This is a genomic window from Agarivorans sp. 2_MG-2023 (assembly GCF_030548085.1).
Lineage (GTDB): Bacteria > Pseudomonadota > Gammaproteobacteria > Enterobacterales > Celerinatantimonadaceae > Agarivorans.
Map to the genome: position 1 here is coordinate 1 of NZ_JAUORQ010000008.1, position 57,671 is coordinate 57,671.

Below are 57,671 nucleotides of genomic sequence, written 5' to 3' on the forward strand. Positions count from 1 at the left end.
GATAAGCACTTTATAGGCGCTGCTGGTTCGAGCAAACATTTACAGCAACATGCTAATCAAACCGGAAGAAGTTGGTGAGCCACGCGTGGTGAATTACGACTATGTGAGAAAGTGGGGAAAGTGGATAAGCCCGCAACGCTTTATTAAAGCAAGAAAAAAGCTCAAGAACTGGCTTGAGCTTTTTCTGGCGATATTTACCTCAATAATCTAAGGCGCAATAAAATTCAATTCATTGAGATACAGAGTTTCAGCTTCATAAACTCCCAAATTAATTCGAGAATTATCCAGCTTTTCTAGCGTTAGCATTTCCCCTCCGCCTGTCCGCATTTCCTCATATTCTCCCCACTCTCTGCTACCGTTTAGAGCTCTAGATTGATGACTATCTACAGTAAGAACTAAGGAGATACTTGAGGATGCATCTCCATTATCAACAAACTTATATGTTCCCGATTTTATTGACTCTGTCTTGTGGATATCAGTACCAGCATTAATACAATAAAGGCTATCGTAGGTCGTAGTGCGTAAAGTTAATAATTCTTCTGCAACCGTTAATTCATATGTAGAGGTACTCGAAAGATCAGGATTGCATGTGTAACTTTGATTTCCCCAAGTACCGTAATATTGATCTAAACCATAGGCAGCATTAGGGTTACGCCATGGGCTTTCTTGGTCAATGCTAATATTCACCGGTAACTCGCTAGCATTCCCAGCATCATCTTGGTACTTATTAAAGCTAATAAGAGATAACTCAAGTGGCTGAGTTGCTGATTCACTACGGTCGACTAATTTAACAATACCTATAGAAGGGCTAAACCACAGTTCTTGCTCGAGGCGTATCTGCTCACTAACAGTGACTCCCAAGTCATCAACGTCTACTGACACATTAAGCGCCAACCAGTAACTAATATGTAGCGCTTCATAATTACCCGAGGCGGTGACAACCGTATCGATCCCGTGATATACCCACTCTTGCAAGTAGTCGCCATAAGTTGCACCAATACTTGGGCTAATAGTGACTCCCAAGTCTTTGTATCCGAGATCTGAGCGTTTTCCTTCCTGTGCAAATTCGGGTAACAAAAGCATTGGGTTATCGGAAAGATTGAAATTTAGTTTGTAATTTTTTCCATCAATAATAAGCTGATCAACGTGAAGGCTCTCAATAAATAGCTCTCCTTGTGAGTAGTTAAAGGATTGCTTAAAGCCACTGTGCTCCCAATTTAACGTAAAGCGCTCTGTATTATTTGAAGATGAAGCAACACTGGAGCTGGAAAGCTGATAAATCTGGCCAGTATTCACATCGGAGTAGCGCCAAACAGCTCCACTTTGAGCTGGTAGGTATTGACTAGAAAGAATTGTAGAATCTTCAATATCTGAGTTGCCACCGCCTCCGTCACTACCTCCCCCACCACAAGCAGCTAAATTTAATACGGAGACAACAGATAACAACTTCCAAAACTTCATTTCTTAACTTCCTTGTATTTTAAGTTCTATATTTAATTTAATAAAAACAGCATTTTACATAAAGTCAGTGACTTACTAGGAAACTATTTATCAATAGTTGATCTGACACATAACAATATTTAACTTAAGATAGTTTTATATCGGCAAGGTGCTTGATATTAACGTCAAGTTGAAAGCCATAAAAACAGCGCGATGTACCTAGCCTTCGCGACGCTGCTCCCCTCATGCCTTGATATCCACAAGTAGTGAAACTCTTTAATGCTCGTAGGATCAGTAAATGCAATGCTAGTCGGAACGCCCTGCACATGAGTGAAGAAAGAGCTTAAGGGCGTTAGCCCCCTAAGTGATGTGTACTCTTGTATTCCAAAATACAGCTTACAAGCTGAGATCTAATTTTGTGAAAGCCTTTACTCATCCAAATAGCTACCCCAGGTGCATTAGAGCTAGGGCAGTCTTGAATAGCCCCTACATCATGGCATAGTGGCTTATTATCCCCAGAATAACTCATCAAGATATCATCCGTAGGACCAATTTCACTCCAGCGGTTAAAGCCAAGATTCTTAGCGAATATTTGTGCTTGTTCTGCATAATAAGGGCTAAACATATAAACGCGGTTAAGTATATCTAACTCGGTGTTTTGGCCATATAGCCCACCAGCTAATACCAACTGCTTATATTTTGTTACCACTTTCTGCCCCCAAACCCCATGCATCCTATTTGGCTGTTCTGCAAATTTAGTCTGCAAGAGCGCTATTTGCTCTGCACTTAGAAAGAGATCGTCGTCTAAGCACAGTACAGTTTTTCCCTTCAAGCTTGCAGCAATGCTAAAGCGATAACTCGCGCCTCGGTTTACGCCATCGCCCATGTATACAACTTCTGAGGGTAACTGATAGTCTATTTGTTTAGCTAAACCAGGTTTCGAATTATCAATAAGGATTAGCTGTTCTAGGCTTTTTACTTTTAAGCACTCATTAATAATGTGAGGAATATTTTGCGGACGCTTATAGTTTGTTAACAATATACAAAGAGGCTGAACCAACTAAATTTCTCCTTACTTGTGAATATACTCTACACATTACACCCCAAAGAAAGCGCTTTCAAGAAATTGTAAAAAGCCTATAATAAAAACTGACTTGTAGGCTTTGTAGTTAGTTTATATGAACTTTTCAATTGTAATTATTATTAAAGATGACCCAGTATTGCTGAACTTGGCACTAGCTTCTTACGCCAAGCTTGATTACTCAAAGGGTGAGTTTGAGCTTATAGTTATTGACGATGGGAGTTCCCAACCGCTCAATAAATTATCTGACTTTCCAAGCAATATAGAAATCAACTACCTTTACCTACCTAGAAACAAACTCTCCTCTAGAGCCAGAGCAAGGAACAAAGGTGCTGCACTTGCAAAATATCCTTATCTAGTTTTTGTAGATGGTGATCACTTTGTAGAACCAACGCTACTGTCGAAATACTGCCAGTACTTCAAGTGTAAACCCAAAAGGCGGTTGGTTTTGGGAACCCGAAATGAGATACCGCCACATTATTTAGGCTTAGTGCTAAACCAATACAATAAAACGGGGTTGGCTGCCATTACAAACAAAGTTAAATGGCATAAAGACATTCGTTTAAGTTTGGAGCAACGCTTTAACCGCCCCATAGATACCCTAGCAGGAAAGTGGCACCTTTTTTGGAGTTGTAACTTCTGTATAGAAAAAGAGCTATTTTTGAATACTCTCTTCGATGAAAAGTTTTTGGGCTGGGGCTTAGAAGACGTTGAGCTGGGTTATAGATTGACCAAAGAAGCCATAGAGTTTGAAATGCTTAATAATGCTGTTTGGCATTTAAGTTCTGCAGAGCAGTTAAACAAAGACAAGTACCACCAATGGTTAGAAAATATTCAGTACTTTTACTCGAAGCATAACGATATAAGAATATTAGAACAGCAAAGCTTTTCTGATGTGTTCTTCTATGAAGCTGGCCTATGTGAAAAAGCTCCACTTGACTGGCTTAGCATTTTTGAAATATTTGAACATAAAATGGCTTTTCATAATCAGCAGAAAGATATAGCAAGCACTTAGGATATAGCACCTGAACGTTAACTAACAATATTATGACTAAAACTTATATTCTATTTCCTAAGCCTAAAGCAATAATGCTATTCTAAGGTGTTTATATCTTAGTCGGTTTAGTTTACTTAACACGACAATTTCATCACTACTTTAGCGGAATAAGGATTTTCTAAATGACGTCGAACTTCTCTACTAACGAGCTTTTTCACTTAGCGATTGATGCGGCAAACAATCAGCGAAATGACAAAGCACTGAGCTATTTAAAAGAGTTAGTAGAAAGAAGCCCTGAGCATCATCAAGGGAAATTTTTGTTGGCGTCAACTTACGCTAGTTTAGGTATGTTTAACGAAGCTATAGTGGGTTTTAAAGATTGTTTAAGAACTGAACCTGAGTTTTCTCTAGCTCGATTTCAACTAGCACTATCCCTGCTAGCAACAGGTCAAACAGAAGATGGAGCTGTTGAGCTAAAAGAGTTGACTTCAGCTACTCCGGAATATTTGATTAATTTTGCTAAAGGTATTTTATTCTCGCTAGACAATAAAAAAGATGAAGCGATCGAACAACTTAAACTGGGTATTAGCATTAATAATGAAAATCCTTCACTTAATGGAGATATGGAAGGTGTAATTGAAGCATTGGAAACAATGCCTAATATTGCTAACAATAGTAACGAAAACCCAAAGCCAGCAGCAGAGTTAGAAAGTAATATCGATGACTTATCTACACATTCGTTTTTACTTGGCGCATATAAGCAGTAACCGCTATGACAAAGATAGTTCGCTCTATTGCGCCAGTTAGCATACAGCGCTTAGAACAAAACTCTCAAAAAAGTAGAGTAAAAAAGAAAGAGGCTGTTAGTGAACGCTTACAGAGAAAGCCTACAGCCATAGACTTTTCTGCACTTAAAAAACTCTATAACGATAATCCACAAGAAGCTATTTTTAAGTTGAACCAGAATATTATTAGTAAGCATCCTTTAGCAGAAAAGCTGACTGAAAATGATATTATTAAACTTAGCGGTAAAATATCAAGCCTGCTAGCTTCGGATGAAGACATGCAACTTTTATTGGAACAGATTTTAAATTCTAGTAAATAAAATCTGTTCCATAGTATAGATAATTATGAAGCTAAGCTGATTGTTGATAATAATCGGTTAGCCATATCTACATGGTTATCTTCGGGATCTATATTTTCGATAATGTAGTTAAGCTTTTCTATTGCACCATCTTCGTCTTTTTCTTCTAAGTAGTAGAGAGCTTGATTATATAAAACCGGCGGGAAATCAGGAGCTTTATCTAGTACCTCATCCCAGATTTGTAGTGCTTTTTCGTTCTCTCCCATCTCTCTATACACAGCTCCTAGATGAAATTTTTCTGGCACTACTTCAGGCCTATGTATTAGGTACTCATCGAACGCAATTATTGCTTTTTCGAACAGTTCTAAAGCGGCGTATACCCTTCCTAGTAAAGCATAAACTCCTACTGGAATTTCTGGCTCATCTAATATTGACTTTAGCTTCATAAGTGCGCCTTCATAATCTTCACGCTCAATAGCTATACGAGACAACGCAAGTAGCTCATCTGATTCCAATAATTTTTTCTCATTTAACATATTAAATCTCCGTTTTAACTTTAATCCTAATTAGCCAATAATATTGATAAGGCTTTAGTGACTTGGGTAATGGTTTTTCTTTGGGGTCATCATCTAAAACATCTCTCCAATTATTCGCCGCTAACTCTTTTGCACTATCTAAAGTGGCGATAACCTGAGGTAATGGGGAGAAGTTACCTAAGAAGAGAAATTCACATTCGCTATCTTCCCTGGTAAAGGCAAAAACTTGTCGCGAGTCAGTTAATGCTGGTTTAAATATATGACCAGACAAAACTGGTAATTTTTTTCTGGATAAACACAACTGGGTTAAGCTGGAATGCACTTTAGATTCAGGACTATTTGGCCGCGCTAAAGCATTTTTTAGTGCGAACCAGTTTCGCTTTGGTCTGTGGATCCAACGCGAATCATAGGCAAGGTCTTGATCGTTAACATAACTATAATCATTAAGTTCAGCGACTTCGTCGCCCATGTAGATAATGGGTAAACCACCTATAGACAAGACAACAGCGTGCATCAATAGAATACGAGCTACACTTTTTTCTATCCCCAATTGGTCAGAGTTATCTAAGGCTTTTTCTAGGCCAGCTAAAGATGCTGTTGAGCCTACTATACGCGCTCTTTGAAATAGTTTTCCTCTGGCAAAAGTGCTATCTGTGGGGTTGATGTAGAAAGAAAGTATTTTGTCGTAAAAATGATTGATTTTTAGGCTAGGTGTTTGTTCAAGTAAAGAATTATTGCTAAACACCCAGTGTACATCGTCATGGCAATTGACATAGCTTATCCAGTTACAATTTTTTGGCAAAGCACTCCAACGCGATAACTGATGCCTCATAACCGAGCTATCGGCACTCATAATTGAATACCATAACGAGGCTGTTAGTACGGGTCGATAAGCGTAGCTGGTTCGGTCATCTTGTATATAGTCTTCTACTTTATCGGGAGACACTATGGCTTCTGATACAAGTTTGACTGTTGGAGATAGCATTGATGCAAACGCTTGATATGCTTCAACTAACAAGTGACATTCTGGCCGGTTCTTACAACTGGTATTTTTCTCTTTCCAAATGTGCGGAATAGCATCAAGCCTGAGAACATCGACCCCCATATTAATCAATGACAACAGCTTTTCTAACATAGCCAAAAAAACGTTAGGGTTACTGTAGTTTAGGTCCCATTGATACTGATTAAAGGTTGTCCAAATATAGCAGTTCAGCTCTTTATTAAAGCTAATGTCACGCCCTTGTTCTGGGAATGTGTCCTCTACTCCATTCAGCCACTGTATGGCCTCTTGCTCAGACTCAAAAAGCCAATAATAGTTCTTGTAGTCTTGTTCTCCCGCTATCGCCTTTTGAGCCCATTCATGTGACATAGCAGTATGATTGAGCACGAAATCTAAACACAATCCAATATCATATTTTTTTAATAGAGAAACAAACTCATTAAACTGGCTATTACCACCTAAATGAGCTGCAATTTGCTCATAATCTTTAATTGCAAATCCACCATCATTCTTACCAGGGTGTGCTTCAAAAGGAGGCAACAAGTAAAGATAGTTTATTCCCATGTCACGTAAATAACTTAAGCGTGCTTTTAAGCCCGAAAAGTTGCCAGCAAATTTGTCTACATACAAACAAGCACCGACTCGTGAACTGGTCGAAAGCCAATCGTGTTCGGCACCACGTTGGTTGTCAACATCGCGGAAAAAAGGTAATCGAGTTTCCGTTGCTTGAACTACTAGCTTGAAAGCCGATTCAATAATTTGATGTGCTAAGCCTTCTTTAGGATAAACCGTACTTAGGGCGTATTCTAAACGGCCAATGTGTTCAACTAATTGACTGATTAATGGTTCAGTAAGATTGGCACTTAGATTTTGTTGCTCACAGTAGCCTTGTAGTTTGTCTATTAGCTTATTTCTAGAAGCCATAGAGCTAGCGACTAGTTGATGTTGGCTTTTTACCTGATCTTCCAACGACTCTATGCTATCAACCAAACCTGCCTGCTGAAGTGAAGCTATAGTGGCGGGATCTTCTAGCGAAAAATTAGATGTGTAGAATTCCTTTAGCTTCACACCTTGGGCTGCTACATCTCTCGATTGGGTATGTAGCTTACTAATAAACAATCCATCTCGCGGGCTACCGCGCCATTGATTAGAGAATAGCCCTAAACGCTGATATTTTTTTTCAAAAGAATCATAAGTGGGACAAGGAAAATGCAAGACCTTAGCCTGATCTTGCTCCCAGAGGTAAGGGGGTGTTTTGGTTTTGAAATTGTGAACATCCATAACTTCAATCCCCTGGTCTAAATGAACTGCAGATTTACCATTTTGGTAGTAGTGAAAAAAATGCTCTGGTTTGATACCCAGCGACTTAAGTAGGTCTCTTTGTGCTTGAGTAAACACCCATTTATTTTGTTTAAAGAAATTCCGCTTAAATAGCTTGGAACTAGGTAAAATACGAGTCGTATTTTTTGAGTCAATAAGTGCTTCTGCATTAGCGTAAAGGATGTTTTTTTTCCCACTTTTAGCAACTTCGTTAAAGTGTGCTTTAGCATCATATGTAGGAACATAGAACAATTCGTCAATATCGATATGTAAAAGCCATGAGACTTTATCTTTAGAGGCCTTTTTTAGAGCAAACCGTAAATTAGCCTCTTGCCTAACCATTGCCTCTTGATCGTATAAACCTTCCTCCAATATAGAGCTAGGTTTTAAGCTTTGCTTACATTGTTCTCTCCAGCTAGCATCACATATAGTTGCAACTACCTGAGGATAACGGACTGCAATTTCGATTGAACTATCCAAAGGGTCATCAAAGAAAAGATATAAACGATCGAAACCAATAGACAGATGGTATCGGATAAAAAAATCTAGCTGTTCTTCCGCGTCAACTAAGGTACATGCAATTGCCAGCATACTATTTATAGCTTCCTTTCAATTAGCAATCGTAACATTTGTTAATTTCCATTTTCTTTCGCACAACTCGTAAAGCCTCAACATGCAACTGAGATACTCGCGCGCGGCTTAAACTAAGCACTGAAGCAATATTTGCAAACGGCAATTGATGAAAGTAATGCAAAGTCATTACTTGTTTTTGTAGATAGGGTAGTTGTATGAGTAACGGTTTAAGTAAGCCCAAAACTTGAGTATTCTCGTAATTTTGGTAAGGCTCTAAATTTTGCTCTTCAGAAAAAAGATGTTCTACTTTGTCTTCTATCAAGTTGGCAATGGACAGCTCGATAACCAATGAAGAATAGGCCTCGATTGTGGTCTCTGCGCTTTCTTTTAAGCTACTCAAACGCTCTTTTTCTCTACGCCTAATATTGTGACTGAGACTACCCACCTCTGAGTATTTATAAATGTTATTAAGAATCGTACCCTTTACGCGTAAGTAAGCAAAACTAGTAAATTTTACAGGCTGCTTGCGATCGAATCGCTCGGCTGACTCTATTAACCCTACTGTTGCGTATTGCACATAATCCTCAAGCTCAACACCTGAAGCATAGTATTTAATGTACAAACTCTTCGCGACACCTCTTGTCCACGAAGAGTACAAGTTTACAACTTCTGTTAACTTAGCGTTTTCGTTCATTTTGGTAGCCGGGTCTTCAATTAGCGAAACTCAATAAAAGAGAGTGCGTGAGCAAATTCCAACCATCAGCTAATACGAAGACCAAAATTTTTAAGGGCATTGAAATGGTCATGGGTGGCACCATAATCATCCCCAATCCCATTAATACACTTGCAACAATTAGGTCGATGAGCACAAACGGGATGAAAATAAGAAAGCCCATCTGAAAAGCTACTTTAATTTCACTTAGCATGAAGGCGGGGACTAAGTGTAAATAAGACAAATCATCCATACTCTGAGGAGGAGGCGTGTTCGTAGCTTCGAGTAATGACAGATAGGCATTTTCTTCAGTATTAACAACCATAAATTTCTTAAGTTGCTCAGCTCCTATGTCTACAGACGACTTGAAACTTTGCTCTTGGTTTAAGTAAGGATTTATCGCTAAGTTATTTACTTCTTCAATAACTGGGGACATAGAAAAAAAAGTAAGGAAGAGAGACAGTAAAACAATAACTGAATTTGGCGGGGAGGACTGCAAGCCCAATGCCATGCGCAACATACTTAAAACAATAATTATTCGTGTAAAAGAGGTGGCAGCTATCATTGCCGCAGGGATAAACGATAATGCAGTAACCATAACTAGGTACTTAACCGGAGCCTGCCAATCGTCCTCTAACAATGAGAATGTACTTTCAGGTAGTGACGGTATGCCCCCAGGAACGGCGGCTTGTGCAATAAATGGCATCCCCATAAAGCACACCAAGCAACTCTTGAACAACAACCTTTTTCTATTATTCATTGTGGATATTCGCATCATGCTCTCGGTTTTTGACTGACGCCAATACCTCGATATTCTTACTCGACTCTGCTATTGGCCATTGGGTTTGACCATCACTAACAATATATATACTTGTACTATCAGAGAGTTTAATTCGTTCCACTAGGTGCCACTTATCTTGACTAGTAGCAGGAGACTTCTTGATGAACATTCTATTTCTATTTGATAAATAAAAGGCTATGACGCACACCACTAATAAAACAACAACAATACTTAGCATTGTTGAAAAGTCAGTAGTTGGGGCGGATTTAAATGCTAAGTCTGAACTTACGATTTGCGTATTTATCAGCTCTTTTTCATCACTCTGCAACATTGGTAACTTCTACGCCATAGTTATCACCGCAGGCGACTAAAACACCTTCTCCGATAACCTTGTTGTTCAGTAAGAGTTCCACAGGTTGGTTAAGGTGGTTACTTAGCTCTACGATACTTCCTTTATTTAAAGAAAATAACTCCGCAACTGTCATTAAAGCCTGACCGACTCTAATTTCTATTTCAACCTCGACCTCTTTAATAGCCTCTGTTCGCCAAGTTACGTCGTTATTAACTATCTCTTCACCTACTTCTTCTATGGCTAAATCAGATACAATTACTTCTTCCATTTCAACGGTCCTCATTATTAATCTGTAAAACTAAGTTTTTTTCCCGCTTTGCTAAAAAACCTGCTTTAAATGCTTTGTTGTTAACTCGTAACTCCAAAGCGTTGCCCACCTTAGCATCGGTGATCAGCAAATTGCCTTTTTGCAAATTGACTATTTGATCATATTTTACTTTGCTAGTCGGTAGGTATATTTCAGTTGTAACCTTAGATTTCTCGATACTAGAACTTAAGCTACTGAGTTGAGAAGAACTTGGGTTTTCAACTTTAGTCAATGCGCCGTCAGCTACGATTTCTATTGGCCCAAGCGTAAAAACATATCCCCCGGCATTTATTAATCCGAACTGCAAAGAAGGCTTGTTAGTCTCAACCAAATGTTGCTTTGAGTTACCACCTAAATGCGCAGAAAAAGACAATAGAAGTTCTTCTATTGCATGAAAAACCAAAGTTTTAGTTATATTTTTTTCTAAAAGCACTCGGGCAGTTTTATCATCAACGCCGAAAATAAGCTCGACCAAACTTACTAATGTTTGTTCGTCGTGTGGGACAAATAAGTGGCCTTTGTTAGCACTGACACTGAACCAACTTTTTTGAGTTGGTGGTGACAGTAATAAATCGCCTTCGAGTTGTAAGAGCTCGGTGTCTGGGGACACCCAGTTAATCTTCCACTGTTCAACAAGGGGTTGAAAAGCTTCCATTAATACTTGCAAACCTGAACGACTTGAAAATCTAATTGGTTTCATAAGACTTACTTCATCGCCCTGAATTATATAGAGTTTCTATCATTTCATTTGCGATATTCATGACATGAGAGCTCGCCTGATAACCCCTTTGGACTATCATCATATCGGCAAACTCTTCTGCCAACTCAACGTTAGCAAGCTCAATACTTTCGCCAATGATTTCGCCAAACTCGCCAGAATCGGCTCGACCAAGAATGACATCTCCGTCGTTCATTGCTGAAAACAGTACTCCGCTTTCTTGCTTCAACATACTAACGTTGTTGACATTAGCTAACGCAACTTGGCCAGCTATTACATCATCACCATTTGAGTACGATAATTTTAAACTACCTGTTTTATCAAAGCTTACTCTTGTCAATCCAGCTAAGGCATGCCCATCTTCTGCTGATGCTGACATATCAGAATACTCTCCTGCGGCATAACCACTTGTGCTAGAGAAGTCTAAAGTAACGGTAGATTTATCAGCATCGGGATTTGCTGAATCTTGGGGGACTTCTATTTCTATTTGGCTAAATGCATCGACGATTTTTCCATCGGCGGAATACCGGACTTCTTCTGTAGAAACGACTTGGTCATTAGCATCTTTGACTTTAACAGTCCAACCAACCTCGCCAGTTGGTACTTCAATATCTTCGCCATCTGCATCTTTTTCAGTTTTGTATATTGCGTGTCTATCTGCGAACTCAAACTTGTAATTTAAGTTTTCTCCTATTCGACTAAAAACGAATACATTTTCTACAGAGTGTGCGTCGCCGTCTGCTGAAATATTTCCTTCAAACATCACTTTAGACGTTGCTTCGGGTGGCAAGAACTTGTTATCGGTAATATTGATGTTTTGCAAATTACCATTCTTATCAATACCAGATACTGCATAACCAGTTGCCTTATCTACCAGTATATTGTTTTCATCAATGGTAAATTGTCCAGCGCGAGTTAGGTAACTGTTTGCTCCATCTTGAAGAACAAAGAAACCTGCACCATCTATAGCTAAGTCGGTATAATTACCAGTACTTCTTATGTCACCTTGTTTTTCCCTTAAAAACTCGTTACTTAAAGTAGTACCATTATCCCCGGTAACACTTTGGTAAAAAGAGTCTTTAGCTTTAAAGCCTGGGGTGTTCATATTTGAAACGTTATTGGATAACTGATTTAGTCCTTTCGAAAAACTAACTAACCCAGATAGTCCGCTATAAAATGCTTGTAACATACTGATTTCCTTTTACTGATCTGTGACAACCGTTATGTCAGAGATAGAAATTCCTTTTAAGTACTCACTGCTTCCAGTGTCGACCGTCAAACTAGGGCCGTTTTCTGTATATTCAACAGCCTTAACAATTCCTGGTTGATTTGATGTTCCACTGCGGATTTCAACAGGTTTTCCAATTAAACTAGTTGCTTGCTCAACAGTTCCAAATGCCAATAAACTATCCAGCTTTTCATTCATCATCCTTGTTTGTTCTACTGCAGTAAACTGAGCCATTTGAGCCAGAAATTCTGCGTTATCTACGGGTTCCAAGGGATCTTGAAAGTTCAACTGCGCCATAAAAAGCTTAATAAAATCTTCTTGAGATAAGGTTGTATTATCCAAGGAACTTGCTTGCTGGGCACCTAAATTAGCGCCAATAGCTTCTACATTCACGATGACTTCCCTTTACTAATTGTTGGGTGACTCACTCCATTTAGTACATAACCAGTATGAGGTTTAAGACTACTTTCAATTTCGTGATACCACTCACTCATCTGTTCTTGATCAATACGATAATCTCGCAACACTACTTTGACATTTCCATCGACTAATCTGATATAAGTTAATTTCTTAAAAGATATAGAGTTAAAGGATTGTAATGTTGGGCTATTCGCCATTTGATAAGAGCTAAGTTGATTTGATGTCTTCTGAGCAGGTTTAGATAAATGGCCGAAATCTCTGAAGCCAATACCATTAAAAACAGATTTTAAGGGGGCAACACTACTAACATTTTCAGAGTTAGTAGATTGATTACCTTTATAGTAAGTTGACAAGTTTTCTTGAAACTTGATAACTACATTACCAGTTGCTGTAAATAACTGAGTATTAGCTTCTATTGTACTTATGTACTCTAAGCTTCCTGTAGCGACAAGAGTATATGGGTATAGTTGAGTTAAGTTACTGTTAACCAATGAGCCATTAGCCAATATACGATCGCTATGAAAGTGTTCGAAACTAGAATTTAAGTTATCTTTGAAGTGATGGCTCTGGGCCTCTAGCCATTCTTGATATTCACCCTCGTTAGATAAACGTCCATTTTGAGAAGAGTTCAACATTAATAGTTCTGCGCTACTTTCTGAATGCACTTTAGTTGAACCAGATAACACTTTTGATTCTTTTTTACCATTGACTAGCTGATAAAAATCACGTCCCGAAGCATTTCTCTGATTAGATTTTGATTCATATTTTGTTAGGTGTTCATTCGAAGCGACTGCAACCTCTAACATACTACACTTCCTTTTCTAGTATATTGTAATAACCATGGTTCTAAATGGTTATCGTCGATAATCAAAGCATTTTTATTGAACAAAGTGTACAACGAAGATTTTATACGATTGATTTTTTTGTGAATAAAAGAAAGCTCATCAATGATCAACAATTCTTTATCTAAGGTTGCTTTTTCCATATTGACCAATCGTTCTTTTTCACATTCAATCTCATCTATTATTTCAAATATCTCTTGTCTTCTGTAATAGCTTTCTTTATGAGAATCTATACAGCATTTGTATAAGTCATTAATGCGATTATCGCAGGACTTAATGTCTTTTTGTAACTTGGACATCTCTACAGCTAGTAGGCTCATACTTTGTTTTAGTTTGCTTAACATAGCTAAGCTAGCCTTCAAAGACCGAGAGTAAAGAGTAATCATTCGCTCAACTTCACTCTTGTCAACCTGCATCATTCAATATCCCCTGGAGGTCTGAATAAAGGCGCTGTAAACTCTTATTTTCATTTCTTTTACTTAGCAAATAAGATTCTATAAGTTTGCCTTTTTTATAAGCTAAGTCTAAATCCGCATTTTCATTCGATTTATAGGCCCCAATCTCAATCATTTCTTCGACATCCTTTTTGTCGGACAAATGTGTTCTAAGTTGATTTACAACATTCTGCTCCTCTATAGAGGAAACTCTATGCCACAACCTACTGTTACTCATTAAGACATCTACTGCTGGATATAGACCTTTGGAAGCCATTTTTCTTGATAACACAATGTGTCCATCGAGAATCCCCCTCATCGCGTCAGCAATGGGTTCCGAAAGATCATCACCTTCGACAAGCACTGAAAACAAAGCTGTAATCGAGCCTTTTCCTTTAAAGTTTCCCGTTCTCTCGACGACTTCCGGAAGCATGCTAAATACCGATGGGGTGTAACCTTTTGACGTTGGGGGTTCTCCGGCAGCTAAACCTATTTCGCGCTGTGCCATCGCGAACCTGGTTATTGAGTCAAGAGTCAGCAAAACATTCTTATTTTGCTCGCAAAAGTATTCTGCTATTGCCAATGCTGTAAATACTGCACACCGCCTGACCAATGGTGGCTCATCGGAGGTAGCCACAATAACTACTGACCTACTTAAACCTTCTTGACCCAAATTATCTTCAATGAAGTCTGCAACTTCTCTTCCTCGTTCGCCAATTAAAGCCACTACGTTTATCTGATCTGGGTCTGCATTCGCACACTGCCCTAATATAGTGCTTTTACCTACACCACTTCCTGCAAAGACTCCGATTCTCTGTCCTCTTCCAATAGGTAGCATAGTGTCAATAATTGGAACGCTTGTACTGACTCTATAATCCACTCGTTCTCGACTGAGTGGGTTATGCCTTTTGTCCCTTCTAAGAGGAGCTAACGACGTGCATTTAAGTGCGCCTAAATCATCAATTGGATTAACAAAAGCATCTATAGTTCGACCCAACAACTCATGCCCTACTTTAACCATAGATTTAACACCCAGGCCGATCACACGACTGTTTAGTGTTATTCCTTCCCCTTTCCCAATTGGCATAAGCAGGGTTTTGTTCTCAATAAACCCAATTACTTCGGCTAGAATAGTTTGATGATGATCTTCACTAAATATTTCACAGCGTTCACCTACGAAAACCTCTAGCCCAGAAGCCTCAGCCATCAAGCCACTGTAACGAGTAACTCGGCCAGAAGCTTTACCAAACTGAGTTGATTTAATGCTTTTGAGCAGTGAGTTAAACATTAAAGCTTTCTTCTGAAGATTGAATGAGTAACTGTTGAAACTGCTGTAGCTTAGTAGACAGCCTAAGGTCTAACTCTCCATCTGGAGAAGTTATAGTTACTCCACCAATTTCTTGGTTCTGGCAACTAACCATAATCAAATGAGGGTTGCTATCAATTAAAGAAGAGTATTGAGATTTTATTATATGTAGGTCTTCAGAATGAAATGCTAACGTAACTTTATTGTTCAAAGTGAGATTTTCTAGAATACTATTAATTAGAAACTCAACTCTGTTATCGCTTTGCAGGTAATCTTCACAGACAATACGACCTACGGCTTCAAACACCACCTCTAACAATTCACTTTTGGCTTTAAGGTACAAGTCGCCCTTGGCTTTAGTTAGAGCACTAGTAGCATCGCTTAGTAATTGCTCTGTTTTAATTAACTTATTTTGTTGTTCGCCTATGGCCGCTACCAAATTATCGCTTGATTCCTTATTATCCTTCTTACACTCTTGATACCCTTTCTCATATGCATCTTCTAGCTGCTGACGATAATAACTATCCATTTCTTGCCTAACTTTTTGAGCAATAGCTGAGTGCAAATCCTCATTGTTATGTTTCTTAGCTGCTTCTGACGTGAAGGTAGATTGCTGTTTAGCTGGGAGAGATAGAGCTTGCTTTCTCTTTATTTTACTCGTATCTAGTAAAACTGAAGCCATAACTAAAGCTCCTTACCCAAGTGTTCAGAAGCTAAATACAGAATTTTTTCTTGTACATAGATAGTTGTATTAGACACATTTCCATCAATTAGAGTATCTAACCACTTCCAGCAATACTTAGCCTTGAGTTCTCTCTTGACACTATCGGGAAAAAGCTCGTTAAGCAATTGGGCGTCCTCTACACTTAAGTAAGAGAGCTCATCGCTGAGCACAGCCAAGCTGCTCCTATTAAGAAATGCTAACTCACATTCTTTTGCGTAGTGAAGCTCGATCTCTGATGTAAGAGCGTTTAGATCCTCTGGGACTTTTAAAATAAAACTATCGATATAACCCTTCAATTCAATGGCTATGTCATTTGGTAACCTTTTTAGGATCCATTTTAAATCACGCTTATTTAATACCGCTAATCTACTCGCTATAACTTTTAAGGGCGACGTCATTGTGAACCCTTAACTTTATTGTTTTCCAACGCGATCCAATCTGATACTTCTTTAAGTAGCCTTTGCTTTTCATCTAAATCAAGTAGTTTGACTTTTTTCTTTAGATGGAACCGGGTTAACTGAAATACAACAACCGAAATGCAAGCTGAAATAATGAGGAAAAAAGCTATAAAATCAATACTTAGGTATTGGCTATACTTGTTAACGACTTCTCCCTGAGAGTTACTCTCGTTAGAGCTAATTATCTTAACCACTGGAGAAAGTTTTTCTTCCACTAATGGAGTAACATTATTCTCCATAAGAGAAGGCTGATGCCTAGGAATCGCTTTAACGGTGACGATATCACCTCTTTCAGCTTGAATACCGGATGCAGAAGCGACCAACTGCCGAATAGACTCAAGGTTACTTTTATCAACATCACCTATAACTAATACAGCGATAGACAAACGTATTAATTTTCCTGTTGCGGTTTCTGTTTCAATAAGTTCATTCCCATAGGAATACTCTTCTTCAAGAGTTTTTCCTTTTGATTGACTCAATTTTTTCTCAGAGGATTCATCTGTTTTTTCATATCGACGGCTAAGAAATCCACTCCCACCAGTCTGCGAATTACTTAGGCCTCGCTTTGTAGAGCGAACCTTATCGAAATCTAACTGGGTATGTACACCAACCTGAAAATTATCCTCTCCCAACACTGGTGAAAGGATATTTACAATTTTACCAGTAAAATACTCTTCAAACTCTTTCTGATAATGCAACCGGCTACCATCTTCTTCCATTTGCTGCAAGAGGTTATCATTATCGGCGAGGATATCTCCATTTCCATTTAGTAAAGTTATATTGTCAACTTTCAAACCTACTACTGATGAAGACACTAGATTTTTGATACCCACAACTTGTTTCTTACTGAGTACTTTATTTTCTTTAGTAATCACCGTAATAGAAGCTTTAACCGGTTCTTCTTCTTTTTGAAAAGACCTTTTCTCAGGAATAGATAAGTGTACTCTAGCCTGCTTAACATTATTGCTGCTTGAGATCGTTCTAGCCAACTCACCTTCTACTGCTCGCTGGTAATTCACTTTTTGGGCAAACTCAGTTAAACCAAAATCAGCATCATCAAATATTTCAAACCCCACAGGCTCCGTTATAGATACCCCCTCTCCAGCAAGATTAATACGGGTTTCTTGTACCACATTTTCGTTGACACTGATTGCGGTCCCATTCTCACTTAACAGAAAAGGTATATTCAGTTCCTTTAACTGCTTGGTTATTTTTGAAGCTTCACTTTGCTCTACTCCTGAGTAGAGCAAGCTATAATTTGGTCGATATATAAGCCACACTCCAAGCATTGAAAAAACAAGAACAAATATCATTCCAATAACTAAAGGTTTCTTTAAGTAACTAAAAACTATATCTCTATTGCTTGTACTCACTATAACTGCATCCTTAATAACTCTTGCAGGCCTTCAACCATCTTATTTCGTACAGTGACAGCTAGCTGCATTGTCATACTGGCTTCTTCAACGGCTAACATTACATCCTGAATATCAGCAGTACCTAATGCGTAATCGGAAGTTAGCGTATCCGCCTTACTTAACGAATCATCCAGGTTCTCTACACCATGAATAATTAAGCTATCAAATGTTGTTTCTGTAATTTTATTATCAAGCTTTTCAGATTGCTGAAGAAGACTAGTAGCTTTACCTTCATCCAATAAACTTATAGATTCGACCAACATCTTACTTACCTCCTAATTCCATAATTTTACTTCCCATGGAGCCTGCAGCGTTATACACGCGTAAATTAGCTTCGTACGCTCTATTTGCACTAACAACATCGATTAGCTGTTGTGTAGTATCGATATCTGGTCTCCAAGTCATTCCTGAGCTATCAGCATTTGGATCATTAGGAGAGTAACTGGACTTTAGTGGTATGTTATCCGAAGTTATTTTTAGTTTCGGATAATTTATATCACTTGAAGTTGTACTAGATGCTTGCATCCAATCTACTTTAGGCACATCTACTCGAAATAGTTGCGAAGAATCCCCTGCTTTCAGGTGTTTATTAGCATTAGCGATATTCATACCGGCGGCTTCAATAATCATTCGTTGTTGCAGCATTCCATACGCTGCAATTGACTTTATATCTCCGATACTCATTTATTGACCTTTTATACCAAGTTTCACTAATCCAATTTTCCTATTTAAAAGCTCAACCAACTTATTATATTTTGACGATGCTCTATCAGAATTGATTATCTCTTGGTCAAGTTGAACAGCCTGACTGTTTTCTGGTTGTTGAATGTCTGCTATTTGTTGAATACGAAAGTGTTGATATTGCTCTACAGTTTTATGTAAGTCAGCTGTATTATCTTGACGTAACATCACCTCCATGACTGAATCAAAGCTTGCTGTTTTAGCTTTAAAGTTGGCATTATTCGCATTGGCAACGTTAATCGCTGATACTTGTTGTTTGTATGATTCCATATTCATACTAAAGACCAACAGTTTGCTGGTTACATCGTCTATCATTCTAAAACTTCCTTATTGAACGACTAACTCTCCGTGCAAAGCTCCCGCACGATTAATCGATTGCAATATCGTAATGATGTCTCTAGTCGACAATTTCATATCGTTGAGAGCACTGATTAAGTCAGAAACGGTTGCACCTTGATCTAGCGTTACACCGCCGTTTCCTGTTTCCTCAACTTTGATATCTGTATCGGGCACAACCACCGTTCTTGCATTGCTGTTTGAATCTCCACCTTCACCAGGTAAGCCCCACCGGTCATAACGAAGAACAGAGTTAGGTTGCGATACCAAATAGTCGGTTTGAATACGAATTTTTAAGTCACCGTGTGTGATAGTTACGTTATCAATTTTGACGGTTCCGCCAGCCACTATGGTACCAGTCCGCTCATTAATGACTATTCGCGCAGCAGTTTCTGGAATAATACTCAACTCCTGAACTTCACCTATTTTCCGAAAAGCCAAATTCCTAGGAGCCTCACCTAAATCAATCCTAATCCTTCCTGCATGAAGTGTTTCAGCATGCAAACTAGCGTCTTTAGCATTTATCGCATCAACGATTTTGCTAGCAGTATGAAAGTTCGGTTCTTTTAACAGCAAAGTGAAACTGCCGTCACTAGAAATAACCTGATCATCGGTGGCATATTCAACCACAGCCCCTTTAGGAACAACGCCAGCTGTTGGGTGGTTTTTTTGCACTTTATTCCCATTAGAGTCAAAGGTATAACCCCCTACAGAAACAGATCCTTGGGCTATTGCTACAACTCGTCCATTTACTGCTTTTAAGGGCATTAATAATAATGTGCCACCAACAAGGCTGCGAGAGTCCCCTATAGATGAAACGTTAACGTCAATTCGATTACCCTTTTCTGAAAACGCTGGGATTGTAGCTGTCACCATAACCGCGGCTACATTTCGACTGCTTAAATCCTTAGGCGACACTGACACACCAAATTTTTGAAGTGCGTTCGCTACAGACTGAAGTGTTGCTTGGCTTCTTCTACTATCACCAGTTCCACTTAACCCAATAACTATTCCATATCCAGCGAGCACGTTGTCTCTCACGCCTTCAACTCTAGCTAGCGAGCCAATCTTTATTCCACTAAATGCATCAACAGGTAATGCAAAACCAAGGAAAAACCAAAAGAATACGATTCCACTAAATTTACAATTTTTCATCACAAGCCAAACCAACCAAATATTCTTGAGATTATCCCTGGCGTCTGACCATCATTTACAACACCGTTACCATTAAACTCAATACGAGAGTTTGTTAATCGGCTAGACAACACAGTATTGTCATCTCGAACATCAATAGGTCTAACAACACCACTTAAACCAATACGCTGCTCTTCACCATTAATGAGTAAAACTTGTTCACCTGAAATATTTAACATGCCAAATTCATCCACACTGTTCACTCGAACCGATATTTGGCCTTTGAAATACCCTTCTCTACGAGTATTAGCATCATCAATGCTATCTCTTCCGTAACCTAAGCCCGCAGTTTCTTTAGTTTGTGTGGTGTAAATAGATGCGTCGATGTCAACCTTAGTCTCAGATCCCGATCCAGCCCGGCTTTTAGCTTCAGTACTTTCCACAATAAGGACTGTTAAGGTATCTCCAACTTGATGCGCCCTGTTATCTGAGACTAATGATGAAAAGCCTCCTTGGCCGAAAAAATCTTCTGCTAAAACGTGTCCGCTGGCTGAAAGAAACAACAACAATATCGCTGCCTTAATGCTCATCTATTAATACCCTCCCTTTTAAGCTAACAGTTGCCGGTAAGTTGATCCCTAAAGACTCTATTGAAACAGTAATCTTATGTCCTGCATTGCCTGCATTAGCGGCTATGGCAATTGAATCTATTTTCACACCGTTTTTCATATAGGTTGCAATAACTCTATCTCCAGCTTCGATTAAGCTAGGTTCCTTGACTAAATCATAATTAATAAATTCACCACGCATTATGTCGTTTAAGGCAAATACTCCTTGTAATTTCCCATCTTCAGCATAAAAGTAGTTATCGTTAACAAATCTAGCCTTCTTGTACTTTCTTATTAAACATTCTTCCGAAAGTGCTCGCCCTTTAGGAATGGGACATGTCGCCATAAGTATCGGAACGTACACACTTAGTCCATACCTAACTCTAACTGATAGCTGTTGCTCTCCAGAATCAAAAATCAAGTCACCCACAACAACTGAAAAGTTGGAATTCCTCTCATCTAAGTTGAAATATGTTTTTGCAGAGACATCGTTTACGAGCACAGCTTGATTTCCAGGAAACCATTTGAAAAACGCCTCCTTTCCAAACTTGTTAAGAACCCACTGTTCCGTTTTATCACTCATGATACTTTGTATTACTTCAGGCTCCAGAATCTGAATAATGTTGATTTTTGCCTGTTTTTCGCCTCTCCAATTTACTGAAACAGCATCGACTAAAACGGTTTTAACAAGGTTTAACACTTCATCGCTTGTTACACTTTCTTTCCACTTAGGTGTAGGGATATTGTTAATCTTATTGCGTAGAGAATTATCGCTACTACGAACATGTAAAACATCAGATAATCGAGCACTATCTTCAATGCTAAGTTCAGGCCTTTTAAAAGATAGCGCTACTGTTGATGCATTCGAATTGAACACCACAAATAACAAGAAGAAAATGCAATAGCGCACCACTTACCCTCTAGCCAAATTATTCGCAGTTTCCATTAATTGATCAGCCGCTTGCACCACTCTTGCATTTAGCTGGTATGCTCTTTGCGCAAGAACTAGGTTAACCATTTCAGCCACCATCGACACATTGGATACCTCTAAAAACCCCTGCTTAACTTCGCCAAAACCCTCTTCACCGGGTTTTCCATAATATGCTGAACCACTGGATTCATTTGCTGCATATAAGCCGCCTCCTAGTGATTCAAGTTTGGTAACACTGGTGAACCTAGACAATTCTAATTCGCCTAGAAATGTAAGATCCGTTTGTTCTGGAAGTTGCGCATAAACCTCGCCATTACTAAGTACTTTTAGAGACTTAGCTTCCAGTGGAACAGATATATTGGAACTTAAAACGTGACCACTTTGACTAGACAAATTTCTATCAGCATTAACCGTAAGCTGGCCAACACGCGTGTAAACATGTGAGCCATTATCTAATCTCAACTCCAAAAAGCCCTGACCAGAAATAGCGATATCTAACTCAGAATCTGTTGCTCGAAGGTCACCATTTTCAAAGACAGAATTAATCTCATTTACTGAAGCACCGTTTCCTCGATACGCTCCCTCATTAGTACTAGCATTTTGCGTTCTTGAGTTTCCAGAAACGACTTGAGAAAAACTTACAGAATCTCGTTTGTAACCAATGGTATTAACGTTAGCTATATTATTAGATATTACATCTACATACGTTTGTTGGGTTTGAATACCCGAGCCTGCAATATACAAAGCATCAATCATTGTATTTCCCTATTTAGATTTTCCGATTTGGTTTATGCCGTTTTTCATTAAACCGTCATATAAAAGAAAATATCGTTGCATTAAGCTAAAGTGCTTTTGAGTAGCCATTAGTTGAACCATTTCCCCAGCAACGTCAACATTTGACGATTCAAGAGCACCTTGATAAACAACATATCCCTCTTCTACTTCTTGAGAAGAGGCTGAATTGTAATTTCCTGCTGTAGTTAAGAAAATCGACTCATTCGGCTTATGGATCAACAAGCGATCTATTTCTCTATCTCCCTCCCAAACAGCACCCTTTGAATCAATAGAGATTGAACCTAAACCTATATTAATCGGTCCACTTTTTCCTTGTACTAGAAACTTACCCATTGAAGTTACAAGTTGACCGGATTCATTCACTGAGAAAGAACCGTTTCTGGAAAGTAATTGCTGCCCGTTATTATCAACAACAAAAAAACCCGCTCCCTGCAAAGCGAAATCTAAATTGCGGTTTGTTCGCAACAACCGACCATCTGAGCTATTAATAAGGTCGGAATGAACGTCACCTTTACTTGAAAGAGTTTGAGCTTTAAAGCCAACGCTACTAACGTTGGAGACATTGTTACCTATGGTGTTAATTCGTCGAGTATCATCAGCCATTGCCATGGAAACGATAGAAATTGGATCAGTCATTTAATTCTCCAGCTTTATAGGTTGGATCGCTGCCGATACAACATCAAAGGAATTAACATTCATAGAGTTTGGGATTTCCGACATAGCAACCACTGCGAGCTTCGGTAGTATTCTTTCTGTCAGTTGTTTTAACCGCCGTCTAATGATCGGAGAGCAAATCAATACTGGCATTTGATTATGCGACATCATTTTTTGAGCACCGCGAGAAATTGAATTTAACAATTTTTCGGTACTAGATGGGTCGAGTGAAAATGCAGCCATTCGCTCAGGTGGGTTTAAGGCTGATATTAGTGTTCTCTCTAACACTGGGTCTAGGGTGAGTACATCTAAAACACCATTAGGACTGGTCAAAGGCTGACAAATAAAGGCTCCAAGCCTACTTCTTACATCTTCTACAAGCTTATCTGGAGATTGAGTTCTTTTTCCGGTATCTGCTAACACTTCCAAAATCAACTGTATGTTACGTATAGATACACCTTCTTTCAGTAACATCCTTAGAACGTTTTGGATTTCGGTTATTGTTAACACCGTAGGTACAATTTCTTCCAGCAATGTTTCGCATTGAGATTTGTTCCTAGCAATAATGTTATCAACTTCACTTCTAGTTAATAATTCATGTGAATTTGAACGTATTAACTCACTCAAATGAGTGACCACCATAGTTTGCCAATCAACCAACGTATAATTAGCAGCTTGGGCTGTTTTCTGACCCGCTTCTGAAACCCAGATTGCGGGCAGCCCATAAGTAGGTTCGACAGTTTTTTCACCGTCTAATTCCACTTTTGTTTGTGCCCCAGCGATAGCCAACTGGTGGTTAAGTTTTACATGACTTGAACCTAATTTAGCCCCATAGATAAAAATACCGTACGAACACTGGTCTATGTCAGTGTCATCAATTAACACTTTGATAGAGGGAATAACAAACCCTGACTCTAAGGCGTACTGCTTACGCATATTTTGAACGCGCTCAAATATTGACTCTCTTATTTCTTCAAGCGCATTCTGTAAACCTGTTCCCAATCTAAGTTCAATGGGGTGTAATTCTATATTCTGGTATAAATCCTCTTTCCCTCCCACACCCTCTTTCTTAGAAGTCTCAGGATCTGACAGGCTTTCTGAAGCCGAATCTGCTGCCTTATAGGCATATACGAGCAAACAAATCACTCCAACAATAACCGCTGCCAATGCAATTTTAGGTAGTCCTGGCAGGAACATTAAGAAAGTAAGAACAAATATCAAAATAACTAATATGATGGGATGAGAAGTGATTTGGCTTATCACTTCTGAGCCTAATTTAGAATCGGTGGCTGCTCGAGTTATTAAAATGCCTGTCGCTGTCGCTATAATCAATGAAGGTATTTGAGTAACAATACCATCCCCGACGGTTAATAAAGTATAAGTTTGAAGGGCTTCACTCCAGCTCATTCCATGATGCCCGACGCCCATCATTAAGCCAGCAATAATATCGATAAAAATAATTATAATCCCGGCTATTGCGTCACCTTTAACAAACTTAGTCGCACCATCCATTGCACCGTAAAAGTTTGCTTCCTGTTGAATTTCTTCACGTTTTTTCTTGGCTTCGGATTCATCTATTACACCAATATTCAAATCGGCATCGATACTCATTTGCTTGCCAGGCATGCTGTCCAAAGTAAACCTTGCAGCAACTTCAGCAACACGTTGTGCACCGTTCGTGACAACGACATATTGAACAACAATTAAAATAACAAACACAACTACACCGACGACATAATTTCCGCCGACAACGTAATGCCCAACAGCATCGATTACCTTACCTGCTCCAGCATCATCTAATATCAACCGAGTTGCTGAAATATTAAGTGCTAAACGGAACAATGTAGTGATCAATAAAATAGATGGAAAAGTGGAGAAACTCAGCGGTTTTTCAGCATAAAAGGTTAACAGTAGTACTAAAAGAGCAGTGCTTAAGTTACAAATTAGAAAAAAATCTAAAGCTACGGGCGGAAGGGGAATAAACAGAACAGCAAGAATTCCAACAGTCCCTACCACAAAAAGAAAATCACTTTTCTTTCCAAATAATCCTTTTTTCACATCACAGCCCTTTTGCCTGCCAGATAGCTCGGTACTCTGATGCCACGCCATCAAAACATCTTGCTGAAATGAAATCACCAGATTGGCAATCCTTATACAATAAACGTGCTAGAGGAGGGTTCCTTTTTATTAAAACCGAGAACTTACTCGCTCGCCTTCTAATCAGGAAAGCTAAGACTCCCTTACCACTAATCAGTACTTTCGGAGCCATCATAGATTCAGGCTCATACTGCAATGCTACTGCGTAATGGGTAGGGTTAGTAACCACCAAATCAGCATTTTTCACACTAGCTAAGGAGGTTATTTTTTTAATCATTTCTTGTTGATGCTTTCGTCTTTTATTTTTAATTTCTGGGTCGCCATCTCGCTTTTTATGTTCATCTCGTATCTCTCTATGTGACATTTTCATGTCCTTGATGAAGCTCCAACGAACAAAAGCTAGATCAACCAAAGAGAATACAAAAAGACCGCCACCAATCACTAATCCCAATAGAAAAATAAGCTCAAAAAACTTCCCAGATACTTTAGAGGGCTCTAAGTACCTCATAGAAATAATATGCCTTAAGAAATCAGAAGCGAGCCAGTACCCAACCAAACCGACATACAAGAACTTTAATAAAACCTTGGCAGATTCGAAGAAAATTTTTATTGAAAATATTTTTTTAAGATTGCTTATTGGATTTAGTCTTTTAAAATCAATTTTAATGGGCTCAGTCGACCACAAAAAACCTATTTGATAAATGGTTATCACTATTGAAAAAATAAGAGAAATGAAAAGAACAGGGAATACCACTGAGTATTCGTTTAAAAAGTAACTCCACACCCAAGCGAGCAAAACCTCATTATTTGATGTACCCAACTCCCCCAATGAGCGCATTGATATTGAGAATGCCGATGAAACAGAGCCCACAAACCAATCTGATACTGCATAGCTCAGCACTAAAAAAAGAAGCAAACTTACGACTCCCGTGAACTCTGTGCTTTTTGCAACCTGCCCTTTTTTTTTCGCTTCCTCTAGCTTATAGGGTGTAGGTTTTTCACTTTTATTTTGTTCGTCTTGAGACATTTACAATCCCTCTACAAACTTGGTAACTTGATGAGACATATCAATTAAGCCTGGCCCAGAGGTACGAACTGCAGCAGCAACAAAAAATAAACCACACAAAATTTTCAGTGGCAATGTGACGAAATAGACATTCATCTGAGGCATGGTTTTAGATATCATCCCAATCGTTGCATCCACTAAAAACAAAGCCACAAATACTGGTAAGAAAATCATAAATGCCGATACAAAAGTGATAGCCATGAAGCCAACGAACTTATTAGGGTCTAAATATATTTCGGCACCACCCAAAGGAATGACTTTAAGGCTAGTGATAATGATTTTGATTAGGTCTATATGAATATCTAAAGTGACAAATAGCGTAATAAATGAGGTTACCAAAACACTAGACAACAGTGTTCCAGACTGGCCTGAAAAGGGATTAAACATACTGGCAGCAGATAAGCCGACATGAACATCTAATGTTTTACCCACCATATCTATTGCACCGTACACAATTGCCAAACCAAATATAAATACACACCCTATAGCTAACTCAAATAAAACACTGACGAGCATATTATCAATCAATATATGGCTATTATCTGCAGACAGTGCATACAGTGCTGAAAGTACAACCAGAAAAACAATTCGAATAGTTTTGGGGACTCGCGAGAAAGGTGGAACCCCACCACTAATAACTAGGGGAGTTAAACGCGCCGCTGATAATACGATGGACTCATAAGCAGTCATCAAAAATAAAAACTCATAAGTTGACGATTTTTTCAATATGGTCTGTTGTAAACTGGACCAAAGAAAGAATCATCCAGCGACCAATAAGTAGCAAAGTAAGGCCTGCTGCTAGTAACTTTGGTACAAAAGTTAAAGTCATCTCCTGAATCTGAGTAGCAACCTGAAACAAGCTAACAATCAAACCCACAATTAAGCAAACACCAAGAATAGGCATAGAAATAGCAGCAGCCTTAATCAGCATCTGTGAAAGAATGATTACTGCTGAGTCGCTAGTCATTTGTATTGCCAGCTCGTTTATTGTTTATTGTATTTAGCAGAGATTTTATAGATTGATTATAGTGTGGAAGGCTAGAGTTTAGGATTATCTCAATCAGGTCATCCGCTTTCTTTTCATGGCCTTCTTTTCGTAGGATTATTGCTTGACAGAATAGACCAGAAAAACTTTTTTTGTCGATTCCCAAAGCTCGAGCTAAGTACTCCTTTGAACCTGATATATCTCCAGAGATAGCACTTAGAATAGCCAGCCCACCATGAGACTCCGCAAAATTTCGATCCAATTCTAAAGCTGAAGAAAAACATTGCCTACTATCTTGCAGCTGATCCAATAACATGTATGACCAAGCTAGGCCGTGCCAGGTTCCAATATGAGTAGGCATAACTTCAAGGGCTTGCTTAAAAGAACTCAGCGCTTTCTCAGGCGCATTATCATTTAATTGCAACTGTCCTCTTAGAGTTAATGCTCTACCTAATCTAGGCGACCTCTCTAAAACCTGCTTAACATGACTGTTAGCTAAACTAAAGTTTAAGTCAATTAGCTCGACAGTAGCTAATACTAATAAAGAGTCGATTTGGTTTTTATCAATTGAAAGGGCTAACTGTGCACATTCTTTAGCTTCTGAGTTTCTGCCTAAGTCCACATAAAGTAAACCAAGTTGACCTAAGGCTTCAGGGTGACTTGGCGAACTAGATAAAAAAGAATTGAGCGTATCCTCTGATTCTTCAAAAGAACCTAAAAAATGCTGTGATTTAGCTTTTGATAAAAGTAGTTCCGGAGATTCCTTGATTGCTTCGCGATTTTTTTCCAACAGCTCGATAATCTCTCGATGCTGACCTAAACGCATTGCCGCGTAGCAATAGTTATGCAACATCCAGCTTTTGGGGTCTACACCAAATATATAGCTCTCTAACCAATTAACCGCATATTGATACTCTGAGCAAGCAAGCGCAGAGTAAACAGCCCAATAAAGGCAATTTTCATCCGCCTCTAAGCCTTTCATCGTATCAAAAGATAAATCCCAAGCGAATTGTATATCACCTGACTTCATCGACAGCTCAATAACTTCCGCAATCAGGCGTATGTTAGTGGGGTCAAATTCTAGGTATTTTTTTCGCTCAACTAGCTTTTTACTGATATCCATATCAATCCGGTAGTTTATAGTTACTGAAAAGTCAAATTTCCAGTAGGATCGCTAGAGTACAGCCAGTTATTGAGCAGATCAATAATGAAATATTACTATTTATTGCTACTTTCTAAATTGATAACTCATCCATGACTCAGATCACAAGCTTACAAATACCATAACCAAATGCCCCAAATGTAGGATGGTAAAATCATGGATTGTTTTAAACCTACTGTATTACAACAAAACCGTCCGATTGAGGATTTAACTAATAGGCCATCTATACGTTCACTTTTTGTGGAAACAAGTTGTGATACTGAAGAGGATATTCCTAACGCTATGCCCCCTGACTTGTAATAACTTGTACTTCCATTAGCCTAGAGTGCACAATTGAGGTAATGGTGCTCCCTCAAAAGCTCAAAGTCGATACTTTTTATCGTCAGCCAGAGTGATGATTAGCGCTTTAGACTAACTTTACCTTCTTATAACCATCTTCTACGATCAATTATCCGAGCATATTTGAGTGAAGTTTAATAGCAGCGCTAAACATTAACTATTCAGATATTTATCACAAGCCTTAAACCAAGACCGTTGTGTCGCATAAGATTTACAAATGACAAGGGGTGAACAAACAACTATATTCGATTATGTAAGTGAACTTGGGTTTAGGCATTTTTTATCAACTTAGTCCCCAATCGGTCCCCCAAGTATGCAACCACACCAGTGTTTATGGGAATCTTCACTTTCTGTATCGGAAAGTAACCAAGGTTAGTAAACACTCACGTGCTTTAAGGGCTTTATAAATAAAGCCCTTGAATCAAAAATATAAAATAAAAAACAACTACCAAGCCCCATTACCTAACCATCCTATCAACGTTTTAAGCATTCACTAAAACTAAGCTCAAGCGACCTCACAGTTTAATAATTCCGCATCAATTAAGACTAAAAATATTGACTTAAATCAATTTTGGATTAAAGTTTCACTGTTTTCTGAAAGTTCAATAAAAGGAATTTGTCGCGTGCAATTATCAGAGAAGAGCCAAGCCTTTGTTCTCCACTTTGGAGAAATGGGCAGCCGTTGGGGATTCAATCGTACCGTAGGCCAAATACTGGCTTTGTTGGTGATTAACCAGCACCCTTTGCACGCGGAAAAAATTATGCAACAACTTGGCATTAGCCGCGGCAACGTGAGCATGGGATTAAAAGAACTGCAGTCTTGGCGTTTAGTTAAACTTAGTCATCAAGCAGGTCAACGTCGTGAATTTTTTACTGCCGCCGGTTCTATTTGGGAAATGGCCAGAACCGTATTTGAAGAGCGCAGTAAACGCGAAGTGGATCCAACCCTTTCCTTATTACGTTCTAATTTATTAGAAACGCCAGAAAACGAAGAAGACCAGTTTACCCAGCAAAAGATGGAAGAGATCCACGACCTGCTCGAGTTAATCACCCAATGGTCATATGCACTCAATACCATGAACCCAGACAAACTGCAGAGTTTGATGAAGATGGGCTCAGGTATTAGCAGAATTTTGGAATTAAAAGACAAAATCGTTGGTAACAAAGGATCTGCCGCCAGCTAATGAGATTATCAACCTTAACGAGGCTAAACCATGCTTGATGCCCTAATGCTCTCAAGGATACAGTTTGCTGCAAATATCAGCTTTCACATCCTGTTTCCCACCATCACCATTGCGATGTGTTGGTTCCTAGTTTTTTTTAAAGTACGCCATGATATGACCGGCAATCCGGTATGGATGCGCGCTTATCGCTTTTGGGTAAAAGTCTTTGCGCTCTCTTTTGCGATTGGAGTCGTAAGCGGTATTACTATGTCATTCCAGTTTGGTACTAACTGGCCTGGCTACATGGAAACCGTAGGTAACATTGCTGGCCCATTACTAGGTTACGAAGTACTCACCGCCTTTTTCTTGGAAGCCACTTTCTTGGGCATTATGTTATTCGGCATAAAGCGGGTGCCCAATAAGGTACATACCTTAGCGACTGTTTTAGTAGCAGTAGGCACGAGTTTATCGGCCTTCTGGATCCTAGCGCTAGATTCGTGGATGCAAACGCCAACCGGTTTTGAAATGCGCGATGGCGTCGCATTTCCAACAGACTGGGTAGCCATTGTATTTAACCCGTCGTTCCCTTACCGATTAACTCATATGTTAATTGCGTCTGGCTTAACGGCATCGTTCTTTATTGCAGGCATTTCTGCTTATCGCATATTGAAAGGTGATGTAAAAAAAGCCCCTCGCCTAACCCTAAAAATCAGCTTGCTGGTGGCCGCTGTATTAGCGCCAACTCAAGCTTTAGTCGGTGATTTTCATGGCTTGAATACGCTTGAACATCAGCCAGCAAAAATAGCGGCCATTGAAGGTATTTGGCATACCGAGAAAGGCGCACCCTTATTATTGTTTGCATTGCCAGACGAAGAAACCAAAACCAATAAGTACGCGATTGGAATTCCTAAACTGGCCAGCCTAATTTTAACCCACGAACTAGACGGTGAGTTAAAAGGCCTTAACGAGTTTGAAAACGAACATCCGCCAGTAGCTCCGGTATTTTGGAGTTTCCGAGTCATGGTTGGCTTAGGTTTACTAATGTTGGCACTAAGCTGGTTTGGTTCTTACCACATGGTTCGCAAAGGCAAAATGCCTAACTGGATGCTCAAGGTACTAGTGGCCACCACGTTCTCTGGTTGGGTTGCTACGCTGGCTGGTTGGTATGTGACCGAAATAGGCCGTCAGCCCTGGTTAGTCACCGGTGTTTTACGTACCGAAGATGCGGTAACAACATTGCCCGCCTCAAACGTTGCCTTTTCATTGGCGCTGTATTTAATCGTTTATACCTTCTTGCTGATTGCCTACATTCACACGGTATTCTTAATGGCACGAAAAGCGATTAAAGAAGAAGAGTTTGAAACCAATGAACCCCAACCAGACGGTAACTTAACTAATATTAATAATCCGCAAGACACTACAGAAGGGAGTGCCAAAGCATGATGGACGCTTACTGGTTACCGGTAATTTTCATCGGTTTAATGGGCCTGTCGGTTCTTATTTACGCAATACTCGACGGTTATGATTTAGGGGTAGGTATTTTACTGCCTATGGGCGAAGCTGATGAAGCGCAGCGCGATACCATGATTGCGTCAATTGGCCCATTTTGGGATGCCAACGAAACATGGCTAGTACTGGCCGTTGGTATCATGCTTATTGCCTTCCCGGCTGCTCATAGCATTGTGCTTTACCATTTGTATATTCCGGTGGCGATTATGCTGATCGGACTTATTATGCGTGGCGTAGCCTTCGACTTTAGAGCCAAAGCAGCGGTAGACCATAAGTTAGCCTGGGATCGTACTTTCAAAGCAGGTTCTATTCTCACTACATTAGCTCAAGGCTACATGCTAGGTTTATATGTAATGGGCTTTGAAGGAGGCGTAACCACTCACTTATTTGGCTTATTGAGTGGCTTAGGTGTTACTGCGGCCTATAGCTATATTGGCGCGGCATGGTTGGTAATGAAAACCGAACACCAACTACAACAGCGGGCCGTTACTTGGGCAAAACTTACTGGCCGTTTTTGTTTAGTTGGCGTGATTGCCGTATCAATAGTAAACCCACTAGTTAACCCTGGTGTATTTGATCGCTGGTTTGATTTTCCACTGGTGATGTTTGTGTTGCTGATCCCAGCCTTATGTTTCACCGCATTTTTGTTTAATGACTTTTTATTGGGTCGTTTACCCAAATCAGACGATCGTCATTGCTGGGTACCATTTTGCCTAGTGATGCTTATTTTCTTACTGTGTTTTAGCGCACTGGGATTCAGCTTCTTCCCCGATGTTGTACCGGGTCAAATGGACGTATGGGAAGCAGCATCGGCACCGGAATCTTTATCGGTGATTTTGATTGGAGCACTAATTGTAGTGCCAGTGATTCTGGCTTATACCGCTTTTTCATATTGGGTATTTAGAGGTAAAGCGACCTCTCTTAACTACCACTAAGTTACTAACACAAACAAAAAGAGCGCCAATTGGCGCTCTTTTTTTTATCAGAATAAACCTTAAAACTTCATGCTTACGCCAAGTTTGATTTGGCTATCATCTTTAATAGGAGAACTATCGTAGCCGGTACTATCGAAGTTTTTCTGTGTGTATTGAACGTAAGGCTGATAACTGCCTAAGTTAGTAAGAAACACTCTGGTTTCTAGTTCATTCACCTTCAGGTTGTTGTTTTTGTGTTCAGCGTTTGCATCTTTATTGATGTAGTTAAAAGATATACCAACGATATCGCCAGCCCAACCCGCGGTTAAATCGGTACGGTTTGTTTTCACATCACCAAGCTCGGTCTTACTAAAACCATTGTTTTGCGTATCCTCATAACGGTAACGGGCAGCGACAAAAATACCATTATCAAAGTTATAACCACCTTTTAAGGCAAACTTACCAGTATTTGCATCATTCGCTACATTACGGGTGTATTCAGCACGCGGTTGAACATAAGCGTTACCAAACTTGTAGGTGTAATCGGCAGCAAAGGTGGCTTCATGTAAACCAGACTCGTGCTGGTTTTCACCATAAGGGCGACCACCTAAACGGCTTTTTGCTTCAACATCAAAACCAAACTGACCATAATCAGTATCAAACTCATAACCACCTTTTAGAATACCCAGGTGCGGACCATTTCGATTACTCTCGGCAGCAACTTCACCACGAATAGCGTCTGCGGCAGCAAACTGACTAAAAGCAGCAAGAGAAAGTGTTGAAGCAACTATAATTTTTTTCATTTTGGAACCTTTCAGTAGATTTTTACTAAAACATCCGTGCATCGCTGAGTATCAGTAACATACTCACAAATATATCCATCGGCGCTATGATGATGAGATTGGGCAACCTGAACAAATCAGACTGTGTTAGCTTTTATTAACAGAGAGATCGACAACATGAACCTGCAAGCCATTGAAGCATTTGTACTGAGTCATCAGCTGGGCAGTATTTCTGCCGCAGCTAAACATATGCAAAAGAACCGCGCCCAGTTAAGCCAATGGATCAGTAATCTAGAAATAGATTGGAACGTTGAATTGTTTACCCGCAGCGGCCATAAACCAGTGCTCAGTGAACAGGGTTTAAAAATGCTGCCTTTGTGTGAGCAAATGCTTAAAGCGCAAAACCATCTTAGCCAGCAAGTAGAACAGATAGCACAGCAAGGGTGTTTTAGATTAAACCTAGGGGTAAGTAGTTTTTTACAAGACAGTACCGTGGCTAAAATACTAAGTCGATTTAATCATGCTTATCCCAATGTTGATTTAAAAATCTTTCAGCGTCGCGACGAACTGCTACTTAATTGGCAGGGCCCTAAACTCGATTTAGCCATTTGTTTTTACCGAGATGCCTTTCCCAATGATTACACCATAGAACCACTTTGCGAAATGCCGCTAGTGGCGGTGTGTTCTGCAACTCATCCACTAACAAAAGAAAAGTCACCGAATCTGCAACAAGTACTTAGTTACACTTGGGTCACCATTCTCGCTTCATCTAATACCCAAGTATGGGATCCAGACAGTATTCAACGACAAATTGAAGTAGAGCAACACTCACTCGCAATAGAACTATGCCGACAGGGAGTAGGCGTATTTGTAGGCCAACAACAACAGCTCATTCCCTATATTAAATCTGGCGAGCTTAAAGTGATTGCGCATAACGACGCCATTGCCAATGAACAGTTGGGGTTAATTTACAGCAAACACGCGAGTCCAAATCCAACACTTCAGGCTTTAATTAATGTGTGTAAAGCAGAATTCAACAACGAGTCCTCGGCTTAAGTCGCTAGTTTGTGAACAAGTATTTATTCACACATTTAAAAAGGGATCACTATTGTCTTTGCTGGATTAGATTCAATATTGGAATAGTTCCACGTGAAACTATCAACAACTAAATCACAGCTAACACGCAGCTAGTTAATTCAGTCATGATCACGTTACAATGGTTAAAACCTCTGCTGTTAACAGGATCGTAAGTGGATATAGAGATTATTGTAGGTTCAACCTTAGGTTCAGCTGAATACGTAGCCGATGAGCTAGAAGCACTACTAAAAGATGACCATCAGGTAAAAATTCATCTAAATGCTGAGTTTTCAGAGTTAAATCCAAGTGCTTTTTGGCTAATTTGCAGCTCAACGCATGGTGCAGGTGATGTACCAGACAATTTGCAGCCTTTTTTCCAACACTTACTTGAACAACAACCCGATCTTTCAACGGTGTCTTACAGTGTTGTAGCAATAGGGAGTAGTAGCTACGATACTTTTTGTGGTGCAGGCAAAAATCTTGACCAACAAATGAAAAAACTAGGCGCTAAATCCTTAAAACCACGCTTAGAAATAGACGTAGACCTTGAACCTGTACCCGAAGAACCAGCAGCTTTATGGTTAAAAAGCTGGAAAAATGAACTTATTTAAACCTAAACTCTGTGGATAAGCATAGGGATTAGCTATTAATTTACTATAGTTATTCCTATGGATAACCTTTGCCTACTATTCGTCTGTGGATAAGTACTAATTTAGATCCCAGCTTGTCCCCCGTTTAGATCGCTATCCGTCAACATGATCTGATCTAATCTAAGTTAATGATCTAAAAGTTAAAAAATGACTTATCTACAGATCAGGCCGATCCTAATAGTAGATCTAATAAAAGATCTTTAAAAAAAGATCTTATATATATATTAAGAGATCTACCCTTGATCTAATTCTGATCTAAGCATTCCCTTATCGTCACTTAACCAGTAAAATATCGCACCCTTTTGGGATCTGCTTGGTTTGAGGTAATAACACATGTTCTATAAACAACAATACGACGTCATTGTGATCGGTGGTGGTCATGCCGGTACAGAAGCTGCAGCGGCAGCTGCGCGTATGGGACAAAATACCTTATTGCTTACTCATAACATTGAGACCTTAGGTCAGATGTCATGTAACCCAGCCATTGGTGGCATTGGTAAAGGCCATTTAGTCAAAGAAATTGACGCCTTAGGTGGCTTGATGGCGCAAGCTGCAGATTTAGCAGGGATCCAATTTAGAACCTTAAACTCGTCAAAAGGCCCAGCAGTTAGAGCCACCCGCGCACAAGCAGATCGCGTATTGTATCGAGCAGCTATTCGCGAACGTTTAGAAAACCAAGCTAACTTAACTATCTTTCAGCAGTCCTGTGACGATTTGATCGTAGAAAACGACCAAGTGGTAGGGGTAGTGACTCAAATGGGCTTACAGTTGCGCGCACGCAGCGTAGTACTCACTGTAGGGACCTTTCTAGGTGGTATGATCCACATTGGTTTAAATAATCATGCTGGTGGCCGAGCAGGCGATCCACCGTCGATCGCTTTAGCGCAACGTTTACGCGAATTGCCATTGCGTGTTGATCGCTTAAAAACCGGTACACCTCCTCGTATTGATGCCCGTAGTATCGACTTTAGCCAAATGCAGCCTCAACCAGGTGATACCCCAACACCAGTATTTTCGTTTATTGGCAAACAAAGTGATCACCCACAGCAGATCCCTTGTTACATCACTCATACTAACGAATCTACTCACGATATTATTCGTGGTGGTTTAGACCGAAGCCCAATGTTTACAGGGGTAATCGAAGGTATTGGGCCACGTTATTGTCCGTCTATCGAAGACAAAGTTACTCGATTTGCAGACAAGAATTCTCATCAAATCTTCATTGAACCTGAGGGATTAACCACTCACGAGGTTTACCCAAATGGCATCTCAACCAGCTTGCCGTTTGATGTGCAAGTTGAGCTAGTGCATTCGATGAAAGGGCTAGAAAATGCCCATATCACGCGTCCAGGCTACGCCATTGAATACGACTTTTTCGATCCTAGAGATTTGAAACAAAGTTTAGAAAACAAATACTTAAAAGGTTTGTTCTTTGCTGGGCAAATTAACGGAACCACTGGTTACGAAGAAGCCGGTGCTCAAGGCTTAATTGCTGGTGCAAATGCAGCATTGTTTGCTCAAGGTAAAGAATCATGGGCGCCACGTCGCGATCAAGCCTACATGGGCGTATTGATTGATGATCTCGCCACATTAGGCACCAAAGAACCTTACCGAATGTTCACTAGCCGTGCTGAATACCGCTTATTATTACGCGAAGATAACGCCGATGTACGTTTGACTGAACAAGGCCGCGAACTAGGCTTAGTTGATGAGCATCGCTGGCAATTATTTAACACCAAAATGGAAGTGGTTGAGCAAGAGCGGCAGCGTTTAAAAGACACGTGGGTACACACTAATTCGACTCAATTGGATCAACTTAATCCAATGTTGAAAAATCCGATCAATCGCGAGCATTCTTTAGAAGAATTGATCCGCAGACCAGAGTTAACTTATCAACAACTTATGCGTATTGATGGTTTTGGACCTGGAGTCGATTTACCCGCAGCAGCGGAACAAGTAGAAATTCAAATTAAGTACGACGGTTACATTAAGCGTCAACTTGAAGAAATTAAGAAAACCCAAAAACACGAAAACACCCTACTACCTATCGATCTGGATTTTTCTAAGATCAGTGGTTTATCAAACGAAGTGGTGGCTAAGCTAACTAATTCTCGCCCAGAGACAATTGGTAAAGCCGCGCGTATTTCAGGTGTTACTCCAGCGGCCGTATCGCTATTATTGGTTTATTTGAAGAAACACGACTTAGCGCGCAAGTCGGCTTAGGATGATCGGGTGTTAAAATCTCGCTTACAGGGTTTATTAGCCCAAACGACCTTACAGCTCACCGAGCTACAAATATCTCAACTGGTTACTTTGGTTGAGCAACTCGATAAATGGAACAAAGCGTATAATCTTACCTCGGTAAGAGATCCTATGGAGATGATGGTAAAACACATTCTCGATAGTTTAGTGGTGAGCCCTCACTTACAAGGTGAACGTTTTATTGATGTGGGAACGGGGCCAGGTTTACCCGGTTTGCCTTTAGCCATTATTAATCCTGATAAACAGTTTGTATTGCTCGACAGTTTAGGTAAACGCATTACTTTTATTCGCCAAGTAAGCCACTTGCTTAAACTAGAAAACGTGACTGCAGTGCAATGTCGAGTAGAAGATTACCAACAAAACCTCGAATTTGATGGCGTAATAAGCAGAGCCTTCGCTTCTTTGCAGGATATGCTGAGTTGGTGTTCTCACCTACCGGCAAATAGTGGTAAATTCTATGCTTTAAAAGGCTTAGTGCCTGAACAAGAACTAGAAAACCTGCCTGAAGGGCTAAACTTACACAGTATCGAGAGTTTATCGGTTCCCGAACTTGAAGGTCAGCGACATCTAGTTATTATTGATAAAAATAACCCTTAGGCGAAAATATTGTGGGTAGAGTAATTGCGGTAGCCAACCAGAAAGGTGGCGTAGGAAAAACAACAACCAGCGTAAATTTAGCGGCGTCAATGGCGGCCACTAAACGCAAAGTCTTGTTAATTGACCTTGACCCACAAGGGAATGCCACCATGGGCAGTGGTGTAGATAAATACGAAGTACCAAAAACAGCCTACGAATTATTGATTGATGAAGAACCTATCGATCAAGTGACCGTTAAAGATACCAGCGGCTTTTTTGATTTAGTGGCTGCCAACTCTGACGTCACGGCAGCTGAAATAAAATTAATGGAGTTCTTTGCTCGCGAAGTGCGACTGCGCAATGCACTAGCACCTGTACGAGACTATTACGACTACATTTTCATTGATTGTCCGCCCTCGCTAAACATGCTTACCGTGAATGCGATGGCCGCAGCAGACAGTGTGCTGGTGCCAATGCAATGTGAATACTATGCTTTAGAGGGGTTAACGGCTTTGGTAGATACCATTAGTAAGTTAGCCTCGGTAGTAAACCCAGATCTACAAGTTGAAGGGATTCTTCGAACTATGTTTGATCCTCGCAATCGTTTGTCCTCAGATGTGAGTGATCAACTTAAACAGCACTTTGGTAAGAAAGTTTACCGTACTGTGATCCCAAGAAATGTACGTTTGGCCGAAGCGCCTAGCTTTGGTAAACCAGCCATGTATTATGATAAAACATCAAATGGTTCTAAGGCTTACCTCGCTTTAGCCGGTGAAATTATTCGCCGACACGAAGAAGAAACCGAAGCAGTGGTTGTCGATTAATGAATACGGATAAAGACATGTCAGCGAGAAAACGTGGATTAGGCAAAGGTTTAGACTTATTACTGAGTACCAGTAATAACGCTCGTCAACGCCAAGTTGAAGAAGATACAAAAGCCGATTCTAATCAACAAACCGTTGATCAAAACCGCGGAGATTTACGCAAATTACCCATTGAATGGCTACGTCCTGGAAAATACCAGCCGCGTAAAGACATGTCGGCAGAAGCCCTTGAAGAACTCGCTCATTCGATTGAAGCACAAGGTGTTATTCAACCTATTGTGGTTCGTGAGTTGGGTGAAAACCAGTTTGAAATTATTGCCGGAGAGCGCCGCTGGCGTGCTTCACAGCAAATTCACCTGCATGAAGTACCTTGTTTAATTAAGAACGTTAGTGATGAAAATGCAGTTGCTATTGCGCTGATTGAAAACATTCAACGTGAAGACCTTAACGCCATGGAAGAAGCGGTGGCGCTAGATCGCTTAATGACCGAGTTTGAGTTAACCCACCAACAAGTGGCTGAAGCTGTGGGGAAATCACGTACAACCGTGACTAACTTATTGCGCTTAAATAGCTTAGACGAAGACGTAAAAATCTTACTGGAGCATGGCGACATTGAAATGGGTCATGCTCGTGCGTTGCTGGCGTTAAGTGGCGAAACTCAAGCTGAAACGGCTCGAAATGTGGCAGCCAAAGGCTTAACGGTGCGTGATACTGAAAAGCTAGTTAAGACTGTTTTGAACCCTAAAGCACCTAAACCCGAAGCTAAAGTTGATCCAGACATTAACAGACTAGAGCAAAGAATAAGCGAACGGTTAGGAGCTGGCGTTAAAATCCAACAAAATAAGAAAGGCCAAGGAAAACTGGTTATTGATTATGCTAATTTGGATGAGTTAGATGCTATTTTGGCGCTCTTCATCGATTCTGATGAAACACTTTAGTTTTTATAAACTATCTTCGCCTACATTTCTTTGATCTCACTTACCTTCTTTTCACCTTAAAATGACCAAAATCACTGGTTTGTAACACAAAATTTAACAATAACCGCTATTTGTTTATATAGCCTGTTACAAATTAGTGTCTTGGGCACCGCTACTGATTGCAAAACCACACTTTCAACGTATAATCATTAGGCTTTTTCGCAAGCCCTTTTTACCTATTTTTAGGTAATGGGTTAAATGTAAAAACTAGTAGAGGTCGAGAATGTCTGGGTCTTTAACAACAGAAGTTCGCCTTAAGGCGCTATATTTTGTTATTTTTCAGACAGGGTTTGTCGCACTGCTAACACTTAAAAGTGGTTTCTTTTTTGATAAAGACGTCGCTGTTTCTGTGTTAATCGGAGGTTTGATCTTCTTACTACCAAATGCGTTGTTTACGTTGATGGCATTTATGTTTGTCGGCGCTAGACATCAAAAATACGTAGTATTAAGTTTTTATCTCGGGGAAGTCGTAAAACTTTCTCTTACAGCCATAATGTTCATACTGGTATTTGCCTTGCTAAATGTAGAGCCTTTGGCCCTATTGCTTGGTTTTATACTTAGTACGTTAACGCAATGGACTGCCTCTATTTTTCTTAGTAACAAAAATAGGATGATAAATGGCTGCTGAAGGTAACGTTTCAGGCTATATCCAGCACCACCTGACAAACGCTCAAATGTGTATGGCCGATGGCGGTCTGGCATTTAATTACGCTTGTAAGGATGCAGGGTTCTGGACCTGGCACATTGATTCACTCCTGTTTTCAGTTGGCTTGGGTGCCTTGTTCTTATTTCTTTTTTATAAGGCTGGGCAAAAAGCAACAACTGGCGTACCTGGCAAGTTTCAATGTTTTGTTGAAATGATGGTTGAGTTTGTTGATGGGGCGGTACGAGATGCCTTCCATCGCACTGACCGTGTTATTGCGCCAATTGGCTTAACCATCTTCGTGTGGATTTTCCTCATGAACTTGATGGATTTAGTCCCTGTTGACTTTATACCCCACGTCGCCGGACTGATGGGCGCTGAGTACTTTAAAATTGTACCTACCACTGATTTAAACATTACATTAGGCATGTCTATTGCCGTGTTTGGTTTAATCATTTTTTACAGTATTAAAGTGAAGGGTGTTAAAGGGTTTACTAAAGAGCTTACGCTTCAACCTTTTAATCACTGGGCTTTTATTCCTTTTAACTTCTTATTGGAAACGGTCACTTTATTGGCCAAGCCATTTTCGCTCGCTTTGCGTTTGTTCGGTAACCTGTATGCAGGTGAATTGATCTTTATTCTTATTGCCGCACTTGTTCCTTTATGGGCTCAATGGACACTTTCTGTTCCATGGGCAATTTTCCATATTCTGGTCATTGTGCTTCAGGCGTTTATTTTCATGATGCTAACGATAGTTTATCTAGCCTTAGCCCATGAAGATCACTAATTAAGTTTAATAAAAACTGTTTTAACCTAATAAATACTTTTGGAGAAATTCATGGAAACTGTTGTTGGTTTTACTATTATCGCTGTTGCAATCATGCTGAGCATGGCCGCTCTTGGTACTGCTATCGGTTTTGCACTTTTAGGCGGTAAATTATTAGAAGCATCAGCCCGTCAACCTGAGCTAGCCCCTGCACTACAAACTAAAATGTTTATTATTGCTGGTCTACTAGATGCGATCTCAATGATTGCTGTGGGTATCGCGTTATTCTTCGTATTCGCTAACCCGTTTGTTGCCTTGTTAGGTTAATCCTTCGATTCCTAACAAATAGGGAGGTGTCGTTGTGAATATCAATGCAACCATGTTTGGACAAGCTATTTCGTTCGCGATCTTCTGTTGGTTCTGCGTTAAATACGTATGGCCACCATTAATCGACGCGATTGAAGCTCGTCAAAAGAAAATTGCGGATGGTTTAGCTGACGCTGAACGTGCCGGTAAAGATCTTCAATTAGCTCAAGCGAAAGCGTCTGAGCAAATGAAAGATGCTAAATCGGAAGCTGCTGTGATTGTTGAGCAAGCTAATAAGCGCAAAATTCAAATCATCGACGAAGCAAAAGAGTTGGCTAACCTAGAGCGTGAGAAAATTCTTGCTCAAGGTAATGCTGAAGTTGAAGCAGAACGTAATCGTGCTCGTGAAGAGTTACGTGCACAAGTTGCTGCTTTAGCCATCGCTGGCGCTGAGAAAATTCTTGAGCGTTCAATCGACAAAGAAGCCAACAAGCATATTGTTGATAAGCTAGTCGCTGAGCTGAAATAAGGGATAAAAGGTAGAGCTTATGGCTGATTTAACCACCATTGCTCGTCCCTACGCTAAAGCTGCGTTTGATTTTGCCGTTGAGCACAAAGCCTTAGATGAGTGGACTGAAATGTTAGCGTTTGTTGCCGAAGTGGCAGCCAACGAGCATGTTTCTGTGCAACTGAAAAGGGAATCGGCAACTACTTTGGTAAATTTGTTTACCACTGTATGTGCTGAGCAGCTTAACGAGCATGGCCTTAACTTAATTAAGTTAATGGCTGAAAATGCACGTTTAGACGCGTTGCCTGCTGTGTTAGCACTATTTTTGGAGTACAAGGCCGAATTGGCTAAAGAGATAACAGCTGATGTTGTTTCTGCTACAGAACTAGATGCCGCGCAGCAAGCGCAAATTAGTGCTTCCTTGGAACAGCGTTTATCACGCAAAGTGAAGCTTAACTGTAGTGTTGATGCCTCGCTAATGGCTGGAGTGATTGTTCACGCTGGCGATTTGGTGATTGATAGCTCTGTAAAAGGGCAATTGGCAAAACTATCCGACGCACTGCAAGCGTAATTGGGGAATAGAGTATGCAACTGAATTCCACTGAAATAAGTGAACTGATCAAGCAAAGAATTGAACAGTTCGAAGTTGTCAGTGAAGCTCGTAACGAAGGTACTATCGTTTCTGTAAGTGATGGTATTATTCGTATTAATGGTCTTGCCGATGTAATGCAAGGTGAGATGATTGAGCTTCCTGGTAGCCGTTATGCTATCGCACTAAACCTAGAGCGTGACTCTGTTGGTGCTGTAGTAATGGGTCCTTATGCTGATTTAGCTGAGGGCGATAAAGTTAAAAGTTCTGGTCGTATTTTGGAAGTTCCAGTAGGTCGTGGCCTGCTAGGACGTGTACTTAATACACTGGGTGAGCCAATTGATGGTAAAGGCGCAGTAGACAACGATGGTTTCTCGCCAATCGAAGTTATTGCACCTGGCGTAATGGAACGTAAATCGGTAGACAAACCTGTGCAAACAGGGATTAAAGCGATTGACTCTATGATTCCAATCGGCCGTGGTCAACGTGAGTTGATTATTGGTGACCGTCAGATCGGTAAAACAGCTATCGCTGTAGATACCATCATTAACCAGAAAAGCTCTGGCATTAAGTGTGTGTACGTTGCTATTGGCCAAAAAGCTTCAACTATCGCGAACGTTGTTCGTAAGTTAGAAGAATATGGCGCAATGGAATACACCACGATTGTTGCAGCATCTGCTTCTGATTCAGCCGCATTACAATACCTAGCGCCTTACGCGGGTTGTACTATGGGTGAATACTTCCGTGATCGCGGTGAAGACGCGTTAATCATCTATGATGATTTATCTAAGCAAGCTGTTGCTTATCGTCAAATTTCATTGCTACTACGTCGACCTCCTGGTCGTGAAGCTTACCCTGGTGATGTTTTCTACCTTCACTCTCGTTTATTAGAGCGTGCGTCTCAAGTTAACGAGAAATACGTAGAAGAGTTCACTAAAGGTGAAGTTAAAGGCAAATCAGGTTCATTAACGGCATTGCCGATTATTGAAACTCAAGCCGGTGACGTATCTGCATTCGTACCTACCAACGTAATTTCGATTACCGATGGTCAAATCTTCCTAACAGGCCAGTTGTTTAACTCTGGTACTCGTCCGGCGGTTGACCCAGGTATTTCGGTATCTCGTGTTGGTGGTGCTGCACAAACTAAGATTATTAAGAAACTGTCTGGTGGTATTCGTACCGCACTGGCGCAATACCGTGAATTAGCGGCATTTGCTCAGTTTGCATCTGACTTAGATGATGCAACCCGTAAGCAGTTAGACCATGGTCAAAAAGTAACAGAGCTAATGAAGCAGAAGCAATTCAGCCCATTATCTGTAGCTGAACAGGCGCTAGGTTTATACGCAGCGGAAAAAGGTTTCTTAATGGATATCGAAATTAACAAGATTGTTGATTTTGAAACCGCGTTGCTAGCTTACGCTAACAACGAGCATGCTGATCTATTGGCGTCTATTAACGAAAAAGGCGATTACAACGACGAGATTGAAGCTTCGATTAAAGGCTTGTTAGAAAGCTTTAAATCTACGCAATCTTGGTAATCAACCCTGACGAATAGGAGCGAATAGATATGGCCGGCGCTAAAGAAATTAAAGGTAAGATTGGTAGTGTTAAAAACACTCAAAAAATTACCAAAGCGATGGAGATGGTTGCAGCGAGTAAAATGCGTCGTTCTCAGGACAGCATGGAAAGCAGCCGCCCCTACGCAGTAGCTATGCGCAAAGTAATTGGTCATATCGCGCTTGGTAAACTCGAATATAAGCATCCGTATGCTGTAGAACGAGAAGCTAAGCGTGTTGGTTACATCGTGGTGTCTACTGACCGCGGTCTGTGTGGCGGCTTAAACATTAACTTGTTTAAGAAAGTTGTTACAGACATGCAGCAGTGGAAAGATAAAGGTGTTGAAGCTGATTTAGCCGTTATTGGCGGAAAAGCAACCGCATTTTTTAATAACCACGGTGGCAATGTGGTAGCTCAAAACTCAGGCTTGGGTGATAACCCAACCGTTGAAGAGCTAATCGGTACCGTAAAAGTGATGCTTGAAGCCTACGATGAAGGCAAATTGGATCGCATTTATGTGGTGTATAACCATTTTGTTAACACCATGGTACAAGAACCAACAATGGACCAATTATTGCCGCTGCCTAAAGCAGATGACCCAGAAATTGCGTCTCGCAGTTGGGATTATTTATACGAACCAAGTGCCGAAGAGATACTCGACGGTTTATTGGTACGTTATATCGAATCTCAAGTTTATCAAGGTGTGGTAGAAAACCTCGCTTGTGAACAAGCTGCACGAATGGTTGCAATGAAAGCGGCAACCGACAATGCGGGTAATTTAATTGACGATCTTCAGTTGATTTACAACAAAGAACGTCAAGCAGCAATTACTCAAGAATTGAGCGAAATTTCTGCGGGAGCTGCAGCCGTTTAAGGCGAGGCATTAAGCAAAAATATTTAGAGGAATCAACATGAGTAACGGTAACATCGTCCAAGTAATTGGCGCTGTTGTGGACGTTGAATTTCCACATGACAGTGTACCGAAGGTATACAATGCTCTAGAAGTTCAAGGCGAAGATCTCGTACTTGAAGTTCAACAGCAGATTGGTGGTGGCGTAGTTCGTTGTATCTGTATGGGTGCATCGGAAGGTATTCGTCGCGGCCTAGAAGTGGTTGATACTGGTGACGCGATTAAAGTACCTGTGGGTGAAGCCACCCTAGGTCGCATTATGAACGTACTAGGTCATACAATTGACCACAAAGGTGAAATTGAGACTGAAGAGCGCTACAAAATTCACCGTGCTGCTCCTTCTTACGAAGAGCAAGCTACGTCTAACGAATTGTTAGAAACGGGCGTTAAAGTTATCGACTTGATTTGTCCATTCGCTAAGGGTGGTAAAATTGGTCTGTTTGGTGGTGCCGGTGTAGGTAAAACCGTAAACATGATGGAGTTAATCAACAACATCGCTAAAGCACACTCAGGTTTATCTGTGTTTGCTGGTGTTGGTGAGCGTACTCGTGAAGGTAACGATTTCTACTACGAGATGGAAGAAGCCGGGGTACTAGATAAAGTAGCCATGGTTTACGGTCAGATGAACGAGCCACCAGGAAACCGTTTACGCGTAGCGTTAACTGGTTTGACTATGGCTGAGAAGTTCCGTGACGAAGGTAAAGACGTATTGTTGTTCATCGACAACATCTACCGTTATACCTTAGCCGGAACCGAAGTATCTGCACTGTTAGGTCGTATGCCATCAGCGGTAGGTTATCAGCCAACATTGGCTGAAGAAATGGGTGTTCTTCAAGAACGTATTACATCTACTAAGACTGGTTCGATTACTTCGATCCAGGCGGTATATGTACCTGCGGATGACTTGACTGACCCATCTCCAGCAACCACCTTTGCTCACTTAGACGCAACCGTTACTCTAAACCGTAACATTGCTGCTATGGGCTTATACCCTGCCATTGACCCATTGGATTCAAACTCTCGTCAGTTAGATCCACTAGTGGTTGGTCAAGAGCACTACGACATTGCTCGTGGCGTTCAAGGTGTACTACAACGTTATAAAGAATTGAAAGATATTATTGCGATTCTAGGTATGGATGAATTGTCTGAAGAAGACAAACAAACCGTAGCTCGTGCGCGTAAGATTGAGAAATTCTTAACTCAAGATTATCACGTAGCCGAAGTTTTCACTGGTAACCCAGGTAAACTTATTCCGCTTAAAGATACTATCCGTAGCTTTAAAGGCCTATTGGCTGGCGATTACGACGATATTCCAGAGCAAGCGTTCTTGTATGCAGGCGATATTGATGACGTGCTTGAGCGCGCCAAAAATATGTAAGCTTCGCCAATTGGCGTAACAGGAGGCTGAAATGGCAGCGATGACAGTTCACTTGGACGTGGTTAGCGCCGAAGAGAAGATTTTCTCGGGTCGCGTTGAACATCTACGAGTAACCGGTGAAGAGGGTGAGTTAGGAGTATTGCATGGTCATGCTCCACTACTAACCCCAATTAAGCCTGGTATGGTTCGCATGGTAAAACAGCACGGTCACGAAGAGGTGATTTACATCTCGGGTGGTTTCTTGGAAGTACAACCAGGAAATGTAACCGTACTAGCTGATACCGCGATTCGAGGCAACGAGCTCGATAAAGCCAAAGCCCAGCAAGCTAAACAAGCAGCTGAGGAAAGCATTAGCAATCCAAACAGCGATGTGGATTTTGCGAGAGCTCAAGTTGAATTAGCCAAAGCGATGGCTCAACTTCAGGTTATCGAAATCCTCGGAAAAAACATCCGATAGGTTTAGTTTGATAATAAAAAGGCGCTCTCAGAGCGCCTTTTTTGTCTGTGTAAAATGATGTTAACATCAACGAAAGATCGCAATTTACCCGCTACTATAGGTTTTAATACAGACCGCTAGTTAACAGTGTTAATTAGTACATTTACAATAGTTGGCTGACAGAGCGAGAGCTTTGCGACCAAAAGGCAAAGGATGGTTATGGCAACAATTGCGCCATTAAATCAGGCTAATAAAGCGTTATTGTCGGAGCGTATTCAAGGCCTTATTAAGGCCCTTTCGGCGGGCATTTACGAGCGTGAAGAAAGCTTTAAGTTATGTTTATTAGCGGCCTTAGCGGGAGAGAGCGTATTCCTATTGGGTCCGCCAGGCATAGCCAAAAGCATGATTGCCAAACGTTTAGTTAAAGCGTTTGAAAGCCAAAGCTTTTTTGATTATCTAATGACTCGCTTCTCTACGCCAGAAGAAGTGTTTGGCCCCTTATCGATTCAAGAGCTCAAAGATAACGGCAAGTATGTGCGTTTAACCGAAGGTTACTTGCCCACTGCACATATCGTATTTCTCGATGAAATTTGGAAAGCCGGACCTGCAATTCTTAATACCCTACTTACCGTAGTTAACGAGCGTACCTTTAGAAATAGCTATGAAAACCTACCGGTACCGATGCGCTTACTTATCTCTGCGTCTAATGAATTACCCGAAGAAGACAGCGGCTTAGAAGCACTTTATGACCGTATGTTACTGCGGGTATTTGTAAACCGCATTCAGCACAAAGATAACTTTAAAGCGCTACTGTTAGACAACCAAACTCTGCAGGATATTCCTGAACACTTAGTGATTAAGGATTCTGAGTATCAAGCTTGGCAAAATCAACTTGGCCAAGTAAGCATGAGCGATAGCGTTTTTGAAAAAATGTACCTGATTAAAGGCCTGATTGAACAAGGCTCACCAGTTGCAGGCGATGCCACCATTATTAGCGATTTGTATGTATCGGACAGGCGCTGGAAAAAATCGGTTCACTTACTGCAAACCAGTGCGTTTTTTAATGGTCGTTCAGAAATCAATCCATTGGATCTCATCCTGCTACAAGACTGTCTATGGCATAACTTAGAAGATCGGCAATTTGTACAGACCTGTATCAGTGATTATGCGGTTAATCATGCCTTTGACCAGCTTAAGCTTAAAGAGCTTGCAGAGGGCGCAGAGCGCCACTATAACGCTACGGTAGACGATATTTGTGAGCAACTGCGTGTGCAGTTCACCCATGACTCCGGTTTGCGTAAAGACCAATACAAGTTTGATTTTGGCGACGCTAAACGTTACGCCAACAAACATGGCGGTGAATTGTTTAAGTTAGTGGTTCTGCAAAGCAACCTAGCGGTGAGTGAAAAAGATAAAGGTGAAACGCGTTGGGTATACGTTGATGCAGCAGAGTTTACTAAGAAAATAAAAAGTGGCAGTTGTGAAATGCTGGGTCGAATTAATCAAGGTTCTGAATTATGTCGACTACAATTTGAGATTGATATCAACCACCAGCTGGTGATTAAAGATATTGCCAACCGACCGCTATTACTCGGTTTAGCTAAACAGCAAGCTTTAGCAGAAGAGCTGGTTAAAGGTTGGCAGCAGCAAATTGACGCGGTATTGGCTACCATCAAACAAGCGGAATTTGAATTGAAGCGTTGTCGTGGTCAATTTCACGGGGCTTTACCGCATAATTTCATTGCTAACCAACTCCCAGAAGCGATTGAAATAAGCTTAATGGAAGTGGATCAAATGGTGAATGCAGTGAGTGAGTTATTGGACAAGCAGGCTTACAGAATGCGCAATATTAACGAGTTTTTTGAATAATCTATGCTAGATAGCCTGCAATTTGGGGTTATGTTGGCCGAATCGGGGCTGCTTGACGAAGCGGTGCGTGAAGTGATGATGCGCCCGCAGCTAATGATGATTGCAGAATCTAGCCCTGGTATTCAAAGCGCAATGAAAAGCCAAGTGAGCAAATGGAAAAACCAAATTCGCGCTCAACTTGGTCAAGTGACTATTGAAGAAAAGTTTGCCGAAGAGATCGCGCTCTATCAATTGTCTATTGAATTAGAAAGCACTGAATTTGTAAAACGGCTGGACGATATTCTTATACAACTCAGCGTTTGTTCGGCTTTCTTTGGTAAAGCCAGCGAATTAGCCGCCCACCCTCATCATCGTTACAGCCCTATGTTTCAGAGTTACTTTTGCAACCAATGGTTTGAAAGCATTGCCGCTGAGCTTAAGCAAGCCCAAAGTGATGAAGTGAAACAACACAAACAAGCCTTGTTAACCGATCTCTATCAGCGAGTTGATACCTTAAACGCGATGCCTGAAATGACCGAGTCTGGCGACGCTAATAAACTTGGCCGTCTGTGGGATATGGCTGCCGCTAAACTCAGTAAAACTGAAGTCAATCTGCTTCAGCAATTTGCCGCTTTTTTAAAAGGGCAAAAGGGTTTGCAAAAAATAGCTGAGCAGCTGGGAAGAATGGCTGACCAAGTAAGTGACCCTAATAGTTCCAAAGCTCCAGTGGAAGAACTTGAGCTGGTTGAAGAACAGTTAGATCAAGTGACCGACGATATTGTGGGGATTCATGAAGGTAATGATTTGTCCAAATTACTGCCCAATGAAACCATGTTTTTGGCCTACCCTGAGCTCGAAGTGATTTTCTATAAGCACTTAGTCGATCATCAATTAATGAATTACCATATGCAGGGTAAGCAGCGTAAGTTACGCAAAGTAAAAACCCACAAAAAAGCTGCTGAACAAGCCATGTTAGATAAAGGCCCGTTTATTTTAGCTATTGATAGCTCGGGATCTATGGAAGGTTTCCCTGAGAAATGCGCTAAAGCTCTAGCCTATGGTTTGATGCAGATAGCCTTGGCGGAAGAGCGCGATTGTTATGTAGTGATGTTTTCTACCGAACTCATTACCTACGAACTCACTAAAAAAGATGGTCTGCGAGAAGTTCTCAATTTCTTGTCTTATAGTTTTCATGGCGGCACAGATATGCCGTCTGCGCTTGAACGAGCCATCGAACAGATGCTCGATGACAAATATAAAAATGCTGATTTAGTGGTGCTATCAGATTTTATTGCTCCCGCGCCACCAGCAGCCTTAACGCAAAAAATCGAGCAGCTAAAAGCAGAGAAAAACCGTTTTCATGCCTTAAACTTATCTAGCTACGGTAATCCAGAGCTAATGCAAATTTTCGATCATTTGTGGGACTACACTCGCTCACCCATTCAGCGCTTGTTTAAACGCTAATTCCAAAGCGAATCAGTTTCGCTTACACTTGTTGGGTTATCGAATCAGATTGGTTAATTGGGAAAAATTAGCCGTAAAAAAGGAAACAAAATGAATTTTAGTGTCGTGATTTTGGCTGCGGGTAAAGGAACAAGGATGCGTTCAACATTACCTAAGGTTCTACACAAATTAGCAGACAAACCAATGGTGCAACATGTTATCGATACCGCTAAAAAACTGAAACCAGATGCCATTCACCTTATCTATGGCCATGGCGGTGATTTAATTCAACAGCAAATCCAAGACCCAAGTTTAAACTGGGTAGAACAAGCTGAGCAACTAGGCACGGGCCATGCGATGCAACAAGCGGCCCCTCACTTCGCTGCTAATCAGCCGGTTGTGATGTTATATGGCGATACGCCACTGATTAGCGAGCAAACCATTCAGCGTTTGATTGAAGCTTTACCTAACAATGGTATTGGCTTGCTAACGGTTGACCAAGCTGACCCTACTGGTTATGGACGTATTGTGCGTGAAAACGGCAGCGTAGCAGCGATTGTAGAGCATAAAGATGCCACTCCAGAGCAACTGGCTATTACCGAAGTAAATACCGGTGTGCTAGTGGCAAACAGCAATGACTTTACCCGTTGGTTAGCTCAATTAAGTAACGATAATGCTCAGGGTGAATATTACGTTACCGACATTATTGAAATGGCGACGAAAGAAGGCAACGTGGTACAAGCGGTTCAACCAGACTCTATTGTTGAAGTTCAAGGGGTAAATGACCGGGTTCAACTTAATGGTTTAGAGCGTGCCTACCAGAAAGGGCAAGCGGAGCAGTTATTGCGAGATGGCGTGAGCCTAGCCGATGCTAATCGTTTTGACTTACGTGGCGAGTTAAGTATTGGCAACGATTGTTTCATCGACATCAACGTTATTATTAAAGGTAAAGTTACCATTGGTAACAATGTAACTATCGAAGCGAATGCCATTTTAATCGACTGTGAGATTGGCGATAACGTAACCATTAAAGCCAACAGCATTATTGAGCAAGCGAGCTTAGCGGCTGATGCTTCAGCGGGTCCATTTGCTCGCTTACGCCCTGGCGCTAAATTAGAGCAAGATGCTCATGTGGGTAACTTCGTAGAAATGAAGAAATCAACATTAGGCAAAGGCTCTAAAGCTGGGCACTTAACTTACCTAGGTGATACTACGGTGGGTGCAAAAGTGAATATTGGTGCCGGCACGATTACCTGCAACTATGATGGTGTAAACAAGTTTCAAACCATTATTGAAGATGGCGTATTCATTGGCAGTGATACTCAGTTAGTAGCGCCAGTTACCGTGGGTAAGAACGCAACGGTAGGGGCTGGGTCTACTATTACTAGCAATGTAGAGCCAGAAACCTTAGCTATTTCTCGTACCAAACAGCGTAATATTAGCGGTTGGCAACGACCAGTTAAAAAGTCTTAACTAATTAATACTCTGTTAAAAAAGCGACCTTAGGTCGCTTTTTTTGTTTTAGGGACCGTTTTATAAAAAATTGAATCTTTTGAAGCTGTAACTAGCGCACATAAATCCTTACTTTTATTAGGTATAACTAGGCTTTTGTCTGTAGGGATAGACCATGAATAAACAGTTTGAGCACACGCTACCAAATAGCGAAGGTTACTTTGGTGAGTATGGTGGCAGCTTTATTCCACCAGAGTTACAAGCGGTGATGAACGATATTAACCAGGCGTACCAAGAGATTCGTCAAGATCCTGAGTTTGTAGCTGAATTAACCCGTTTGTATCAAGATTATGTTGGCCGCCCTAGCCCTATTTTCCATGCTCAACACCTTTCTCAAACCTATGGTTGCGACATTTACCTTAAACGAGAAGATCTAAACCATACTGGAGCGCATAAAATTAACCATTGCTTGGGCGAAGTACTGCTCGCTAAGAAAATGGGAAAAACTAAAGTCATTGCTGAAACTGGAGCTGGCCAACATGGTGTAGCGTTGGCTACGGCGGCTGCGCTATTAGGCTTAGAGTGTGATATTCATATGGGGGAAGTGGATATTGCAAAAGAGCACCCTAATGTGGTGAGAATGCGTATCCTCGGCGCTAATGTTATTCCTGCAACTCATGGCCGAAAAACCCTTAAAGAAGCGGTAGATAGTGCTTTCCAGGCTTATATGGCTGATCCGCATACTCAGTTATATGCTATTGGCTCGGTGGTTGGTCCTCACCCATTCCCAATGATGGTTCGCGATTTTCAATCGATTATTGGTATTGAAGCGCGTCAGCAGTTTCAAGATATGAAAGGCCAACTGCCAGACCACTTGGTGGCTTGTGTAGGCGGCGGTTCAAATGCTATGGGCTTGTTCAGCGCCTTTTTAGAAGACAGTAACGTCGCCATGCATGGTTGTGAACCCGCAGGCCGAAGCTTAGATGAAGTGGGCGAGCATGCTGCTACCCTAACCAAAGGTGAGCCAGGCACAATGCATGGATTTCACTCCTATATGCTTAAAGATGATAAAGGTGAACCAGAGAAAGTTTACTCGGTAGCCAGTGGTTTAGATTACCCAGCCGTAGGCCCACAACATGCTTACCTGAAAGACCTCGGCCGCGTGCAATATGGAGTGGTAAGCGACAAAGAAGCGATAGATGCTTTTTTTGAGTTGTCGCGACTAGAAGGCATTATTCCAGCCATTGAATCTGCCCATGCGGTTGCTCATGCAATTAACCTCGCCAAGCAAGGTGCTAAAGGAACAATTTTGATTAACTTGTCAGGCAGGGGCGATAAAGATATCGACTTTGTGGTAGAGAACTACGGTAAGCAATACGGTATTGCGTCACTGATATAAATAGTTTGGCCACAAACTAAAGGTTTGTGGCCAGTTTTTTAGAATCTATAAGCAACGTTTAACATTGGACCACGATAATTATATTTCAGCGTGGTGTCATTCCAATTGGCTTCAACTAAGTAGTAGTTATAACCCAGCTCCACATCCCAGTTTGGGTTTATGTGGTAAGAAACTGAGGCATTTAAATCAGCTAAATAACCACTAGTATTATCAACTGAGATATAGAAAAACTGAGTGTGTGCGCCAACTGTCCAATCTTCGCTTAACTTGTAATCTGCCCATAAACCCAAATCTGGCAATGGTGCTGTAGTTGAGTTATCAACAACCTCTCCTTGAGTATTTGCGCCATCACAAATTGTGGTGCCGTTGTTTTCAATACAACCTGCTATTTCGCCACTAAAGCCCATTTCAATGAACATTACGTGCAAACCTAAAGATCCACCAATTTCCGCTTTATCTGTCTTGTAAAACGAATAACCATAACCTGCGCGTAGTATGTCTATATCCATACGAGTATCGATAGCGGCACCAACAACTATGCCTTTATCAGGGTTATCTGGAAGGGTGTAGCCAAAAGTAGATTTGGTTCTAGCTTGGCGGTGTAGGCGTCGCCAATCCGCATAAACATAGTGGCGCTCGTTAAACTTATAACCAGCTTCAAAGAAAGGAAGAAACTGGGTTTCTTCAAGGTTTAAGTGATCTTCAAAGTCTAACTCAAAGTCCTTTCCATCGAATGCTTTAGTGGAAATAGAGGAATCGGTTTGAGCCCAAAAACCACCGGCTTTTATCACCCATTCTCCAGCATTAAGGGGGGCGTTAATCATTGTTGTTAACGCGGCGAGGCATAGCCACTGCTTGGTTTTCATATACTGTCCTTGTAACGAGCTTGAAATAGCTTCTCATTAGGGCTACTTCTACCTTAGTCACTATCAATGTGAGCTATTTGTTAGTATAAGCGCTTAAATCTGATAGTAAAATACTAACAAGTCTCTATTATTAGCTTACAGTTGTACTTTGTTTGAGTGTTTTAATTAACACTGTGGTTTGGCTTTGAAGCTAATAGATTTGCTGGAGAAGAAGATGTTAAAGGAACTAATGCGCTATTGGAGTGCGATTGTCTTGGGTGTTGCACTGCTCGCATCCCCAGTACATACGGTTTACGCTCAAGAATCAGGGAGCGATCAAGCTTCTCTATTACTGGATAAGTATCAGCGCCAGCAAGAGCGGATTGAACGTATTAGAGCCAATCAAGATACCGTCTCCACCATTGAACAAGCCGCTATTTCACATCGCTTGTTAGAACGACACTTGCATGCTTTTGAAACCATTAATCAATTATCTCAATATTTGATCGAGCAAAATGCGCTAGGGCTAGCGGATAAGCAAGTGTTGGCTGAAGTTGAGCAAATCATTAATCAAAACAATCAAGATTTGGTTAGCGGTATTGAGAAGCAACAAAAGCAATTTAACGAAGACTATGCCAAAGAAGAAGCAGATAGCATTAAAGCGTTTCAGCTTTATATAGAACACCTATCAAGTGCTGATTTAATTTATTCCGCCATGGTTCAACAAATTATTAATCAGCAAGCGCTAGGCTTTGATGTTGCCAGCGAAAAACAATATACCGTTGACCACCTATACACGCGTGCAGAGTCGTTCTCTGGCATGGTGGGCTTAGTGGGTAAAAAGCGCGAAGAGTTAGGCAAGCTAATTAAAATTACCCCTGACGACCAAAGTTTAAAAGACCAATTAGCGGTGGTTACCGAGCAGCTCGCTGTTGCTGGGGTTAGTTTTAAACTTACTGTCGATCTACTCACTCAGTTGGGTTTTGATGCTTCGTTCTATCAGCAAACCTTACTTAAGCTAGGCGGGCAAATTACTACTGACGTATTGGATGTGAATATTCTTAGTGGCATCGCTAAACGTTGGGTTGACCGCTTAACCGAGTATTTCGTAGAGCATGGTGGTGAGTGGATCTTTAAACTCATTTTGCTGGTGGTTATTTACTATTTGTTCCGCTCGCTATCGCGCTTAGTGCGTAAGCTAATGACCAAGAGTTTAGATTCATCAAAGCTGAATTTGTCGTCTTTAATGAAAGATATGATCATTTCTTCAGTAGCACGGATTGTGATTATTATAGGTATTTTGTTCGCGCTAGCCCAAGTGGGCATCTCACTGGCTCCTATCTTGGCGGGTTTAGGTGTGGCCGGTTTCATTATCGGTTTTGCCCTGCAAGATACTCTTGGTAACTTTGCTGCTGGATTGATGATTTTAATCTATCGCCCTTACGATGTAGGTGACATGGTTGAAGTTGGTGGTGGTGTATTTGGTAAGGTTAAAAGCATGAATTTGGTATCAACCACCATTTTGACTATTGATAATCAAACCTTGGTTATACCTAACAGTAAAATTTGGGGAGACGTGATTAAAAACGTGACTGCTCAAAAGCTACGCCGTGTAGATTTAGTTTTTGGTATTGGTTACTCCGACGATATTGAAAAAACAGAAGCGGTACTTAAAGAGCTGTTAGATAAACACCCAATGGTGCTACCAGAGCCAGAACCAATGGTGAAGTTACACGTACTTAACGAATCATCGGTCGATTTTATCGTGCGACCTTGGGTTAAAACCGACGATTACTGGGATGTGTATTGGGATATTACTCGAGAAGTTAAAATGCGCTTCGACAACGATGGTATTTCTATCCCATTCCCGCAGCGCGATGTACATTTTTACCCTGCCACCGCAGAGGCTGCTCAAATCGAAAAATAGTACTTATCGTTCCTTTTTAAGGGATTAGACGAGGGCTTGGTGATTGTCACCAAGCCCTTTTGTTTTGGTCTGCTATGTTGCTGCGTGAATAGCTGGAAAATTTGGCTAAAATAAGTAAAATAGCGCTTCATTTTTGAGCAGAGGTTATAGCCGTTTCGTGAGTCGTCAACGTGCCCTAGAAAAAATTGCTAAGTGTTTAGAATTGGGTAACTCCTCAAATGTACATGAGGCCGCCCAAGCTATTCGTATGGCCCACCGTTTAATGCTTAAACACGGTTTAGATCAAGCCGATATTGAGCTGATTCAAATGGGCAAAACCTCTACCCAAACCTTACTGCCTGCTAATGTTGGTGAAAACATCCTGCGTATTATTCGCGGTATTAATGGCCGCTTTGGTGTTGAAGCGGTATTGATTAATCACAAAGGCTTAAAACGCGCTGAGTTTGTAGGTTTAGCTGAACGCGCAGTATTTGCCGCTTTTGCTTTTGATATTGTTTACCGAGAAATGAACCAGCAAGTAGGGTCGTTCCGTAATAGTTTTGCTGGTTCGGGTACTGACAACGTAACACTTGCTCGCAGAGTGGCCTCATTTACTGCCGGATGGTTAGAAGGTGCGCTAGAAAAACTTCCTGACTTAGTTACCGATGGTCGCAACGAGCATATGGATGACTACTTAGATGAAATGTTTGAGAAGTTAGACCGCGAAACCTTTAAAGCTAAAATTAAAGCCTCAATGGGCCAGTTAACCCCTGATTTTCAAACCGGTATAAAGAAAGGTCGTAAGTTGTCGGTTAATCGCCCGGTTGAAGGTGCACGCGGGCCCACTTTGTTACGTCAGCATTAACTTGCCCGGTGAGTCCGAGCAAGTTAAGCCAATACCTTTAGCTTACTTTTAAAATTTTACTGGTGTTGGTATGGCCGGTTTGGTCAAACACATCACCGTGAGTCAGTATGACTAAATCCCCTTTATTTAAATAACCCTGCTCTTTTAACAAAGCTATCGCGGTGTGTGAAACCGAAATAATATCTTCGCTGCTTTCATCAAAATGAATTGGGTAAACCCCGCGATAAAGCGCACAGCGGCTGAGCGTTTTGGCATGGCGTGATAAAGAGAAAATCGGTAAACCACTACTTAAACGCGACATAAGCAGCGGTGTGCTGCCAGATTCCGTTAAGGCGATAATCGCTTTCATGCCCTTCATATGGTTAGCGGCAAACATGGTGCTCATGGCTACTGTTTCAGAAATGCTTTCAAACACCTCGTTAATTCGGTATTTAGATACGTTTATGCTGCGCTGCTTTTCTGCGCCTAAACATACGGTTGCCATGGCTTGCACGGTTTCAATTGGGTATTCACCAGCGGCCGTTTCACCTGAAAGCATGACCGCGTCGGTACCGTCGAGTACCGCGTTGGCGACATCCATGACTTCAGCGCGGGTTGGCATGGGTGCGCTAATCATCGATTCCATCATTTGCGTGGCGGTAATCACTGCTCGGTTATATTTGCGGGTTAAACGAATTAAGGTTTTCTGAACGCCAACGAGCTCGGCATCGCCAATCTCAACACCTAAATCGCCACGCGCTACCATTACTGCGTCTGAGGCTTTAATAATGTCGATCATTGCTTCTTCTGTTGCAACGGTTTCTGCGCGCTCTACTTTGGCTACTAGCTTTGTGGCCAAGCCAGCTTGTTGAGTAAGCCGTCTTGCATAGTGCATGTCTTCGCCACTATTGGGGAAGGAAACGGCTAAGTAATCAACTTCAATTTTTGCAGCGGTTAGAATATCAGCTTTATCTTTGTCGGTAAGTGCTGCAGCAGATAAGCCTCCACCCAGTTTGTTAATGCCTTTGTTGTTAGACAAAATGCCACCAATGGTTACTTCAGTGGTTACCTGGCTATTTTGTACGGCAGTTACTTTTAGTTGGATACGACCATCATCAAGTAACAAGGTATCGCCGGGCTCTACGTCGTTTGGTAGATGTTTGTAATCTAGGCCAACTTGCTTTTCATCACCTAGACCTTTGCCTAGCTCACTGTCTAATACAAACTGGTCACCTAGGTTAAGGTTTACTTTGCCATCTTTAAAAGTAGATACCCTAATTTTGGGACCTTGTAGGTCACCCAATATAGCCACATGAACTTTATGTTTCGCCGCTATTTCGCGAACTTGTTTGGCGCGGGCTAAATGGTCTTCTGCGGTGCCGTGGGAAAAGTTTAGGCGCACCATGTTTGCGCCATTTAAAATTAATTGCTCAAGTACGTCGTCTTTGTCGGTGGCGGGGCCTAAGGTGGTGACAATTTTAGTGCGTCTTAACATGTTGCTTATCCTTAAAAAGAGTGAGATGTCTGTTTA

The 57,671-nt window shown here is 40.9% G+C and carries 60 protein-coding genes; 27 read left to right on the forward strand and 33 right to left on the reverse strand.

The features are described 5' to 3' along the window. Window positions 1-207: 207 nt before the first annotated feature. A complete protein-coding gene (locus Q4549_RS12980; protein WP_303552734.1) occupies window positions 208-1,461 on the reverse strand; it encodes a hypothetical protein in 1,254 nt (417 codons plus the stop codon). Between the two features lie 331 nt (window positions 1,462-1,792). Continuing rightward, a complete protein-coding gene (locus Q4549_RS12985) occupies window positions 1,793-2,500 on the reverse strand; it encodes a hypothetical protein (RefSeq protein ID WP_303552733.1) in 708 nt (235 codons plus the stop codon). A gap of 118 nt (window positions 2,501-2,618) precedes the next feature. On the opposite strand from Q4549_RS12985, the gene Q4549_RS12990 reads away from it, so the two are divergent. The 3 genes from Q4549_RS12990 to Q4549_RS13000 all read left to right on the forward strand — a co-directional run bounded on the left by Q4549_RS12990 (window position 2,619) and on the right by Q4549_RS13000 (window position 4,623). Next, window positions 2,619-3,536 (forward strand): glycosyltransferase family 2 protein, encoded by a 918-nt coding sequence (locus tag Q4549_RS12990; RefSeq protein WP_303552732.1) that lies wholly within the window; start codon window positions 2,619-2,621, stop codon window positions 3,534-3,536. 164 nt (window positions 3,537-3,700) lie between these two features. Continuing rightward, the gene (locus Q4549_RS12995; RefSeq protein WP_303552731.1) at window positions 3,701-4,285 is read left to right on the forward strand and encodes a M48 family metallopeptidase; all 585 of its coding nucleotides are present in this window, start codon (window positions 3,701-3,703) and stop codon (window positions 4,283-4,285) included. A 5-nt stretch (window positions 4,286-4,290) separates the two neighbouring features. After that, window positions 4,291-4,623: a hypothetical protein gene (locus Q4549_RS13000; protein ID WP_303552730.1), complete on the forward strand. Its 333-nt coding sequence runs from the start codon at window positions 4,291-4,293 to the stop codon at window positions 4,621-4,623. 23 nt (window positions 4,624-4,646) lie between these two features. Here Q4549_RS13000 and Q4549_RS13005 read toward each other — a convergent pair whose 3' ends face one another. From Q4549_RS13005 to Q4549_RS13140, 28 genes are read right to left on the reverse strand one after another with little or no spacing between them, the layout of a single operon-like run. Continuing rightward, window positions 4,647-5,138: a lipopolysaccharide assembly protein LapB gene (locus Q4549_RS13005; RefSeq protein ID WP_303552729.1), complete on the reverse strand. Its 492-nt coding sequence runs from the start codon at window positions 5,136-5,138 to the stop codon at window positions 4,647-4,649. Between the two features lies 1 nt (window position 5,139). Further along, on the reverse strand, window positions 5,140-8,049 hold the full coding sequence (locus tag Q4549_RS13010) for an alpha-amylase family glycosyl hydrolase (RefSeq protein WP_303552728.1): 2,910 nt from the start codon (window positions 8,047-8,049) through the stop codon (window positions 5,140-5,142). Between the two features lie 22 nt (window positions 8,050-8,071). Then, window positions 8,072-8,725: a sigma-70 family RNA polymerase sigma factor gene (locus Q4549_RS13015; RefSeq protein WP_303552727.1), complete on the reverse strand. Its 654-nt coding sequence runs from the start codon at window positions 8,723-8,725 to the stop codon at window positions 8,072-8,074. A gap of 16 nt (window positions 8,726-8,741) precedes the next feature. Beyond that, window positions 8,742-9,455 carry a flagellar type III secretion system pore protein FliP gene (gene fliP, locus Q4549_RS13020; protein WP_303552726.1) on the reverse strand — a complete coding sequence of 238 codons (714 nt, stop codon included), beginning with the start codon at window positions 9,453-9,455 and terminating at the stop codon, window positions 8,742-8,744. Window positions 9,456-9,495: 40 nt separating this feature from the next. Continuing rightward, window positions 9,496-9,855: a hypothetical protein gene (locus Q4549_RS13025; RefSeq protein WP_303552725.1), complete on the reverse strand. Its 360-nt coding sequence runs from the start codon at window positions 9,853-9,855 to the stop codon at window positions 9,496-9,498. After that, a complete protein-coding gene (locus tag Q4549_RS13030) occupies window positions 9,842-10,144 on the reverse strand; it encodes a FliM/FliN family flagellar motor switch protein (RefSeq protein WP_303552724.1) in 303 nt (100 codons plus the stop codon). Before Q4549_RS13030 ends, Q4549_RS13025 begins: the two co-directional genes overlap by 14 nt. Window position 10,145: 1 nt before the next feature. Beyond that, window positions 10,146-10,883 carry a FliM/FliN family flagellar motor switch protein gene (locus tag Q4549_RS13035; protein ID WP_303552723.1) on the reverse strand — a complete coding sequence of 246 codons (738 nt, stop codon included), beginning with the start codon at window positions 10,881-10,883 and terminating at the stop codon, window positions 10,146-10,148. 10 nt (window positions 10,884-10,893) lie between these two features. After that, window positions 10,894-12,090, reverse strand: coding sequence for a flagellar basal-body rod protein FlgF (flgF, locus tag Q4549_RS13040; protein ID WP_303552722.1), 1,197 nt, complete (start codon window positions 12,088-12,090; stop codon window positions 10,894-10,896). A gap of 12 nt (window positions 12,091-12,102) precedes the next feature. Beyond that, window positions 12,103-12,522 (reverse strand): flagellar hook assembly protein FlgD, encoded by a 420-nt coding sequence (locus tag Q4549_RS13045; protein ID WP_303552721.1) that lies wholly within the window; start codon window positions 12,520-12,522, stop codon window positions 12,103-12,105. Beyond that, window positions 12,519-13,355: a hypothetical protein gene (locus Q4549_RS13050; protein ID WP_303552720.1), complete on the reverse strand. Its 837-nt coding sequence runs from the start codon at window positions 13,353-13,355 to the stop codon at window positions 12,519-12,521. Before Q4549_RS13050 ends, Q4549_RS13045 begins: the two co-directional genes overlap by 4 nt. After that, window positions 13,349-13,810, reverse strand: a complete 462-nt coding sequence (locus Q4549_RS13055; RefSeq protein ID WP_303552719.1) for a hypothetical protein — start codon at window positions 13,808-13,810, stop codon at window positions 13,349-13,351. The genes Q4549_RS13050 and Q4549_RS13055 overlap by 7 nt, the downstream gene beginning before the upstream one ends. Next, window positions 13,797-15,113 (reverse strand): FliI/YscN family ATPase, encoded by a 1,317-nt coding sequence (locus Q4549_RS13060; protein ID WP_303552718.1) that lies wholly within the window; start codon window positions 15,111-15,113, stop codon window positions 13,797-13,799. Before Q4549_RS13060 ends, Q4549_RS13055 begins: the two co-directional genes overlap by 14 nt. After that, complete coding sequence (locus Q4549_RS13065; protein WP_303552717.1) at window positions 15,106-15,813, reverse strand: FliH/SctL family protein; 708 nt, start codon at window positions 15,811-15,813, stop codon at window positions 15,106-15,108. Before Q4549_RS13065 ends, Q4549_RS13060 begins: the two co-directional genes overlap by 8 nt. Before the next feature lie 2 nt (window positions 15,814-15,815). Next, a complete protein-coding gene (locus tag Q4549_RS13070) occupies window positions 15,816-16,253 on the reverse strand; it encodes a hypothetical protein (RefSeq protein ID WP_303552716.1) in 438 nt (145 codons plus the stop codon). Next, window positions 16,250-17,686, reverse strand: a complete 1,437-nt coding sequence (gene fliF, locus Q4549_RS13075; protein ID WP_303552715.1) for a flagellar basal-body MS-ring/collar protein FliF — start codon at window positions 17,684-17,686, stop codon at window positions 16,250-16,252. Before fliF ends, Q4549_RS13070 begins: the two co-directional genes overlap by 4 nt. Further along, window positions 17,686-17,991 carry a flagellar hook-basal body complex protein FliE gene (gene fliE / locus Q4549_RS13080; protein WP_303552714.1) on the reverse strand — a complete coding sequence of 102 codons (306 nt, stop codon included), beginning with the start codon at window positions 17,989-17,991 and terminating at the stop codon, window positions 17,686-17,688. The genes fliF and fliE overlap by 1 nt, the downstream gene beginning before the upstream one ends. 1 nt (window position 17,992) lies before the next feature. Further along, window positions 17,993-18,412 (reverse strand): flagellar basal body rod C-terminal domain-containing protein, encoded by a 420-nt coding sequence (locus Q4549_RS13085; RefSeq protein WP_303552713.1) that lies wholly within the window; start codon window positions 18,410-18,412, stop codon window positions 17,993-17,995. Beyond that, window positions 18,413-18,784, reverse strand: coding sequence for a hypothetical protein (locus Q4549_RS13090; protein WP_303552712.1), 372 nt, complete (start codon window positions 18,782-18,784; stop codon window positions 18,413-18,415). Between the two features lie 12 nt (window positions 18,785-18,796). Beyond that, the gene (locus Q4549_RS13095; RefSeq protein ID WP_303552711.1) at window positions 18,797-19,960 is read right to left on the reverse strand and encodes a flagellar basal body P-ring protein FlgI; all 1,164 of its coding nucleotides are present in this window, start codon (window positions 19,958-19,960) and stop codon (window positions 18,797-18,799) included. Beyond that, complete coding sequence (locus Q4549_RS13100; protein WP_303552710.1) at window positions 19,960-20,529, reverse strand: flagellar basal body L-ring protein FlgH; 570 nt, start codon at window positions 20,527-20,529, stop codon at window positions 19,960-19,962. The genes Q4549_RS13095 and Q4549_RS13100 overlap by 1 nt, the downstream gene beginning before the upstream one ends. Beyond that, window positions 20,519-21,457, reverse strand: a complete 939-nt coding sequence (locus Q4549_RS13105; protein WP_303557177.1) for a flagella basal body P-ring formation protein FlgA — start codon at window positions 21,455-21,457, stop codon at window positions 20,519-20,521. Before Q4549_RS13105 ends, Q4549_RS13100 begins: the two co-directional genes overlap by 11 nt. A 3-nt stretch (window positions 21,458-21,460) precedes the next feature. Beyond that, window positions 21,461-22,234: a flagellar hook-basal body protein gene (locus tag Q4549_RS13110; protein WP_303552709.1), complete on the reverse strand. Its 774-nt coding sequence runs from the start codon at window positions 22,232-22,234 to the stop codon at window positions 21,461-21,463. A 9-nt stretch (window positions 22,235-22,243) separates the two neighbouring features. Next, entirely contained in the window at window positions 22,244-22,909 is a 666-nt protein-coding gene (locus Q4549_RS13115) for a flagellar hook basal-body protein (RefSeq protein WP_303552708.1), read from the reverse strand. Beyond that, window positions 22,910-25,063 (reverse strand): flagellar biosynthesis protein FlhA, encoded by a 2,154-nt coding sequence (locus Q4549_RS13120; protein WP_303552707.1) that lies wholly within the window; start codon window positions 25,061-25,063, stop codon window positions 22,910-22,912. Further along, the gene (locus tag Q4549_RS13125) at window positions 24,987-26,051 is read right to left on the reverse strand and encodes a flagellar biosynthesis protein FlhB (protein ID WP_303552706.1); all 1,065 of its coding nucleotides are present in this window, start codon (window positions 26,049-26,051) and stop codon (window positions 24,987-24,989) included. The genes Q4549_RS13120 and Q4549_RS13125 overlap by 77 nt, the downstream gene beginning before the upstream one ends. Beyond that, window positions 26,052-26,816 (reverse strand): flagellar biosynthetic protein FliR, encoded by a 765-nt coding sequence (locus Q4549_RS13130; protein WP_303552705.1) that lies wholly within the window; start codon window positions 26,814-26,816, stop codon window positions 26,052-26,054. It abuts the gene before it with no gap. Next, window positions 26,794-27,057, reverse strand: a complete 264-nt coding sequence (locus tag Q4549_RS13135; RefSeq protein WP_303552704.1) for a flagellar biosynthetic protein FliQ — start codon at window positions 27,055-27,057, stop codon at window positions 26,794-26,796. Before Q4549_RS13135 ends, Q4549_RS13130 begins: the two co-directional genes overlap by 23 nt. Then, window positions 27,050-28,198 carry a lipopolysaccharide assembly protein LapB gene (locus Q4549_RS13140; RefSeq protein ID WP_303552703.1) on the reverse strand — a complete coding sequence of 383 codons (1,149 nt, stop codon included), beginning with the start codon at window positions 28,196-28,198 and terminating at the stop codon, window positions 27,050-27,052. The genes Q4549_RS13135 and Q4549_RS13140 overlap by 8 nt, the downstream gene beginning before the upstream one ends. A gap of 1,001 nt (window positions 28,199-29,199) precedes the next feature. On the opposite strand from Q4549_RS13140, the gene Q4549_RS13145 reads away from it, so the two are divergent. The 3 genes from Q4549_RS13145 to Q4549_RS13155 are packed head-to-tail and all read left to right on the forward strand — an operon-like array spanning window position 29,200 to window position 32,183. Then, entirely contained in the window at window positions 29,200-29,760 is a 561-nt protein-coding gene (locus Q4549_RS13145) for a GbsR/MarR family transcriptional regulator (protein ID WP_303552702.1), read from the forward strand. 30 nt (window positions 29,761-29,790) lie between these two features. Next, window positions 29,791-31,182, forward strand: a complete 1,392-nt coding sequence (locus Q4549_RS13150) for a cytochrome ubiquinol oxidase subunit I (RefSeq protein ID WP_303552701.1) — start codon at window positions 29,791-29,793, stop codon at window positions 31,180-31,182. After that, a complete protein-coding gene (locus Q4549_RS13155) occupies window positions 31,179-32,183 on the forward strand; it encodes a cytochrome d ubiquinol oxidase subunit II (RefSeq protein ID WP_137673540.1) in 1,005 nt (334 codons plus the stop codon). The genes Q4549_RS13150 and Q4549_RS13155 overlap by 4 nt, the downstream gene beginning before the upstream one ends. 59 nt (window positions 32,184-32,242) lie before the next feature. Here Q4549_RS13155 and Q4549_RS13160 read toward each other — a convergent pair whose 3' ends face one another. Beyond that, window positions 32,243-32,965 carry an oligogalacturonate-specific porin KdgM family protein gene (locus Q4549_RS13160; RefSeq protein WP_303513131.1) on the reverse strand — a complete coding sequence of 241 codons (723 nt, stop codon included), beginning with the start codon at window positions 32,963-32,965 and terminating at the stop codon, window positions 32,243-32,245. 156 nt (window positions 32,966-33,121) lie between these two features. Between Q4549_RS13160 and Q4549_RS13165 the strand changes: the two genes are divergently transcribed. The 19 genes from Q4549_RS13165 (at window position 33,122) to trpB (ending at window position 52,545) form a co-directional block, all read left to right on the forward strand. After that, window positions 33,122-34,000 (forward strand): LysR family transcriptional regulator, encoded by an 879-nt coding sequence (locus tag Q4549_RS13165; protein WP_303552700.1) that lies wholly within the window; start codon window positions 33,122-33,124, stop codon window positions 33,998-34,000. A 194-nt stretch (window positions 34,001-34,194) separates the two neighbouring features. Then, a complete protein-coding gene (gene mioC, locus Q4549_RS13170) occupies window positions 34,195-34,632 on the forward strand; it encodes an FMN-binding protein MioC (RefSeq protein ID WP_303552699.1) in 438 nt (145 codons plus the stop codon). 372 nt (window positions 34,633-35,004) lie between these two features. Then, on the forward strand, window positions 35,005-36,894 hold the full coding sequence (gene mnmG / locus Q4549_RS13175; RefSeq protein ID WP_303552698.1) for a tRNA uridine-5-carboxymethylaminomethyl(34) synthesis enzyme MnmG: 1,890 nt from the start codon (window positions 35,005-35,007) through the stop codon (window positions 36,892-36,894). Window positions 36,895-36,903: 9 nt separating this feature from the next. Next, the gene (rsmG, locus tag Q4549_RS13180; RefSeq protein ID WP_303513140.1) at window positions 36,904-37,530 is read left to right on the forward strand and encodes a 16S rRNA (guanine(527)-N(7))-methyltransferase RsmG; all 627 of its coding nucleotides are present in this window, start codon (window positions 36,904-36,906) and stop codon (window positions 37,528-37,530) included. A gap of 11 nt (window positions 37,531-37,541) precedes the next feature. Further along, window positions 37,542-38,333: a ParA family protein gene (locus tag Q4549_RS13185; protein ID WP_137673534.1), complete on the forward strand. Its 792-nt coding sequence runs from the start codon at window positions 37,542-37,544 to the stop codon at window positions 38,331-38,333. Between the two features lie 17 nt (window positions 38,334-38,350). Next, complete coding sequence (locus tag Q4549_RS13190; protein WP_137673533.1) at window positions 38,351-39,271, forward strand: ParB/RepB/Spo0J family partition protein; 921 nt, start codon at window positions 38,351-38,353, stop codon at window positions 39,269-39,271. Window positions 39,272-39,533: 262 nt separating this feature from the next. Next, window positions 39,534-39,938: an ATP synthase subunit I gene (locus Q4549_RS13195; RefSeq protein ID WP_137673532.1), complete on the forward strand. Its 405-nt coding sequence runs from the start codon at window positions 39,534-39,536 to the stop codon at window positions 39,936-39,938. After that, entirely contained in the window at window positions 39,928-40,740 is an 813-nt protein-coding gene (gene atpB, locus Q4549_RS13200) for a F0F1 ATP synthase subunit A (RefSeq protein ID WP_137673531.1), read from the forward strand. The genes Q4549_RS13195 and atpB overlap by 11 nt, the downstream gene beginning before the upstream one ends. Window positions 40,741-40,791: 51 nt before the next feature. Next, window positions 40,792-41,046: a F0F1 ATP synthase subunit C gene (gene atpE, locus Q4549_RS13205; RefSeq protein ID WP_137673530.1), complete on the forward strand. Its 255-nt coding sequence runs from the start codon at window positions 40,792-40,794 to the stop codon at window positions 41,044-41,046. Between the two features lie 34 nt (window positions 41,047-41,080). Then, window positions 41,081-41,554 (forward strand): F0F1 ATP synthase subunit B, encoded by a 474-nt coding sequence (atpF, locus tag Q4549_RS13210; RefSeq protein WP_137673529.1) that lies wholly within the window; start codon window positions 41,081-41,083, stop codon window positions 41,552-41,554. A 19-nt stretch (window positions 41,555-41,573) separates the two neighbouring features. After that, the gene (gene atpH, locus Q4549_RS13215) at window positions 41,574-42,104 is read left to right on the forward strand and encodes a F0F1 ATP synthase subunit delta (RefSeq protein WP_303552697.1); all 531 of its coding nucleotides are present in this window, start codon (window positions 41,574-41,576) and stop codon (window positions 42,102-42,104) included. Between the two features lie 14 nt (window positions 42,105-42,118). After that, window positions 42,119-43,660 (forward strand): F0F1 ATP synthase subunit alpha, encoded by a 1,542-nt coding sequence (gene atpA, locus Q4549_RS13220; protein WP_137673527.1) that lies wholly within the window; start codon window positions 42,119-42,121, stop codon window positions 43,658-43,660. 29 nt (window positions 43,661-43,689) lie between these two features. Beyond that, window positions 43,690-44,553, forward strand: a complete 864-nt coding sequence (atpG, locus tag Q4549_RS13225) for a F0F1 ATP synthase subunit gamma (RefSeq protein WP_137673526.1) — start codon at window positions 43,690-43,692, stop codon at window positions 44,551-44,553. 37 nt (window positions 44,554-44,590) lie between these two features. Continuing rightward, on the forward strand, window positions 44,591-45,967 hold the full coding sequence (atpD, locus tag Q4549_RS13230) for a F0F1 ATP synthase subunit beta (RefSeq protein ID WP_137673525.1): 1,377 nt from the start codon (window positions 44,591-44,593) through the stop codon (window positions 45,965-45,967). Between the two features lie 31 nt (window positions 45,968-45,998). After that, window positions 45,999-46,424, forward strand: coding sequence for a F0F1 ATP synthase subunit epsilon (locus Q4549_RS13235; protein ID WP_137673524.1), 426 nt, complete (start codon window positions 45,999-46,001; stop codon window positions 46,422-46,424). 198 nt (window positions 46,425-46,622) lie between these two features. After that, complete coding sequence (locus tag Q4549_RS13240; RefSeq protein WP_137673523.1) at window positions 46,623-48,272, forward strand: ATPase RavA domain-containing protein; 1,650 nt, start codon at window positions 46,623-46,625, stop codon at window positions 48,270-48,272. A gap of 3 nt (window positions 48,273-48,275) precedes the next feature. Further along, window positions 48,276-49,715, forward strand: a complete 1,440-nt coding sequence (gene viaA, locus Q4549_RS13245; protein ID WP_303552696.1) for an ATPase RavA stimulator ViaA — start codon at window positions 48,276-48,278, stop codon at window positions 49,713-49,715. Between the two features lie 90 nt (window positions 49,716-49,805). Beyond that, window positions 49,806-51,167 (forward strand): bifunctional UDP-N-acetylglucosamine diphosphorylase/glucosamine-1-phosphate N-acetyltransferase GlmU, encoded by a 1,362-nt coding sequence (glmU, locus tag Q4549_RS13250; protein ID WP_303552695.1) that lies wholly within the window; start codon window positions 49,806-49,808, stop codon window positions 51,165-51,167. 154 nt (window positions 51,168-51,321) lie between these two features. Next, window positions 51,322-52,545, forward strand: a complete 1,224-nt coding sequence (gene trpB / locus Q4549_RS13255) for a tryptophan synthase subunit beta (protein WP_303552694.1) — start codon at window positions 51,322-51,324, stop codon at window positions 52,543-52,545. A gap of 38 nt (window positions 52,546-52,583) precedes the next feature. Here the strand turns inward: trpB and Q4549_RS13260 are convergent, their stop codons facing one another. Further along, the gene (locus Q4549_RS13260) at window positions 52,584-53,411 is read right to left on the reverse strand and encodes an outer membrane beta-barrel protein (protein WP_303552693.1); all 828 of its coding nucleotides are present in this window, start codon (window positions 53,409-53,411) and stop codon (window positions 52,584-52,586) included. A gap of 214 nt (window positions 53,412-53,625) precedes the next feature. Between Q4549_RS13260 and Q4549_RS13265 the strand changes: the two genes are divergently transcribed. Then, a complete protein-coding gene (locus Q4549_RS13265) occupies window positions 53,626-55,317 on the forward strand; it encodes a mechanosensitive ion channel family protein (protein WP_303552692.1) in 1,692 nt (563 codons plus the stop codon). Window positions 55,318-55,474: 157 nt separating this feature from the next. After that, complete coding sequence (locus Q4549_RS13270; RefSeq protein ID WP_137673517.1) at window positions 55,475-56,161, forward strand: DUF2786 domain-containing protein; 687 nt, start codon at window positions 55,475-55,477, stop codon at window positions 56,159-56,161. 37 nt (window positions 56,162-56,198) lie between these two features. Here Q4549_RS13270 and pyk read toward each other — a convergent pair whose 3' ends face one another. Then, window positions 56,199-57,635, reverse strand: a complete 1,437-nt coding sequence (gene pyk, locus Q4549_RS13275; RefSeq protein WP_303513170.1) for a pyruvate kinase — start codon at window positions 57,633-57,635, stop codon at window positions 56,199-56,201. Window positions 57,636-57,671 lie beyond the last annotated feature (36 nt).

What these genes read in the sequence shown, in the direction of transcription:
- Q4549_RS12980 (WP_303552734.1), bottom strand. Translation starts at nt 1,461, where the DNA reads ATGAAGTTTTGGAAGTTGTTATCTGTTGTCTCCGTATTAAATTTAGCT.
- Q4549_RS12990 (WP_303552732.1), top strand. Translation starts at nt 2,619, where the DNA reads ATGAACTTTTCAATTGTAATTATTATTAAAGATGACCCAGTATTGCTG.
- Q4549_RS12995 (WP_303552731.1), top strand. Translation starts at nt 3,701, where the DNA reads ATGACGTCGAACTTCTCTACTAACGAGCTTTTTCACTTAGCGATTGAT.
- Q4549_RS13000 (WP_303552730.1), top strand. Translation starts at nt 4,291, where the DNA reads ATGACAAAGATAGTTCGCTCTATTGCGCCAGTTAGCATACAGCGCTTA.
- Q4549_RS13005 (WP_303552729.1), bottom strand. Translation starts at nt 5,138, where the DNA reads ATGTTAAATGAGAAAAAATTATTGGAATCAGATGAGCTACTTGCGTTG.
- Q4549_RS13010 (WP_303552728.1), bottom strand. Translation starts at nt 8,049, where the DNA reads ATGCTGGCAATTGCATGTACCTTAGTTGACGCGGAAGAACAGCTAGAT.
- Q4549_RS13015 (WP_303552727.1), bottom strand. Translation starts at nt 8,725, where the DNA reads ATGAACGAAAACGCTAAGTTAACAGAAGTTGTAAACTTGTACTCTTCG.
- fliP (WP_303552726.1), bottom strand. Translation starts at nt 9,455, where the DNA reads ATGGGGATGCCATTTATTGCACAAGCCGCCGTTCCTGGGGGCATACCG.
- Q4549_RS13025 (WP_303552725.1), bottom strand. Translation starts at nt 9,855, where the DNA reads ATGTTGCAGAGTGATGAAAAAGAGCTGATAAATACGCAAATCGTAAGT.
- Q4549_RS13030 (WP_303552724.1), bottom strand. Translation starts at nt 10,144, where the DNA reads ATGGAAGAAGTAATTGTATCTGATTTAGCCATAGAAGAAGTAGGTGAA.
- Q4549_RS13035 (WP_303552723.1), bottom strand. Translation starts at nt 10,883, where the DNA reads ATGAAACCAATTAGATTTTCAAGTCGTTCAGGTTTGCAAGTATTAATG.
- flgF (WP_303552722.1), bottom strand. Translation starts at nt 12,090, where the DNA reads ATGTTACAAGCATTTTATAGCGGACTATCTGGGTTAGTTAGTTTTTCG.
- Q4549_RS13050 (WP_303552720.1), bottom strand. Translation starts at nt 13,355, where the DNA reads ATGTTAGAGGTTGCAGTCGCTTCGAATGAACACCTAACAAAATATGAA.
- Q4549_RS13055 (WP_303552719.1), bottom strand. Translation starts at nt 13,810, where the DNA reads ATGATGCAGGTTGACAAGAGTGAAGTTGAGCGAATGATTACTCTTTAC.
- Q4549_RS13060 (WP_303552718.1), bottom strand. Translation starts at nt 15,113, where the DNA reads ATGTTTAACTCACTGCTCAAAAGCATTAAATCAACTCAGTTTGGTAAA.
- Q4549_RS13065 (WP_303552717.1), bottom strand. Translation starts at nt 15,813, where the DNA reads ATGGCTTCAGTTTTACTAGATACGAGTAAAATAAAGAGAAAGCAAGCT.
- Q4549_RS13070 (WP_303552716.1), bottom strand. Translation starts at nt 16,253, where the DNA reads ATGACGTCGCCCTTAAAAGTTATAGCGAGTAGATTAGCGGTATTAAAT.
- fliE (WP_303552714.1), bottom strand. Translation starts at nt 17,991, where the DNA reads ATGTTGGTCGAATCTATAAGTTTATTGGATGAAGGTAAAGCTACTAGT.
- Q4549_RS13085 (WP_303552713.1), bottom strand. Translation starts at nt 18,412, where the DNA reads ATGAGTATCGGAGATATAAAGTCAATTGCAGCGTATGGAATGCTGCAA.
- Q4549_RS13090 (WP_303552712.1), bottom strand. Translation starts at nt 18,784, where the DNA reads ATGATAGACGATGTAACCAGCAAACTGTTGGTCTTTAGTATGAATATG.
- Q4549_RS13095 (WP_303552711.1), bottom strand. Translation starts at nt 19,960, where the DNA reads ATGAAAAATTGTAAATTTAGTGGAATCGTATTCTTTTGGTTTTTCCTT.
- Q4549_RS13100 (WP_303552710.1), bottom strand. Translation starts at nt 20,529, where the DNA reads ATGAGCATTAAGGCAGCGATATTGTTGTTGTTTCTTTCAGCCAGCGGA.
- Q4549_RS13110 (WP_303552709.1), bottom strand. Translation starts at nt 22,234, where the DNA reads ATGATTGATGCTTTGTATATTGCAGGCTCGGGTATTCAAACCCAACAA.
- Q4549_RS13115 (WP_303552708.1), bottom strand. Translation starts at nt 22,909, where the DNA reads ATGACTGATCCAATTTCTATCGTTTCCATGGCAATGGCTGATGATACT.
- Q4549_RS13125 (WP_303552706.1), bottom strand. Translation starts at nt 26,051, where the DNA reads ATGTCTCAAGACGAACAAAATAAAAGTGAAAAACCTACACCCTATAAG.
- Q4549_RS13135 (WP_303552704.1), bottom strand. Translation starts at nt 27,057, where the DNA reads ATGACTAGCGACTCAGCAGTAATCATTCTTTCACAGATGCTGATTAAG.
- Q4549_RS13140 (WP_303552703.1), bottom strand. Translation starts at nt 28,198, where the DNA reads ATGGATATCAGTAAAAAGCTAGTTGAGCGAAAAAAATACCTAGAATTT.
- Q4549_RS13150 (WP_303552701.1), top strand. Translation starts at nt 29,791, where the DNA reads ATGCTTGATGCCCTAATGCTCTCAAGGATACAGTTTGCTGCAAATATC.
- Q4549_RS13155 (WP_137673540.1), top strand. Translation starts at nt 31,179, where the DNA reads ATGATGGACGCTTACTGGTTACCGGTAATTTTCATCGGTTTAATGGGC.
- Q4549_RS13160 (WP_303513131.1), bottom strand. Translation starts at nt 32,965, where the DNA reads ATGAAAAAAATTATAGTTGCTTCAACACTTTCTCTTGCTGCTTTTAGT.
- Q4549_RS13165 (WP_303552700.1), top strand. Translation starts at nt 33,122, where the DNA reads ATGAACCTGCAAGCCATTGAAGCATTTGTACTGAGTCATCAGCTGGGC.
- mnmG (WP_303552698.1), top strand. Translation starts at nt 35,005, where the DNA reads ATGTTCTATAAACAACAATACGACGTCATTGTGATCGGTGGTGGTCAT.
- Q4549_RS13190 (WP_137673533.1), top strand. Translation starts at nt 38,351, where the DNA reads ATGTCAGCGAGAAAACGTGGATTAGGCAAAGGTTTAGACTTATTACTG.
- Q4549_RS13195 (WP_137673532.1), top strand. Translation starts at nt 39,534, where the DNA reads ATGTCTGGGTCTTTAACAACAGAAGTTCGCCTTAAGGCGCTATATTTT.
- atpB (WP_137673531.1), top strand. Translation starts at nt 39,928, where the DNA reads ATGGCTGCTGAAGGTAACGTTTCAGGCTATATCCAGCACCACCTGACA.
- atpE (WP_137673530.1), top strand. Translation starts at nt 40,792, where the DNA reads ATGGAAACTGTTGTTGGTTTTACTATTATCGCTGTTGCAATCATGCTG.
- atpH (WP_303552697.1), top strand. Translation starts at nt 41,574, where the DNA reads ATGGCTGATTTAACCACCATTGCTCGTCCCTACGCTAAAGCTGCGTTT.
- atpA (WP_137673527.1), top strand. Translation starts at nt 42,119, where the DNA reads ATGCAACTGAATTCCACTGAAATAAGTGAACTGATCAAGCAAAGAATT.
- atpG (WP_137673526.1), top strand. Translation starts at nt 43,690, where the DNA reads ATGGCCGGCGCTAAAGAAATTAAAGGTAAGATTGGTAGTGTTAAAAAC.
- atpD (WP_137673525.1), top strand. Translation starts at nt 44,591, where the DNA reads ATGAGTAACGGTAACATCGTCCAAGTAATTGGCGCTGTTGTGGACGTT.
- Q4549_RS13235 (WP_137673524.1), top strand. Translation starts at nt 45,999, where the DNA reads ATGGCAGCGATGACAGTTCACTTGGACGTGGTTAGCGCCGAAGAGAAG.
- Q4549_RS13240 (WP_137673523.1), top strand. Translation starts at nt 46,623, where the DNA reads ATGGCAACAATTGCGCCATTAAATCAGGCTAATAAAGCGTTATTGTCG.
- viaA (WP_303552696.1), top strand. Translation starts at nt 48,276, where the DNA reads ATGCTAGATAGCCTGCAATTTGGGGTTATGTTGGCCGAATCGGGGCTG.
- glmU (WP_303552695.1), top strand. Translation starts at nt 49,806, where the DNA reads ATGAATTTTAGTGTCGTGATTTTGGCTGCGGGTAAAGGAACAAGGATG.
- trpB (WP_303552694.1), top strand. Translation starts at nt 51,322, where the DNA reads ATGAATAAACAGTTTGAGCACACGCTACCAAATAGCGAAGGTTACTTT.
- Q4549_RS13260 (WP_303552693.1), bottom strand. Translation starts at nt 53,411, where the DNA reads ATGAAAACCAAGCAGTGGCTATGCCTCGCCGCGTTAACAACAATGATT.
- Q4549_RS13265 (WP_303552692.1), top strand. Translation starts at nt 53,626, where the DNA reads ATGTTAAAGGAACTAATGCGCTATTGGAGTGCGATTGTCTTGGGTGTT.
- pyk (WP_303513170.1), bottom strand. Translation starts at nt 57,635, where the DNA reads ATGTTAAGACGCACTAAAATTGTCACCACCTTAGGCCCCGCCACCGAC.